The sequence below is a fragment of the Microcystis wesenbergii NRERC-220 genome (assembly GCF_032027425.1).
In the GTDB taxonomy this organism is placed as follows: Bacteria; Cyanobacteriota; Cyanobacteriia; order Cyanobacteriales; family Microcystaceae; genus Microcystis; species Microcystis wesenbergii_A.
Genome location: NZ_JAVSJA010000001.1, coordinates 4167400 through 4225070, shown reverse-complemented (window position 1 = coordinate 4225070; position 57671 = coordinate 4167400). Strand labels below are relative to the sequence as shown.

Here is a 57671-nt window from a genome sequence, read left to right as displayed (position 1 = left end):
GGGGGGGTTGGGGGGGCCACACCCTGCCCCCACGAAAACCTTTTCAGCAAACCCTAAGTTAAATAAGCGATAGTTACCCCCGAACCGCCCTCATTTTGGGGTGCTAATTGAAAGCGTTTTATCTGGGGATGACGGGATAAAAAATCGTGAACACCTTGACGCAATTTCCCCGTACCTTTACCGTGAATAATCCATAATATACCCGATGGGGTAGCCCTGACGATCGCCTGTTCGATATCCGTTTCTGACTCTGCCACCCTGGAACCGCGAATATCGACGGTATTATTAGCAGTACGAATTAAAGGAGTCTCCTGGGGTTTTGCGGGAGTTTGGGGCAAATTTTTGGCAGGTTTTGGCACAGTTTCCACTTTTTGACCATCCAAAGACTCAATCTGATCTAAGGGTAGGGTCATCTTCATCATACCGAAACGCAGGGAAATCTCCTCTGATTCTGGTGAAATTGCTAAAACTTCGGCAGTTTGTCCCAAATTGGGCAAGCGTACCCTTTCCCCCACTTGCGGACGATAATTAACCTTAGTTTTTTCCGTTTTTGGTAATAACCTTTCTGCGATCGCAGTTAACTCCTCTGTGGCTTTTTGAGCATCTCTACCGGTTTTTGTTCCCGCTTGCAATCGGCGAATAACGTCATTAATCTCTGCTTTTGCCGATAATAAAGCCTTTTGTATCTCCTGCTCTTGATAACGCTTTAATTCTCGCTCTCTCTCCTGTAGAGAATTAGCCCGCGTGGACACCTCTGTATAAAATTTCTCCGTTTGTTGGAGTAATTGACTAGCCTCCTTAGCTTTTGACTCCTGTTCCCGTCTTTGCGCTTCCAAACCAGCAATTACTTGATTTATCTCCTCCGATAACCCCCCCAGATGATTTCTCGCTTCGGCCACAATTTCGGGACTTAATCCCAAACGCTGGGCAATAGTTAAAGCATTAGAACGGCCCGGAATGCCCCATAATAGTCGATAAGTGGGGGAAAGAGTGCGATCATCAAACTCTACCGAGGCATTTTCAAAGCGAGAATCTCGATACTTTAACGCTTTTAATTCCCCGTAGTGGGTGGTAGCCACCGTCAGTAAACTATGATCGGCGAGGTATTGTAAAATAGCGATCGCTAAAGGACTTCCCTCGGCCGGATCCGTACCGGCTCCCACCTCATCGAGTAAAACCAAGGAACGAGAATTTAAAGCCGCTAAAATGCGGACAATCCGGCGAATGTGACCCGAAAAAGTCGATAAACTCTGTTGCAAAGACTGTTCATCGCCAATATCGGCTAAAACCTGATCGAACCAGGGTATCTCTACTGGTTCCCGCGCTGGAATAAACAGGCCCGCTTTCGCCATTACAGCCGCTAATCCGAGGGTTTTTAAAGTAACGGTTTTTCCGCCGGTATTTGGTCCGGTGATGGCAACAACGCGAATTTCTGGGCTAATCTGCACATTTATCGGTACGACCTCCCCCCCCTGTTCGTGGTGTTTTTGCCACCAGAGCAAAGGATGACGCAAATTCCTTAAAGTTATCGTTTCCGAACCATCGATAAAGTGGGGGGGATTACCCTCTAACCATAAACTGTAACGGGCCCTAGCGGTGGCCAGATCGAGCCTAGTAGCGATCGCTAGTAAATATTCTAAGTCCTCAAAGGCTTCGGCGATCAGATTACTTAACTGCCGCAGGATTTTTTCTTCTTCGATTTGTTCCTGACGACGATATTGCCGCAGTTGATTGCCTTGGTCAACGATAGAGTGAGGTTCAATGTAAAAAGTCGCCCCTGTGCTGGAAGTATCGTGAATTATGCCCGGTATTTGCTCTTTTTGCGCTGCTTTGACGGGAATCACCCAGCGGTCGCTTCTTTGGGTAATGACCGCTTCTTGGATAGCACCGCCCTGTTTTTGCATGATATCCTGCAATTTTCGGTAAATACGCTCTCTAATCACCTTCATTTGTCCCCGAATTTCGCGTAATTGGGGACTAGCGCGATCAGATATCCGGCCATCTTCATCGATACAACGGTGTATTTCCTGTTCTATCTCTGGATAGGTGCGAATTTCCGCTACTAACTCTTTTAAAACCGGTATATCTTCCTGTTCGTCAATTAAACGCCGTAAACGTCGCACTCCCGCTAAAGTCGTGGCAATATTTAAAAGTTCCTGTCCCGATAATAAACCCCCCAGATGCGCCCTTTCTAGGGCATCACCGATGTCGGTAATCCCATCAAAGGAAAGACGACTATCTAATTTTTGTTCTAAACTATAAACTTCTTTGGTTTGGCAGAGTAGGTTTAAACTTTCCTCTTTGCTTTCTGGTAACGGCAATTGACGAATTGCGATCGCACCGAGTTTAGTCGCTGCAAAAGTAGCTAGGTGTTGACATAGCCGCGGCCATTCCAATAATTCTAGGGTTTCGTCTTGAATCAATTTTGTAGTTTTTTATAATACGCTTTGTATTTCTAGTCTAACTGGATTTGGCCTGATTTTGCAGGAGTCATTTCAGTCAACAGTCATCAGTAATCAGGGAAAAGACAGCACTGTTACTCGCACCTAATACCTGTCACTTAACAATCCCGCTAGACATCTCCAAAAATTATAACCCAATCACAGTTTGCTTTACTGAAATGTGTATCTATCCTTGCTAATTCAATTTAACTGAAAAAATATGGGGCAATTAAAATCATTTCTACTTGGGTAAGTTTCTGTCCTACAAAGACTTCTAGTCTAGATATAATATTAGGTCGAGTTCTACTGATAACTGATCACTGATAACTGATCACTGATAACTGATCACTGTATCTAAATTCCTTTCTGGAGAGAGAATTGTACTTGTTTAAATTCTTGTTTTAAACGTTGTTTGAGTTTGTCGGGGATGGGACGGGAACCGTAGGCGGTATAATAACCTGCTACAGAGTTTAAGGCCGTTTGCATAGTAGTGAAAGAACGCAAACCCCCGGATTTTTTATCTTTTCGGTAGAGGGAGATGTAATCGTTGATTTGTTCCTTTGCTTGCGACTCAACTGCCGCTTTATTCGGGTCATCTTTGACTAAATCAAGGGCTGTGGTTAAAGTTTCAATCACCGTCAGGGTATCTTTTCCATAATTACCCGTTAACCCCGAACTACTAGAACAACCCATCAATCCGATGACCAGGACGAGAACCAAAGCTAATAAGCGAGAAATGTAAGGTTTTAGAGACATATTTTCAACACCATAAGTTAATCCCAAGTCACCTTATCCTATCAGGAAACCGTGACCAGTTCTTCATGAGAGTCAACCTGCTGCAAAAATCAAAAATCTTTCCTTTTGTCGGGGGTCAACTGGGGGTAAATAGCCAAAATATAGGCTTTTTTGGCGGCAAAAGCACCATTTTTGCCTAAAAGTTGCCATGCCATCAACCCGGAGTGAGTTGATTCTGGACTAATTCGGGCTGCGATAAGGCACTGGTGGCGGTTTCCCGAAGGTAGATAAGCTAAGACGCATTTAAAGCGCTTATTCTTAAGATTAGCCGAATCTCCCCCAATCCCTTTACTGTTGCCTCTTGCAAGAGTGCCTCTTGCCTCGTCTCAACAAGCAATTTAAATGCGCGGGCAGCTTATCCGCCATATCATCATTAGCTATGGCTGTCAATACCTCTTTAGATAGGGTTTGCGGCAAAAAGTTTATTGGTGGGGTTAGGAGTCGGTTGGGGAAGTCCGAATAACAAAATGACCTCGCTCCCCTGGAAAGGGTTACACTGATATTCAGCCAACCCTAAATAAGCCAGAGTGGAGAAAAGGCTGAAACATATACTCGTCGGTGCTTGGGATTTTTGGCAAGCAGCGGCAACCCAGCAGCCTTTTGTCCCATTTCTGAGAGAGAAGTTAATACTTTGTAATAATTATTAGCGGGGCGAGTATTGCTGATCCCGTCTGCTTGGAGAAATTGCGATAAAATTAACGATCATAACGATCAATAAAAAAATTTTATGGTTGTAACTGTTAATAATTCCCTGACAATAAGGGAATTTCTGCAATTACCAGAAACTCAACCCTCTAGGGAATTTATTGATGGTCAAATTATTCCCAAACCCATGCCCCAAGCTAAACATAGCACTATTCAAGGTGATTTGGTTCCAGCTATTAACGCCAGTCTAAAACCCCAACGAATTGCCCGTGCCTATCCTCAATTGCGTTGTACTTTTGGCAGTCGTTCTCTAGTTCCTGATGTTTCAGTTTTTCTCTGGGAAAATATTCCTCGCGATGCCGAGGGAAAAGTATTAAATACTTTTGCGATCGCTCCTGACTGGTTGATTGAAATTCTCTCTCCTGACCAAAATCAGACTAAAGTTGTTAAAAATATCCTTTATTGTCTAGATCACGGCACTCAAATGGGTTGGTTAATCGATCCTGAAGAAGAAATTATCTTTGTTTATTTTAGTGATCGAACTATCGCTATTTTTGAATCAGAAAATGCTCTTTTACCCGTCCCTGCTTTTGCGATCAGTTTTCAAATCACCCTCGGTCAATTATTTGACTGGTTAAGAGGTTAACGGATTATCAGTTATCAGTAAACAGTGATCAGTGATCAGTGACAAATTCCCCAACCTCGCCACTTCCCCACTCGATCGAGTACAATAAAGTGTTCAGCAAAAGCGATCGGCTATTAGCTTTGATTAGTCCTTCGGTAAGAGTTATAAACCAGAGAAAAGAGCCATTAAGAGCGGCAATTAGCTGAAAAAGCTCAAAAACTGAATTTTAGGCTGAAGGCTGACCGTAGCTTGCTGAAAGCTGAATCCCGTTGATAATTTTTTTACTTGAATCGCCGTGGTTATCCAAATCGACTCAACTCAAAACTACGAAACCAAAACCCAAGAGATCGCTAGACAACTTTTAGCCGAAACTCGGGAAAAAAAAGGTCTTTGGTCTGCTTTACAGGATCAAATGCGTTGGGATGATAAATTACTCGATTGGGCAATGTCTAACCCCAATTTACGAGTACAATTATTCCGTTTTATTGACTGTTTACCCGCTTTACGCAGTAATGCCGAGATCGCTAATCATCTCCAACAATACCTCGGTGATGCCTCCGTAGAACTGCCCAGTGCGCTGAAAAGTATCCTCAACTTTAGTGATCCTAACTCCCTACCCGCTCAAACGGCCGCCAGTCTGATCAGTAAATCCGTAGAAACCTTAGCTCGTAAGTATATCGCTGGGGAAGACCTAGAGCAAATTACTCGCACTGTCACCCGTCTGCGGAAGGAAAAAATGGCTTTTACCATAGATCTCCTCGGTGAAGCGGTAATTACTGAAGCGGAAACCCAAGTTTATCTACAAAGTTATCTCGATTTAATGACCCATTTGGCTCAAGAAGCGAGCAAATGGAATAAAGTTAGCCAAATTGATGAAGCGGACGGCGACTTATTACCACAAGTGCAGGTTTCTGTCAAGCTAACTGCCTTTTATTCTCAGTTTGATCCCATGGATCCGATTGGTAGTAAGGAGAAAGTTTGCGATCGCATTCGCCTACTGTTGCGACGCGCTCAGGAGTTAGGGGTGGCAGTCCATTTTGATATGGAACAGTACGTTTATAAAAACCTCACCCTGGCTATCCTGAAAGAATTACTCCTAGAAGAAGAATTTCGCAGTCGTACCGATATTGGCATCACCCTACAGGCATATTTAAGAGATTCTGCCCAAGATTTACAAGATTTAATTAATTGGGCCAAAAAGCGCGGTTATCCCCTTACTGTCCGGCTAGTCAAAGGCGCTTACTGGGATCAGGAAACGATTAAATCTCGGCAAAATCACTGGCCACAGCCGGTATATAACGAAAAATCGGCCACAGATGCCAATTATGAACGGATGACGCGGTTATTATTGGAAAATCATCAATATTTATACGCCGCTATCGGTAGTCATAACGTGCGATCGCAAGCCCTAGCCTGTGCGATCGCAGAAAGTTTAGAAATTCCCCGTCGTCGCTTTGAAATGCAGGTATTGTACGGCATGGGCGACCAATTAGCGAAAGCGTTAGTGAAGCGGGGTCATCGGGTGCGGGTTTATTCCCCCTACGGACAACTCTTACCCGGTATGGCCTACCTAATCCGTCGTTTATTGGAAAATACCGCTAATAGTTCCTTCCTCCGGCAAAATTTGGAGGATCGTCCCGTGGAAGATTTAATCGCAGCCCCCCGGGTTTTAGGCAAGGATAACCCGATTATCCCCGGTTTTCCTAATGCCCCCGATACGGATTATGCCAACGAGCAATTACGAAATAAAGCGAGTCAAGCCCTTACTTTTGTCAAAAATTCCCTCGGTAAGACCTATTTACCCCTAATTAACGGCGAATACGTCGCCACCAATGTTCAAATTAATTCCGTTAATCCCTGTAACCCGCAGGAAATAGTGGGGAAAGTGGGCTTAATTGAGGTGGAACAGGCAGAAAAAGCGATCATAGCGGCGAAACAGGCTTTTCCCGCTTGGAGACGCACTCCAGTGGCTAAAAGAGCCGAAATACTGCGAAAAGCGGCGGATTTGATGGAAGCGCGACGACACGAGTTATCGGCCTGGATTTGTTTGGAAGTGGGCAAAGTTATCCAACAGGCGGATCCGGAAGTGTCAGAAGCGATCGATTTTTGCCGTTATTACGCCTCCGAGATGGAAAGACTGGATTTAGGGCATAATTTCGACGTAGCAGGTGAGAATAATCGTTATTCCTACCAACCCCGGGGTATTGCTTTAGTGATTTCTCCCTGGAATTTCCCCCTAGCCATTGCGGTGGGGATGACAGTAGCGGCTTTAGTAGCAGGTAACTGTACGCTATTGAAACCTGCCGAGACTTCCTCGGTGATTACGGCGAAATTTGCCGAGATTCTCCTAGAAGCGGGTATTCCTGCCGGAGTCTTCCAATATATCCCGGGTAAAGGTTCCCAGGTGGGGGCGCATCTAGTCAGCCATCCCGATGTTCACCTAATCGCCTTCACCGGTTCACGAGAAGTGGGCTGTCGCATCTATACAGATGCCTCGATCGTGCAAAAGGGTCAAAAACACCTAAAACGAGTTATCGCCGAAATGGGCGGCAAAAATGCCCTAATTGTCGATGAGAGTGCCGATTTAGATCAGGCCGTTGTCGGTGCGGTTAAGTCCGCTTTTGGCTACACCGGCCAGAAATGTTCGGCCTGTTCGCGAATAATCGTTCTGGAAAGCGTCTATGATAGCTTTGTTGATCGCTTTGTCGAGGCTACCGGGTCCCTCAATATCGGGCCGACGGATTTACCGAGTACGGAAGTAGGACCGGTTATCGACGAGAAAGCTCAAGCAAGAATTCGGGAATATATCGAAACTGGTAAAAAAGAGGCAGAATTGGCCCTAGAGATGCCAATTCCAGAAGTGGGTTACTTCGTCAGTCCCACCGTCTTTAAGAATGTTCCCCCCGATGCGGTAATAGCGATGGAGGAAATTTTCGGTCCGGTGGTGGCGATTATCAAAGTGAGTAATTTCGAGGAAGCTTTAGCCGTAGCTAACGGAACCGACTATGCTTTAACCGGTGGCTTATATTCTCGCACTCCTGCCCATATTAACCGAGCTATGCAGGAATTTGAAGTGGGAAACCTCTATATTAACCGGGGAATCACCGGCGCGATTGTCTCCCGTCAACCCTTCGGGGGTTTCAAGATGTCGGGGGTAGGTTCCAAAGCAGGGGGTCCGGATTATCTGCTGCAATTCCTCGAACCTCGTCACATCAGCGAGAATATTCAACGTCAGGGATTTGCACCGATTGAAGGGGCCGATTAAGCGATTTATAGCTAGGGTTTGCGGCAAAAAGTTTGTTGGTGGGGTTAGGAGTCAGTATTCTCCGAGTCAGGAGTCAGGAGTCATAATAAATCCAGTTATTAAAAACTGATTATTTATTCTCCGTTTTGCCTTCTGCATGAGTAGAAAACGGGTTTCTCCGAGAAACCCGTTTTCTGTGCGTTACTCAGGAATCAGGAGTCGGTCGTCAGGCTTCGGCCGTGAGCTCAGCCGAACGGAGAATATTTCTATTTGTTTTCTCTTCCCCCCACTTCCCTATCTCCCCACTCCCCCATCTCCCCATCTCCCCCCCCGCAACGCGCACGAAGTGGTCTCCCCACTCTCCTAGACTTTTTAAACAGGATTTACTATGACAGGGGACTCCCCGGCCGTTGTCTTTCCCACCCGATTTCTTGGCTGTCAACCTACTGCTATATACTTAAGTTGAGAATTGCGTCGGCCTATCAAGAAAAGACTATGACGATTGAAACCGTTGCCACAAAACCCTTTAGTGACCAGAAACCCGGAACTTCCGGACTGCGAAAATCCGTTCCCGTTTTTCAACAACCCCATTATCTGGAAAATTTTATTCAAGCTATCTTCAATACTTTAGACGGTATCGAGGGTCAAACCCTAGTCGTCGGTGGAGATGGTCGTTATTATAACCGTCAAGCTATTCAAACTATCCTGAAAATCGCCGCCGCTAACGGTATCGGCAGAATTCTCGTGGGAACCGATGGTATTGTCTCCACTCCCGCTATTTCTGGGTTAATTCGTGAAAATAACGCTTTTGGCGGTATTGTTCTCTCCGCTAGTCATAACCCCGGCGGTCCAGAGGGGGATTTTGGCATTAAGTACAATATTACTAACGGCGGACCGGCACCGGAAAATATCACCGATGCAATTTATGCCGAGACTAAGGTGATTAGCAGTTATAAAATCCTCTCAGGGGCCGATATTAATCTTGATCGCCCCAGTTCCTTTAAACTGGGAACTATGGATGTGGAAGTGATCGATGCGGTTACTCCCTACGTCAAAATGATGGAAAAGATTTTTGATTTTGATCGCATTCAGGCCCTACTCACTTCTGGTAAGTTTAAAATGTGCATGGATTCTCTCCATGCGGTGACAGGTCCCTACGCTTATGCCATCTTTGAACAGCGTTTAGGCGCGCCCAAGGGTACAGTATTAAATGGTATTCCCCTAGAGGATTTTGGTGGGGGTCATCCCGATCCTAACCTAGTCTATGCCCATGATCTGGTAGAAATTCTCTTTGGTCAAGATGCACCCGATTTTGGGGCTGCTTCCGATGGAGATGGTGATCGCAATATGATCCTCGGTCAGAATTTTTTTGTTACCCCTAGTGATAGTTTAGCTGTACTAACTGCCAACGCTCATCTAGTACCGGGGTATCAAAATGGTATCACGGGAGTGGCGCGATCGATGCCCACCAGTGCGGCGGCCGATCGAGTAGCGGCTAAACTGGGAATTGACTGTTATGAAACTCCCACCGGTTGGAAATTCTTCGGTAATTTGTTAGATGCGGGGAAAGCAACCCTTTGCGGTGAGGAAAGTTTCGGCACGGGTTCCAATCATATTCGCGAAAAAGATGGTTTATGGGCGGTTCTTTTCTGGTTAAATATTTTGGCAGTTAAAGGGGAATCTGTAGAGGAAATTGTTCGCAGTCATTGGCAAGAATTCGGTCGTAATTTCTATTCTCGTCATGATTATGAAGAAGTCGCCTTAGAACCGGCTAAAGAGATGATGGCACGTCTCCAGAAGCTGGTTTTAGACCTTAAGGGTCAACAATTTGGTAACTATGAAGTGGAATATGCCGATGATTTTAGCTATACGGATCCTGTGGATGGTAGTGTGAGTAAAAATCAAGGCATTCGCATTGGTTTTACCGATGGTTCTCGGATTATTTACCGTCTATCGGGTACGGGAACTAAAGGAGCAACTCTTCGGGTTTATCTAGAAAGTTATGAACCGGACGCAAGCAAACACGATATCGACACCCAAAAGGCCCTACAGCCGTTAATTGATTTAGCCGAAGAAATCGGTCAAATTCGTCAATCTACCGGACGGGAACAACCCACGGTTATTACCTAGGGTTGGCTGAAAAAGTTTTTCGTGGGGGCAGGGTTCCCCCCGATCCCTCCAATGGCTGGCACTTTTTGAGGTCAAAAAAGCCTAAACTAGATTTATTCAGCCAGCCCTATCTATTGCCCATGGCTTGTCCGGCGAGATAACCAGTGGTCCAAGCGCATTGAAAATTAAATCCCCCCGTGACTCCATCGATATCTAGTACCTCCCCGGCAAAATATAACCCCGGACAGATTTTACTTTCCATAGTTTTAAAATCCACTTCCTGAAGATTCACTCCTCCAGAGGTGACAAATTCCTCCTTAAACACCCCTTTCCCTTTGATTTGATATTCCCCCTGCTGTAATTCAATCATCAATCGATTGAGAGTATTTTTAGATAATTCTGCCCAGGGAGTTTCCGAGTTAACAGTCAAGTAACTTAATAAACTCTGCCAAAGACGCTTAGGTAACTGCTCAAAGGGACAATAATTAAAAAGTTTTCTTTTGGGATATTCACTTTTAGTTTGTAAGATAATTTCTCGCAATTTTTCAGGAGGATAATCCCCCAACCAATTAATGATTAAAGGCATTCGGTAATGATGCTCGTGAAGTAACCGCGCCCCCCAAGCAGAAAGTTTTAAAATAGCCGGTCCACTGACTCCCCAATGGGTAATTAACAAGGGTCCGATTTGTTCTAATTTACTTCCCCCAAGACGAACTCGCACTTTATCCACAGTAACCCCTAACAAATCTTTCAGACGAGGATCGGCAATTTGAAAGGTAAATAAAGAAGGGACAGGAGAGACTAGAGAATGACCTAAATCTTGAGCGGTGCGATAACCAAAAGGACTACTTCCCGTAGCAATTAAAAGCTTATCTGCCCTAATTTGCTCATCTCTTTTTAATTCAATTAAAAAACTTTCTTCCTGTTTTTTAACCGATTTAACCGGGGAATTTAGCCTTAAATTAACCCCAGCAAAAGTCGCACTTTCCCGCAGACAATTAACAATAGTTTCAGAATTATCGGTGCTGGGAAACATTCGTCCATCCGCTTCTGTTTTGAGTTTTACCCCTCGCAATTCAAACCATTTAATAGTATCTTGGGGTTGAAACCGACTAAAAGCTCCCCGTAGTGCTTTGCCACCGTGAGGATAATAATTAACCAATTGGGAAACATCAAAACAATGATGGGTGACATTACAGCGTCCCCCTCCCGAAATCCGCACTTTCACCAGGGGTTCTTTTGCCGCTTCTAGGATAGTAACGCCAGCTTTTGGGTTAGATTCTGCCGCTTTAATTGCGCCAAAAAATCCCGCTGCCCCGCCACCAATTACGACTATTTGAGTCATATAAGTAAGTGGTTATAATTAAATTGAAGATATATCCCCCCTTAATCCCCCCTTGATAAGGGGGGTGTCTGATAATTTTTAACACCTACCTACTTATCAAGGAAAAAGTTAAGTTTAAACCGCCAAAAATCGCTGAATGACTTCTTGACTTAATTCGCTCGTGAAACCGGAAGCAACAATTCCCCCTTTCTGCATGGCGTAATATCGATCAGCTTGGCGGACAAAATGCAGGTGTTGTTCTACTAATAAAACGGCGATTCCTTTGCTGGCAACAATACGCCGCACCGCCGCTTCAATTTCGAGGATAATTGACGGTTGAATTCCTTCCGTGGGTTCATCTAAAATTAATAATTTTGGTTCCCCCACTAAGGCGCGAGCGATGGCTAATTGCTGTTGTTGTCCACCGCTTAAATCTCCTCCCATCCGCGATAACATGGTTTTTAAAACGGGAAATAAATCAAAGATTTCTTCGGGAATTGTGGCATTTTTTCTCCTTGTGGGTAAAGCTTCCAAACCGAGAATTAAATTCTCTTTTACCGTTAAACGGGGAATAATATCCCTACCCTGCGGCACATAACCCAGTCCTAATCTGGCTCTTTGATCTGAGGTTTTATTAATTAGGTTTTCTTGCTCATAATTAATTACTCCCGCTCGCGGTTTTAAGATACCCATCAAGGTTTTTAATAGGGTAGTTTTACCCACGCCATTACGTCCGATTAAACAGACCATTTCTCCCGCATTAATGTTAAGATCAACATCTCTTAAAATATGACTTTCTCCGTAGTAAACATTGAGATCAGATATGTGTAACATTGTCAACCCTTTTTAACTAATTTTAATCATTTTACTCTTTATTCTTCCGAGGAACCTAGATAAACTTCAATAACTTTCGGATCATTTTGAATTTGCTCCATATTCCCCTCACATAGAACAGTTCCTTGGTGTAAAACCGTGACTTTGCGAGCAATTTGCCGGACAAATTCCATATCGTGTTCGATGACAATAATCGAATGACTTTCCGCTAGATTTAACAACAAATTACCCACGTTTTCCGTTTCCTCATCGGTTAATCCTGCCACGGGTTCATCTACTAGCAGTAAGTCTGGTGACTGGGCCACTAATTGACCAATTTCTAAGCGTTGTTTTTCGCCGTGGGACAGTAAAGAAGCGGGTAAATCAGCTTTAGCAGTTAACCCGATAGTTTCCAATAAACCAATAACTTTTCTGCTATCTTCTAGGGGAGGACGACCGAAAAGAGTTGAGAAAACATTTTTATTGCGATTGCTAACTAAATCGAGATTTTCTCGGACAGTTAGATTTAAATATACCCTAGGAGTTTGAAATTTGCGACCGATACCTAAACGAGCGATCGCAAATTCGGGAATTTTGCGGAGATCTCGACCTTTAAATAATACCCGTCCGATGGTGGGTTGCACTTTCCCCGTAATCACATCTAAAAAAGTGGTTTTTCCCGCACCATTGGGACCGATAATCACCCGCAATTCTCCCGTATCCATACTGAAATTAAGATTATTGAGAGCCTTAAAACCCCCAAAACTAACGGTAAGATTCTCGATTTCTAGGATTTTTCCAGTCATAATTTCTAAGAGGGAATTGGGAAGTATTTTCAGTGAACAGTAAACAGTAATCAGTGAACTGAAAACTCACATCTGATAACTGACTCCTGAATACTAATAGAATAAAATCACTTATGCTCTAATTCTTCTTTTTCCAGTTGCGCTTCTGGATCTTCCTCAATACTAGGATAGGTGATTAAAGTTTTGCGGAAACCAAAATGAGTCAGCAAACGTTTAATCCCACCGAGAATACCATCGGGAAGCACTGTCACCACAATTAGGAATAGGGCCCCTTGGAAAAATACCCAGACTTCCGGAAATTGTTCGCTTAAAAAAGTTTGGGCTAGGCGTACTAATAAAGTACCGATAACTGCCCCCACAAGGGTAGCACGTCCCCCCACAGCCACCCAAATCACCATTTCAATGGAAAAAGCCACATCCATAGAGTTAGGGGTGATAATTCCCGTTTGCACCGTATAAAGAGCGCCGGCAACACCAGCAATCGCCCCAGAAATGGCAAAAACTAACACCTTAAACCAAGTAGGATCATAACCAGAAAAACGAACCCGCACCTCGTCATCGCGAATGGCGACTAACAAGCGCCCAAATCTGCCCGTAGTTAACCAACGACAGAGGAGATAAATAGCCAGTAAACAGACAATTGTGAGTAAATAAAAGGCCACTTGAACGGCATCGGAACCCACCAGTAACCCGAAAATTGTTTGGGTATCGGTTTTTAAGCCATTAGTGCCGTTAATTAACTTTTGTTGGCCGTTAAAAAAGTTAAAAAATACCAGTAAAGCCGCTTGGGTTAAAATCGAGAAATAAACCCCTTTAATGCGATTGCGGAAGATTAAATAACCTAATAATGCCGCCATGATCGCTGGTACGATAATTAGGGCTAGAATTGTCAAAGGTAGGGAATAAAAAGGTTGCCAAACAAAAGGTAATTCTGTCACCCCGTAGAGAGTAAAAAATTCGGGCAGTTGTCCCGGTGGTAACTGAAGATTTAGGTACATGGCCAAAGCGTAACCACCGAGGGCAAAAAAGATGCCATGACCAAGACTTAATAAACCCGTATAACCCCAGATTAAATCTATCCCCAAAGCGACAATAGCCAGGGAAAGAAATCGCCCCAATAAACGCAAACGGAAAGCCGACAAAGCTAAGGGCAGTAACACCGCAAAGATGACCACCAATCCAACAATAACAGCGATTTCCGTGATTAACTTTTTCTTTTCCCGTTGTCGGGATTCGTTTCTAGTGATGGTTTCGGTAATCATAATCTATAACTCGGCAGTACGTCCTTTAGGAGGAAAAATTCCCGCAGGTTTGAATTGCAAGAAAGCAATAATTAAAGCAAAAATCATCACTTTTGCCATGCTAGTGGTGGAGAAAAAGGTGAAGAAATCCGTTAGGGGTTTTAGTGCTTCTACGGAACCAAAAATCAGGGCAAAAGTTCCCGAACCAATTAAATAATTAGCCACACCGATGGCCATAGCTGCGATAATAGTTCCCAGGAGATTACCCACTCCCCCCACCACCACTACCATGAAGGTATCAACGATATAATTTTGTCCCACGTTTGGACCGACGGAACCCAAAAAACTAATCGCACAACCGGCAACTCCAGCTAATCCCGAACCGAGGGCAAAAGTCAAAGCATCCACTTGATTTGTCGGAATGCCTAAACAGGCACTCATCTGGCGATTTTGGGTGACGGCACGAATGCGTAAACCCCAAGAAGATTTATTTAAAAACCAATAAGTCCCTAACAAACAAATGGCAGTCAAAATAATAATAAATAGACGGGTGTAGGGCATTTGAAAACCGGGTAAAGGTAAACCTCCCCGTAACCAAGCAGGAGCCGTGACATCGACGTTTCTGGCACTAAACCAGGGTCTAGCGAGAACGGGATTAAAAGATAAAAGATAGCCTAATAATCCAGCGATAGCTAGGGATAAAGGCAGGGTGACACCGATAGCTAAATTGCGAATTCTCTCCCAATCTAAGCGACGACTTAACACCGTCATCGCCCCAAAAAATAACAGACATAAAACTATTAAACTAATTACTAATAACCCGTTGACACTTCTGACAAATTGCTGCAGAATTAAGCTGACTCCCCAAGTGGCCAGCAGCGTTTCTAGGGGTCTGCCGTAGAGGAACCTAATCACCCCCCTTTCTAATAATAATCCCGCCAATCCCGACACTAAAAAAGCGATCGGTAGGGCGAATAAAACATAAGTATCAAAGAGGGGAGAACCGAAACCTTTAAAGACATTCTGCACCACAAAAGTACTGTAGGCCCCTAACATCATTAACTCACCGTGAGCGAGATTAATCACCCCCATCAGTCCGAAAACAATCGCTAGTCCTAAAGCGGCCAGCAATAGCACAGAACCGATACTAATACCATTAAATAATCCTTCCAATAATGCTGACACTTTTCTTTATTCCTGTGCATTTTTAAGCTTTAAAAAGTGGGGTGAACAGTAATGCCCACCTCACTCTCGTTACTGTCTGGAAAAATTCCTAAAACTAGGATTTTTCCATTTTGAATTTACCGCCCTTGGCCGGATCCGTCCAGTCACAGGCAAAGCCCTTAGTTTCGGGGACAAATTGGTTCCAAGGTTGCGGATCCACCACTCCCGGAGTTGACCAAACGATGTCAAATAGACCATCATCTCTCACCTGACCAATGCGGACGGTTTTGGAGATATGATGATTAGGGAACATTTGCACCGGTCCTTCGGGAGCATCGAATTTTTGTCCCACGGCGGCGGCGCGAACTTTGTCAAGATCATCGGCGGTTCCCGCTTGTTCCACCGCTTGCTTCCAGAGATAGACCATGATGTAGGCCGCCTCCATCGGGTCGTTAGTGACGCGCTCCTGACCGAATTTAGCTCGAAAAGCCTCAACAAATTTCTTGTTAGCGGGGGTATCTACGGTTTGGAAATAGTTCCAACAAGCGTATTGACCGAGGAGATATTCCTTACCGATCTGTTTAACTTCTTCCTCGGCAACACTCACCGACATGACCGGATATTTATCGGGAGTTAAACCGGCCGCTTGCAGTTGTTTAAAGAAAGCCACATTACTGTCACCGTTGAGGGTGTTGAAAATAACGCCGCCATCGGGTAAAGCTTGCTTAATTTTGGTGATAATCGGGGTAACTTCCGTGTTACCTAGGGGTAGGTAGTCTTCGCCCACGGTTTCGCCACCTTTCGCCTTTAACTGCTCTTTAATAATCGTGTTGGCAGTGCGGGGAAAAACGTAGTCGGAACCGACGAGGAAGAATTTTTTCCCTTTATTTTCCAGCAACCAAGTCACTGCCGGCTCGATCTGTTGGTTGGGGGCGGCCCCAGTGTAGAAGATATTTCTAGAACACTCTTGACCCTCGTACTGGACAGGATACCAGAGCATATGGTTTTTGGCTTCAAACACGGGTAAAACCGCCTTACGACTGGCGGAAGTCCAACAACCGAAGACAGTCGCAACTTTGTCCTGATCGATCAGTTTGGTGGCTTTTTCGGCAAAAGTTGGCCAATCGGAAGCGCCATCTTCCACCACTGCCTCGATCTGTTTACCAAGAACACCACCGGCGGCATTGATTTCCTCGATCGCCAGTTTTTCCGCATCAACTACGCTGGTTTCACTGATGGCCATGGTGCCACTGAGGGAGTGCAGAATACCCACCTTAATTGTCTCTCCAGAAGCCGGGGCGGGACTAGCAGCCGGGCTAGGACTAGCCGTGGGGGTTTGGCTTTGATTGCCACCGCAAGCTTTTAACAGAATACTGGTTCCCAGAGCGGCAGAACCGTACAGGAGAAATTTACGTCGTCCTAAATTTGACATGATGATCTTGAACTAACCTCGCTGACAATATTAGCTACTTCACACGGACGTTTTTGCTGAGGAGATTTTCGGGAATCTTTCTACAAATATCTGTGTGATATTACGGCTAGGTTAGCAGATTTTTTGTGATTTTCGCTACTTTTTAGATGTTTTTTGTAACTTTTACTACTTTTTCAGGAAAAATTAATGATTTTTCTGGAATTTGCCTCAGTTTTTTAGCTATCAGGAGTCGGTCGCCGGTCGGGGAAGTCATAATAACACAATAGCCTCGCGTGCCTGGAAAAAGTGCCAAAACCGTTTTCTAGTAAGGCTTCCAGTAATATTCAGCCCAACCCAATGATCAATCCGAATCTGGCCAAAGCAGCCGGACAGCAAGCAGAGCAAAACCGATGGCCGCTATCGCTTTTAAGATCTTAGCGGGGAATAATTGCGCCATACTGCCCCCCGCAAGGACTCCTAAGAAACTGGTGCAGATTAAGGCGGTAATTGAGCCAAAAAAGACAGCTTTAGGTGATTTGGAACTGCCACCGAGAGCGATCGCTACTAATTGACTTTTATCGCCGATTTCTGCCAAAAAAACCGTGATAAATGTCAGTCCGAATAATTGCCAATTCATACATTAGACCTCTTGTAAAAATCAAAAATTGTCGTGGTTGGTTAGGAGTCAGTAGCCAGTAGTCAGTAGTCAGGAGAATTAGGAATGAAAAATAATCAATTAAATGGTCTATTTAGAGATTTTATGCAACTTAATCCTTATTTTTGAGGTTTTTGGACTACCAAAACTTAATTATGCAAGACATTTATTTTAGAGAGTGGGGAGATGGGGAGGTGGGGAGTGGGAAGCTTTTTTCAGTGAACAGTAAACAGTGAACTGATAACTGATCACTGATAACTGATCACTGATTGCTTAGAGAATATCGCTGATGAGTAAACCGGTGATCAAAAGGAGAAGGATAGCGACACCGATATCTAAAGTTTTCGGGGAAAGACGACGCGCAATCCAATAACCGATCAGGACACCGAGGAGACTGGTAGCGATTAAAGCGGTGGCTGCCCCGGCAAAAACCACCCAGGGGGATTGGGATTCAGCGCTGATCAGAAGGGTGGCTAATTGGGTTTTATCGCCGATTTCAGCAAAAAATATCGTCAGGAATGTGGAACTAAACACCGTCCAAAAACTCCAAGAAGGTGGCTGATCTGGCTTTTTCTCGGTTGAGGCGATCAATTTGCTATCACTCATCGGCTAATTTAACAATATCGGGTTAAGAAATAATTTTCATACTTTTTTCATTTTAGCCCGACCGGTTTTCTGGCGATAGTTTCTGCTGTTGGGGGCGCTGTCTCCTCCCCCCAATAGTTAAAAAACCCTAGTCGATCGAGGTAGAGTTTCCATCCTAGAGTTTAATAATTATTAGACTAGGACGAGCGCAAATTGCTTGGAGGTATAGCCCCTATGGCCAGTGAAAGTGTTGTACAGGACAGAGATTATACTCTGATTATTGACAAAAGTGGCAGTATGTCCACTGCTGATAAACCCAGCGAGAAAACCCGTTGGCAAATTGCCCAAGAATCCACCCTCGCCTTGGCTAGAAAGTGCGAGGAAGTCGATCCGGACGGCATCACCATCTATCTTTTCTCTGGACGTTTCCGACGCTATGATAATGTTACTTCCGATAAGGTGACACAAATTTATCAAGAAAATGAACCCATGGGGAGGACAGACCTAGCAGCTGTGCTGCAAGATGCCCTTGATAATTATTTTCAGCGCAAAACTGCCGGCAAAACTAAACCCAACGGAGAAACTATTCTGGTGATTACCGACGGAGAACCAGATGATCGCAAAGCGGTGATGCGTCAAATTATCGAAGCTTCTCGAAAACTCGATAGCGATCAAGAATTAGCCATTTCTCTGATTCAAGTAGGCCATGATCGACAAGCGACCGAATTTCTTAAAGCTTTAGACGATCAACTAGAATCGGCAGGGGCTAAATTTGATATCGTTGACACAATTACTATCGATGACATGGAAGATATGACCCTAGCGGAAGTTCTTCTCAACGCCATTACCGATTAATTGCTGCTTAAGTAGGGGTGATATCTCTTCACCCCTACTTAAGCAGGATTTAACTGCTAGTCAGGGCGACAAATTTATCTTTTTCCTCATCGGATAATTGCTCCGATTGTCCGGTGATTTGTTTGTAGATTTTGAGATATTCCAAAGCGGATTTATACCAACTAAAATCTTGAGTCATTGCCCGTTGCTGTAGTTTTTGCCAATCCTGTTTATAACGGAAACTTTCCCAAGTCCGGATCATACAGGTAAACAGGTCTAAAGGTTCATAGCGATCGAAACTAAATCCTGTTCCTTTTTCCTGAATTGGGTCGTGGAAAGATACCGTATCGACTAAACCACCGGTGCGGCGTACCATGGGGATGCAACCGTAACGCATGGCCATTAATTGGGAAATGCCACAGGGTTCAAAACGGGAAGGCATTAACAAAGCATCGGCCCCCCCATAGATGCGACGGGAAAGGGCATCACTGTAGAGAAGATGCAGGGACATTCGCCCCCGGAAACGGGAAGTCATCTCCCACAGTTGGGTTTCATAATAGCGATCGCCTGTACCCAAAATAATCAATTGAGCATCAGTATAGGTGAGAAAGCGATCTAAAATTTGCATCACTAGATCAATGCCTTTTTGTTCTACCAAACGCGTCACCATCCCCATGACAAAGGCATTTTTACTGACCTGTAGCCCCACTTCTTCTTGCAGGGCAATTTTATTGGCCAGACGTTTTTCGATGGTTTCTGGGGTAAAATTCTGCTTAAGATAAACATCTTTAGCCGGGTTATACACCTCCGTATCGATGCCGTTGACAATCCCCACCAGATTGCCGGAAATATAGGACAATAATCCCTCTAAATTTTCGCCATAAATGGGGGTCTGTATTTGACGGGCATAGGTAGGAGAAACGGTAGTGACGCGATTAGCAAATTGAACCGCCGCGGCCATGGTATTATCGCCCTGCATATACCAAGGACACCAAGTCATTTTTTCTAACGCCTCCCGCCAAGGCCCCTGGTAGGCGAGATTATGGATAGTAAAAACGGTGCTAATATCGGGGTCTTGGTGCATCCAGACGGGAATCATGCCCGTATGCCAATCATGACAGTGAATAACTTGCGGTTTCCAGTAATTCCATGCGAATTCCGCTGCACCATTGGCAAATAGGGTAAATCGCCAGGCCTCATCTTCGCCTCCGTAGATATTGCGTCCAGAAAAAGCTAGATGACCAAAGAGGTAGAGAGGAATATCCGTATCGGGTAAAACCGTCTCATAGACCAAAAAATCCTGAAACATGGCGAATCCTGACCAAATGGGTTCGGAAGGGATATCCATTTTTTCCGCGAGAAAACCGTAGTAGGGCAGGAAAATCCGCACGTCATGACCTAGCTGACGCAAGACTTTCGGTAATGCCCCAATTACGTCCCCCATTCCCCCAACTTTGGCAATTGGGGCGGCCTCGGCACCCACAAATAGAATTCGCATACTGTTCCCGCTTCTGTGAAGATCGATATGGGCAATGTTAGTGATTATAGGGGACTTATTCACCCAATCGATCAAATATCTTGATTATTTTCTGGGCTGTTGGCGATTTGTCAGTTATCGGCAAACAGTAAACAGTATGATAACTGATAACCGATAATTGCCTTTTTCTAGGATTGAGAATCAGAATCCACCTCGGTCTTCACTTCGGGGATAATATCGGGTCTTTGGGCATCTTCCCAACCGACTGGGCGTTTAGAATTATACCAAGCGATCGAACCAATGCTGACAGCAGCGAGAAAACCGACCACATAAACTGCCACAAAATAAACGGGGAATTTGCCACTGGCCACTTCTAGGAGTAGATACATAATTTTTTCACGATTAAGCTTTTAATTTGTATATCTTAACAGAATCGGCCCGCTCATCCCTATTCTCGATCGCTACCGGTCCACCAACCGGAAGGCAGCCAAATACCGCCATGAAAAGCTATTTTTGCCGGTGTCATCATATATCCCCAAGCTTCGCCGATCAATTCTCGCTCTAGATTATAAATAGGAATTCTGCGACGCTGATACTCGTTTTCTTCTGGAGATCTGCCGGGTTGATAATCTTCCAAACCATCCAAAAGCCCTATATCATAATCTGCGTTAAAAGTCAATAAAATTCCCTTGACCCAGCCATCCCCCTCGGTCAGTCCGGGATAACCGAGGGCGGTAAGATGGTATAAATGCCCCTTTGTGTAGGCGGTTTTAGAGTTGAGCACTTTTCCCGCACAGTAGGCAGAATAGTTACTCTCCTTCGGTTTCAGGGTTCCATAAACAAAGACTTCCATCATCGGTCCAATTGTGCCGCTACTCCTCCTAATAGGATATCGCGAACAAATTGACTGGCTAAAAGTTCGTGGGGAAAACCAAGAGAAATGGCACTGATATTATCGAGTCGTTGCCGATGTTCCCCGGTGAGGTTAAAGTCCAGACAGGCGAGATTATCCTGCAATTGGGACAATCTTCGAGCGCCAATGATAGGAATTACGGAGTTAGGGCGATTTCTGAGCCAATTTAATGCCACTTGTGCCGGTGATTTCCCGATTTCTCTGGCAATCTCCAGGACAGTCTCGGCAATTTTCAGATCGCGATCGAGAATTTGAAAAGGTTGGTCGGTCATGCTTAAACGACCATCGACGGGGTTGGGTTGATTATATTTTCCCGTTAAAACTCCTCCTCCCAGGGGACTCCAAGCTGTCACCCCGATGTTTAATGCTTTGGCCATAGGCAATAATTCCCGTTCGGGGGTGCGTTCCTTGAGAGAATATTCTATTTGTAGTCCGATAAAGGGTGTCCATCCCCGCAGGGTGGCCAGGGTGTTCGCTTGGGAGACAATCCAAGCAGGACTGTCAGAAATGCCGATATAAAGGACCTTTCCCATCCTGACTAAATCATCGAAAGCGCGCATCACTTCTTCGATAGGAGTGAGAGAGTCCCAAAGATGAAGCCAGAGTAAATCGATGTAATCAGTACCTAAACGCTTTAAACTAGCTTCTACCGCTTGAAAGAGGTTTTTTCGATGATTTCCGCAGGCATTGACATCGCCGGGGCGCGTGTTGAGAGAATATTTGGTGGCGATTACCCATTTTTCTCGATCGCCCTTGACAAATTCCCCCACTAATGTTTCACTGGTTCCGTTAGTGTAGAGATTAGCAGTATCGAGAAAATTGCCGCCCGCTTCCGCAAAAGCCCGAAAAACCGCCCGACTTTCTTCTTTATCCGACCCCCAACCCCAATCTTCCCCGAATGTCATCGTTCCTAGACATAGTTCGGAAACTCGCAGACCACTATTACCTAAAAGTTTGTAACGCATATTTCCAGTAGGGTTTCTTAGCCTAGTCTAACGGCAAAAATCTTCACTGTAGGTAAATTGTCTGAAATATTGGCTCTTTCCATGCCTATTTCGGCAATAATTCCTCCCATTTAGCTATCTATTTTTTTAGAGTAAGCTAAGACGCATTTTAACCGCCTATCCTTAGATTAGCTGAATATTCCCCCCCTTGCCCTAGGGCTGATTCATTCTCCGAATCTAATTCTTTTTTTTGCTACCCTTAATCGCTTATGAGGTAGGCTAGGGAGCAGGGAAGTACAGGTTTTTGCTCTCATAGTAGGTTGATTCATGAATCAACTCATAGTAGGTTGATTCATGAATCAACCTACAAAGCGCGACGTTTTGAAAAATTTTCAGATATGTATTTCCGAGAAATCGACTAAAAACGTTGCCATATAAGGATTTGAGAGAATGACATTTCAGAGAATGAAACGAACCTACCCGACTGACTATAACCACGCCCTTCGCCTCAATGCTAAATCCAGTAAAACTTACAGTAACCGAGGGGCTGTTTATAATGACTTAAAAGAATACTTAAAGGCGATCAACGACTGTAACAAAGCTATTAACCTCGATCCTAAATTGTCCGGAGCTTACTTTCATCGAGGGTTGGCTTATGCCAAATTAGGAAACCCTCAAAAAGCACTCGCCGACTATAACAAAGCTATTAACCTCAATCCTTATGATGCTGACGCTTACCTTCAGCGAGGCTGAGAGGGGGACAAGCGAGCTAGAAGGTAGATAGGGCAAGCGATATCGCTCTTTGTCCTTTGATGTAATCCTTCAACCGATAGCGGCTAATTTGCATTAGCTCTTCTATATTTTTTGGGAACATTTGATGTAGCTGGAGCCAATGATAGAGATGTTGACCCACATAAAAACTGCTGTGTCTGCGTTGACCTTTATATCTTTTTTCAGGTCTTGTGACATATTTTTGGATTCCCATATCCTTAATTTTTTTACCTTGCAGTGTGGCACTTGTATAGGCGATAGCTATAACAATTATCAGCTTTGATAGGTATTTCGGTGCTAATTGAGAACCTTCTAAGCTATAGCCTCCCGACTTAAAATCTCGGAACATCTCCTCAATATCAAATCTTTTTTGATAGGCCATTATTGCCGTCTCTAAATCTCCAAAGTTAGTCAGAATATACCAAGGCTCTTTTGTTGGAAAACCCCGATAGGTTTTTTTCCACTTACCCGCTAAGTTAAACTCGCCAAATCCCTTCTCTTTTGTAAGATTAACATCATTTAAAAATAGTTGAGTTCCTGGACTTAAACCTAAGGCTCTCATTTCTTGATAAATTCCTTCTTTTGTCTTGACATTTGTACTTTTTTTTTGTCTTAAGCAAAAGTATAAACTCTGCTTCTGAAGCCACTTTCCAAGACTGACCGAGCAAAATTCTCTATCTCCTAACACCACGATTTTATGACCTGATAGCACGGTCAATGTTTTTTCTAATACTCGCTGCTGTTCTTCGAGATTACTACTTCCTTTTTTATCTAATATCTCCCCATAGATTGGGATGGCTCTCTTGTCATAAATTAGACTCACCATCAAGATATTTATTGCTCCCCAACTTGTCCGGTCTATAGCAATATACGCTAATCCTTTTGTTGTGAATCTCTGCTGCTGTTTTAACATCTCTTTTAGGCAGAGAAACCAGATTTTTTCAATATTCAGAATTTCCAGCTTTAAAAATCTTTTTAGTTTTTTTCTCCGACTCTCAAACAGGATTGGTATTGGTAAGGCTTCAGCTAATATCTCTAACTTAGCTTGCTTTAGTATTTGCCAGGTTCCAACTATCATTAACAACAGTAGATATCTGGCTCGTCCCAGTTCATTTTCTAACACTTTCTGGTATAGTTCACTTATCATTTTCGTTATTTAGGTCATATATGGTAAATATGACTGATCTTTTTTGGGAGTCTGTGTCTGTATTTTATGCTACATAAGCTTTTCAGCTTGTCCCCCTGTCAGGTCTATGCTCACTTCTTCAATTGGCTCTAACACCTCTTTTCCCCAGCCTGTAAGGGTTTTCCTCAACTCCTCTTGTGTTCGCTTCTCTAGAATAGCTATTAGTTTTCCCGTATCTAAATTTACTAAAACCGCACAGTAATTTTTTTGTCCTTTGACTAGAGCGATTTCATCAATTCCTAGTCTTTTTAATTCCGATAGGTCTGGCTCGGTAATTTCTTCAGCAATGTCCTCTAGCCTTCTTTGAATCTCTTCTTCCGTTACGTCATTTCTTCGACTAACATTTAAAATATCTCCTGATTTTAATTGTTCGAGTATATTTTCGGCTAGTCTTTTCGTATAGGTTCGTTTACTGGCGACAAAATCTAACTCTTCGCTCAAGGGTTTTCGACAATTATCGCACTTAAATTGACGACGATTAACTTGTAGGTACACTGGTTGTCCTGAGATTGGTAAATCTTTGACTAAATATCGATGATTTTGGTGTAGTTTATCGCTCTCTAACCCACAACGAGGACAGGACGTTCGGCGAGATCAGTCGAGCCGTTGCTTTTTTCTTTTTCGATTCGACTGGTCAAACTATACCGACATTTTCTAGGTGTCGATAGCCTTGAATAGAGGTTCCTTCTAGGTTCAAAAATTTGTCAAGTATCATAAGTAAAATACTCTGGTTTTTGGCTATTATATCAAATCTTAACTCGATTGTCTATCTTTTGGTATTAACCTGTTTGTGTCTAAAATCTCTCCCTGTATAAATTTCAGCTATTTTTGAGCGTAGGCACTATCATCGAATTTTATTTTAAGTTAATTATTTGCATAACAATTACCGAAGAGCCAAAGCTTGTTACTTTTGCACTGTTATCCTATCGAAAGATTTTTGGTTAACGGGAAACCTTATTTTAGAGGGAATCACGATAAGCTGTTGACTATCTAAATTACTCGTTAAGATTGCAGGGGAGTACTGGAGCTGCGGAGCAGGGAGAAGCCGTTTGAGCATTTGTACTAAAATTTTCCCTACGCAGTTTAAATTCAGTACAGCTTATTAGTTTAAGAAAGTTTCAGGCTTATCTAGGATTAGGATATTCTTATCAGGTTTCTGGTGATACTTCTGCCAAACAGGACAAGGTTAAAAAGTCTTGGAAAGGTTCCGACTTGGTACGTTCTCACTTGTCTGCTCACGCACTGGTGACTATTTGCCACCATAAACCCGCTAAAACCGAGATTATTGGCAAGCTTAAGAATGCTTGGCAAAATTCGAGAAGTCATACCTATTACAAAAGAGACGACAAAACCGCGCAAAAAATCGAGATTAATCACGATTTGCCAAGCTTAAAGGCTTTAGGTAAAGACGGACTGTGCCGTTTGCTGTTTTACGAGACTCGTCTCCTCTATCAACTTTTAACGGCTAATTTGGTAAAGTGATGCGCGCAACAAAATCGCTGAAAACTTGACGAATTTCCCGACCATTGCGATCGCAATAGGCCACCTCAATCCACTGATGACGGGGGACAAAACCGCGCCAATTGGGGACACTGACACAACCTTCCCAACCCTTGACCATTTCCTCGCTCACCTGCAAAATGCGCGGATTAATCCTGGCAGTGGCAGGCATGATCGGAGCGTCGGGATAACGAGGATTGGGGTGAGAAGCAACGATAAACAGACGCAGAGACCAAGCAACTTGGGGCGCGGCGATTCCCACCCCGTGGGCAGCTTGTACGGTGGTAATCAGGGAATCGCTCAAATTTTGACAGTCAGAATCGAGAAGATTATCGATCTCCGGTGCTTTTTGCTCTAAAATTGGATTTCCTAATTGGGTGATTGTTAAAACTTGCGTCATCTGTCTAAAGATTAATTGTTTCCCTCTGAAAATTATTTTATCGTCAACGGCAAAATCTCGCTAAACTGATAAGGTTTCCCCGCAGCAGCACTAGAGCAACTTTGTTAATCAAAATTAATTGTGGATAGCAGCGCCCAACAACTTTGGCATAATCTCCTAGAGCGTCTAAAATTACTATTAACCCGTCCCGCTTTTGAGACTTGGTTTCAAACGGCGACGGTTAAAGAATGGCAAAACGATCGCTTAGTAATTCAGGCTGCCAATCCTTTTATTCTTAACCATCTTCAGAAAAATTATCTGTCAACAATTGCCGAAGTAGTCGAGGATATCGTCGGTTATCCCGTCGAGATTCAACTAACGGCAGAACAGGGCGATTCGATCGCTATTTTCCAGCCTAACAGTAGCTTAGAATCAGAATTACCCCCCAGTAATCAACTTAACCCTAAATATAATTTTTCCCGTTTTGTTGTCGGCCCAACTAATCGCATGGCCCACGCGGCCGCTTTAGCGGTGGCGGAATTACCCGGACGCGAATTTAACCCGCTTTTTCTCTGTGGTGGGGTGGGGTTAGGTAAAACTCATTTAATGCAGGCCATCGGTCATTATCGTCTGGAATTATATCCCCAATCCAAGGTTTTTTATGTATCGACGGAACAATTTACGAATGATTTAATCACCGCTATCCGTCAAGATAGTATGGAAAGTTTTCGTAATCATTATCGCCATGCCGATATATTATTAGTGGATGATCTGCAATTTATTGAAGGAAAAGAATACACTCAAGAAGAATTTTTTCATACTTTTAATACCCTGCACGAAGCGGGAAAACAGGTGGTTTTAGCCTCCGATCGCCTGCCCAAACAGATGCCCAGTTTACAGGATCGTTTAATTTCTCGCTTTTCTATGGGATTAGTCGCCGATATCCAAGCACCGGATATCGAAACTCGTATGGCAATTTTACAAAAAAAGGCCGAGTACGAAAATCTGCGTCTCCCAAGAGAAGTTATCGAATATATTGCCGTTAATTATACTTCTAATATTCGCGAATTAGAGGGAGCATTAATCCGGGCTACTACTTATATTTCTATCTCCGGATTGCCGATGACGGTAGAAAATATCGCGCCGGTTTTAAATCCACCAATGGCCAAAATTGCCACTTCTCCTGAGATTATTATGGCGGTAGTAGCGGAAAAATTTCAACTCTCGATCGCTGATCTAAAGGGAAATTCCCGGCGACGAGAAATTAGTTTTGCTCGACAGATTGGGATGTATTTAATGCGTCAACACACGGATTTAAGTTTACCGCGCATTGGCGAAGAATTTGGCGGCAAAGATCACACCACCGTTATTTATAGCTGTGATAAAATCAATCTTTCTCAGCATCAAGACCGACAATTACAAGACATCTTAGCCCAACTAATCGAGCGAATTAACTCCCTCAGTCGCAATCAGTAGTCGGGAATTGGGGAGATAGGGTTTTTCAGTTATCAGTTCACTGATAACTGTTTACTGATAACTGATAACTGATTCAAAACTGAGATTAACTACAGGAGAATAAACTGCCAATTGTAGCGAGGAGACGAGAGGTCATGGGTAAACTATCGATCACCATAGCTGTACATAATAACATCATGTAAAGAATGGAATATTTAAACAGCGATCGAGCCATGTCCCGATCAAAAGGATTCTGTTTTAATCGCCAAGCTTTTTTCAGGAAAACAAACCCTAAAATTAAAGCCGCTACACCATAAACCACACCACAGGCAGCCAAGGGATAAATCAGGAGGAAAGTGAAAGGAACGACGATTAAAGTATAGAGCCAAATCTGCTTGCTAGTAGCTTCTTCCCCTTTAACTACGGGCATCATCGGGATATCTACTTCTGCATAATCATCCTTGATCATTAAAGCTAAAGCCCAAAAATGGGGAGGAGTCCAGAGGAAAATAATGGCGAATAAAATCCAAGGAATCCAACCGAGATCGCCCGTTACTGCCGCCCAACCGACGAGGGGAGGAATCGAGCCGGCCGCGCCACCGATAACAATATTTTGGACACTATGACGCTTGAGCAGATGGGTATAAATCAGCATATAAAATGCGATGCCGGTCATTGCTAAAAATCCGCTCAAAGTATTGACAAAAAAGACAAAAATTGCTAGGGAAAGGGAGGCTAAAACGAGGGCAAAAATGAGGGCGTGGAGGGGTTGCACGCGACCGGAGGGGATCGGACGGGCGCGGGTGCGAAGCATGGTGTGATCGATGTCGCGATCATAGATGCAGTTTAAGGTTTGAGCGGCGGCGGCGGCGAGAGTGCCACCGAGGAGGGTAAGAAAGAGTAAGAGGGGGGAAACCTGACCTTTGGAGGCGATTTCCATAGAAGCGGCCGTAGTAATCAGCAGTAGAGGAATAATTCGCGGTTTGGTGAGTTGATAATAACTTTTAGCGACTTGTAAAAAATTATCGTGGTGGCGAAGGGCTTGAGTTCCAGTCATCGTGATTAAATCCTTAGAGATGGCTTATAAGTAATGGGACAAAATTAACTTCTTGGTTAGGATGGGCAATAGGCAAGAGGCAAAAGGCAAGAGGTGGTTAGATATGTGCAATTAATTGTGTCTAGTTACTTAGGAGCGAAAGAACGATCGCGAAAGGCGAAAGTGGTAAAAGCGACGAGGGTTGCCACCAATAGCGCACCGATGCTGTGGTGGGTAATGGTTAAGGGTTCCACCTGTAGATGCAGTTTCAGGGTGGCAACGCCCAAAAACACCTGTAGGGCGACTAATCCCCCGGCGCTAAAAGCTAGTTTTTTGAGGAGAGGATGGATAGCGGCAGTTCGCCAAGCGAAGAAAACTAGGGTTAACACCGAGATAGTGGCGGGAAAAACCCCGATAATGTGACTATTCATCACCGTGCAGAGTTGGGAAACCGTTAAACACTGATGGGCTGCCCAACGGGAACCGACGAGACCGCCGAGGAGACATTGCAGATAAACTAGACCGGTGGCGACCATTCCCATCCCGGTTAGTTTTCCGACCGTACCTGTGCCACGGTAGGGAGTCAGACCGATAGCAATGACGATTAGGGTGGCAAAAAAGAGCAAAGCTGTGGCTAAATGAGCGGTTACGATGTCAAATCGCAGTAATTGGGTGACGGTTAATCCTCCCAGGACTCCTTGCAGGAGAATTAAGGCCAAAGCTGCGATCGCAGATGGCAACAGCCAAGGGGGAAGATGGCGACGATACCACCAAGACAGACCGACGAGAGCGAGCGTACTAAACCCGATCAAAGAGGCATCGAGACGATGAAACCACTCCAGAAATACCTGTAGATTCATCTGCTGACTGGGAATCCATTGACCGTAACACAGGGGCCAATCGGGACAAGCTAAACCGGCGTTCATAACTCTGGTGGCAGCGCCCACCACCATGAGGGCGAAAGTAGCGATCGCAATTTTCCAGACTAAGCGGCGCATCCACACCTGAATATTGCCGGTTTCTCTTAGGGGTGTCGGGTTAAAAACAGATTCGGTCATCGGTTTGCCTGTTCTCAAGGAGTCTGTCATCAAAGATCATGGCTTTGTTTGCCAGTTAGTTATCACTGTGAATGAGTTTTTTTACGACTGGTAAAACCTTTTAGATATTCTTTAGATTTCTGGCCATTTCCGTTACATTTGTTTACATAAACTCAGAATAAGATATAAAAATTAGTTATTTAAAATACTTTCCCTGAAAACGATCCCAAAGAAAAGATAAAATTCTCAGAAGATGCTGGTTAAATTTCCCATCTATAGGGGAATCATGTTTTAGCCTTGAATAAGTAGCCACTATTGAAAATATTGAAAAGACCGTGAAAATTCCCAGCAGTATCCTGACGCTCGTACTCGGGATCGCCTTGACCTTAATTAGTCTCTGGTATGGCCAAAATCATGGCTTAATGCCCGTGGCCGCTTCCGAAGATGCCCAGGAGATAGATAATATCTTTAATCTGATGATGACCATCGCCACGGGGCTATTTTTAATAGTTGAAGGCGTGATTATCTATATAGTGATTCGCTTTCGCCGCCAACCGGGGGATCAAACCGACGGGCCGGCAGTGGAGGGCAATGTCCCCCTAGAAATCTTCTGGACAGCCATCCCGACGGTAATCGTTTTTATCCTTGCCGTCTATAGCTTCGAGATTTATAACAATATCGGCGGTCTCGATCCCTTGATTTCCAAGGGTGGCAAAGGAGAAATCGCCCACCACGGTCATCACCACGGCACGATGATGGCCCTGGCTGGCGATCGCAGAGTAGCCCTAGGTATCGGCAATTCCTACGATGGTGAAGGAGTTCCCCCCCTAGTGGTCAATGTTAAAGGTATTCAATACGCTTGGATCTTCACCTATCCCGAAACCGGCATTGTTTCCGGGGAACTGCACGCTCCCGTCAATCGCCCCGTGCAACTGAATATGGAAGCGGGAGATGTGATCCATGCTTTCTGGGTTCCCCAATTGCGTCTAAAACAGGACGTTATCCCCGGACAGGAAACGGTGTTATCGTTCACATCCAACCAAATTGGTCAATATCCGATCATTTGTGCGGAACTTTGCGGGGCCTATCACGGCGGCATGAAATCTAGCTTTGTAGTTCACTCCCAAGGGGATTACGACCAATGGGTGCAGGATAACACGATCGCCGAAGTTGACAGCGATCGAACTGTAGCCATGACCACTAAAGATCGCTCTGATAGTCAATATTTGACCCCCTACACCGAAGAAATGGGCATCAACGCTGAAATCCTCGCCCAAGTTCCCCATCAGCACCAAATGTAATTTTTCTTGTCATCTAAAATCTTGGCATTATGACAGCATCAACGGAAATAACCACCCCAGCAACCGTTCCCGAGGTGATCCATCACCGCAAGTGGACCGATTACTTTACTTTCTGCACCGATCATAAAGTCATCGGTATTCAATATCTGGTGACTGCCTTTCTTTTCTTCTTTATTGGCGGTGCTTTCGCGGAAGTGCTGCGGACAGAATTAGCCACTCCCGACCCCGATTTCGTCTCCCCAGAACTATATAACCAATTCATGACCATGCACGGAACGATCATGATCTTTCTTTGGATCGTTCCGGTTGGGGCGGGTTTTGCCAATTATCTCATTCCCCTGATGATTGGGGCGGAAGATATGGCTTTTCCTCGTCTTAACGCTGTGGCTTTCTGGCTTAATCCCCCCGGCGGGCTGCTATTATTATCCAGTTTCTTTGTCGGCGCACCCCAGTCCGGTTGGACTTCCTACCCACCTTTAAGCTTAATTAGCGGCAAATGGGGCGAAGAATTGTGGATTTTGAGCCTTTTATTGATCGGGACTTCCTCGATTTTAGGCTCGATTAATTTCATCACCACGATCCTGAAAATGCGGATTCCTGAGATGGATTTGTACAGTATGCCGCTATTTTGTTGGGCAATGCTGGCCACCTCGACTCTGGTACTGCTTTCCACCCCTGTTCTCGCTTCTGCTCTCGTTCTCTTATCCTTTGATTTAATCGCTGGCACGAGCTTTTTTAATCCCGCCGGGGGCGGCGATCCGGTGGTTTATCAGCATATGTTCTGGTTTTACTCCCATCCTGCCGTTTATATCATGATTTTGCCCTTTTTCGGCACGATATCGGAGATATTACCGGTTCATGCGCGTAAACCGATTTTTGGTTATCGAGCGATCGCCTATTCCAGTCTCACCATCTGTTTCTTGGGTTTAATTGTTTGGGCCCACCATATGTTCACCAGCGGCACCCCCGGCTGGTTACGGATGTTTTTCATGGCGGCAACCATGTTAATCGCCGTTCCCACGGGCATTAAAATCTTTAGTTGGTGTGCCACCCTTTGGGGGGGTAAACTTAGTCTCAATACGTCTTTGTTATTTGGGATTGGTTTCCTGTCTTCCTTCCTCATCGGTGGTTTGACCGGGATTATGTTGGCTTCTGTTCCCTTCGATATCCACGTCCACGATACCTATTTTGTCGTCGGTCACTTCCACTATGTACTATTTGGTGGTACGGCAATGGCCCTGTTTGCTGCCGTTTACCATTGGTTCCCGAAAATGACCGGACGGATGTATAACGAAACTCTCGGTCGTATCCACTTTGTTCTCACTTTTATCGGTTTGAATTTAACTTTCATGCCGATGCACGAATTGGGATTATTGGGTATGAACCGTCGTATTGCCCTGTATGATGTGCAGTTTCAGGGTTTAAATGTTCTTAGTACCGCAGGGGCTTATATTCTCGGTATATCGAGTATTCCCTTCGCTATTAATATGGTCTGGAGCGCCTTTAAAGGTCAACCCGCCGGTCGTAATCCTTGGCGCGCTTTAACCCTAGAATGGCAAACCTCCTCTCCCCCAATTATCGAGAATTTCGAGGAAATGCCGATTCTTTGGTCCGGCCCCTACGATTACGGTATTGATATGGAAGAATCAGAAGCAGCGGAATCAGTACAAGATCTGCTCGCTGAAGTAGGTGCGGAATCGCAATAATCAGTTATCAGTTATCAGTTATCAGTTATCAGTTATCAGTTATCAGTTATCAGTTATCAGATGTGAGCTTTCAGTTCACTGATTACTGTTTACTGTTTACTGATCACTGAGAAAAAGCTCCCCGTCTCCCGTGTAAACTAAGGACATTCAATCATGCAAGGTTCAACGCTCGAAGATTCTCAACTCTCTGTCAATTATCATCAGGAAACGGTGGAACACGGGCATCATGGCCACCCAGATCATCGCTTATTCGGTGTGGTTTTGTTTCTAGTGGCGGAAAGTTCCATCTTTTTAGGCTTATTTGCCGCTTTCTTGTTCTACCGTACCATGTTACCCGTTTGGCCCCCCGCCGGCACGCCAGAACTAGAATTAACCCTACCGACAATTAACACGATTATTCTGGTGTCCAGTAGTTTTGTTATGCACATAGGACAAAAGGCGATTAAACAAAACAATAATGCCGGTTTACAATTGTGGTTCGGCATTACTGCCCTGATGGGAATTATCTTCCTTTGTGGTCAAGGATACGAATATTATCACGCTGAATTCGGTCTGACAACTAATGTTTTCACCAGCGCTTTTTATGCCTTAACTGGATTCCACGGTCTCCACGTTACTTTTGGTTTAGTGCTGATTCTATCTGTCCTCTGGCGTTCTCGTCAAAAAGACCACTATTCTAGTCAATCTCACTTTGGTGTCGAAGCGGCAGAATTATACTGGCATTTCGTCGATGTGGTCTGGATTATCCTGTTTTTACTGGTGTATATCTTACGCTAATTTTTGTTATTTACTAGGAGAAAAGGGCGATCAAGCGATCGCCCTTTTTTGTATATTTCAATTTACAGCAGTTATCCTATAGGTTATACTTCATCTTTAAGAGAAATGCTTTAACTGATAACCGATAACCGATAATTAACGACGACCGAATAAACTCCAACCTTTGCCACCACTAACGGCCGGTTCAGCTTTTTCAGCGACGGGAGCAACTTCTGCGGGGGTTTCCTCACCGGAAAGATTAGAAAGATCGTAGTTTTCTACTAGGAAAAGAGACGCTTTTTCGATAGTAGAATGATCCCAGAAAAGGGTAGAAGGTAACTCTTGACCGACCCAATCTTCTAGATCACCCACCATCGTTACCGCATCGATCGAATCTAAACCATAACGGGTTAAAGGTTCAGTCACATTAATCGTTTTTGCATCCAAAGATAACTGATCGGCTAACTGTTTAACTAACCAATTTTGTACGAGATTATTAAGATTGGAGTTGGAGTTCATGGGTTTTTTCCTCGGTAGTTTGTGAATGGGCTAATTGAAAAGGTGCGATCGAAAAATGTTGATTTTCTCGATATAATTTCAGCAATTCTTGGGCAACATTTTCTACATACACCTCAGATAGAGTGTAAGGCAGCGGCCGGAGAGTTCGCAGTAATCGGTGTAAACTCAACACCAACCATTCCCCCCGGGCAAAAAATTCACCCAAGATGGAACGATTATAAAGCCAAGTGTGTAAACAAGCAGAAGCGGCGTGTAAAGTACAGTATTTCTTGGCAATCTCGAACAATTCGGGTGATTGGTCGTGACCATACTCGAATTTCGATTGACTAATCTGTTCATCGTGAGCATTTAGTTCCTCTAAAACTAAATTACCCAACATCAACAGATTTTCTAATATCTCTGCGTCCACCTCCTGAGAATCTTTCAATCCCTCTAGCATATCAAGGGCAATCTCTAAACCCTGTAGGGAATCATCCATTCCCCGGCCAAATAATTCTAAATTATTGGGTTCAAAGGGAGGAACCGACTTTTCTAGGCTAAAAATCGCCTCTAAACGGGTTTTTAACGCCGACATGGTGCGCGAGTTGCGTTTAGCCCGATATTTAGTTAAAGGACGCAATTGTAGGATTAAAGCATGGAGATTGACGATCGAACTGCCGTCAAACATACTGATAATCGAATTATCCCGCAGTAGCTTCTGGAAGATGCCGAATTCGTGTTCTTCTCGCATATAAAAACGCGATCCCAAGACCACATAAACACTATTAACCATCTCCTCCAGACGGACGGTGACAAAATATTTTACCACCGAAGCCCAGACGCTAAACTGTTCGGGGATAATATGAAAACCTCTCGCGGCCGGAATCGTCTCGCAATCGCAAATAAGGATGTCAAGGAAAGCATCCACGAGAGTGCGCCGGGGTTGGGGCAAATCCATCACAGTTTTCTGATAAATTACCCGATTAACGGCAAAACTGAGGGTAGTTCTCAAAGCGGTATCGGCTGCCCCGTGGGAAAAAGCAGCGCACAACATTCGGGTAATCTGGAAACCTTTCAGGGCTAATTCTAAACCGTCTCCCTCCTCCCGTAAACGCATGGAATCGGGGACGAAACAATCTTTAAAACCAATGCCACTCATATCCGAGGCGCGCACGCCATGGGTGTATATTTTCGGCAAATTATAGTATTTTTCGGGGTCTAATTGCCGTTTATCGACCATAAATAGGGTTAAACACTTTGGCCCGCCGTTAGCATCGGTTTTCGCCAAAATAAAGGAAACTCCAGAGATAGTCGCCCGGTTAATCGGCCATTTCTCACCATTGAGAATATAACCTCCTTCCACCTTCGTCGCAGTCAGATCACCATTGATCAGATCGCTGCCGTGTTCCTTTTCCGAGTAACCCAGACACATCGCCCCATAGTCATCCATGATAAAACGGGCGAGCTTCTGTTTCTGTTCTGGGGTTCCCGCCATCCAGTTTAAAAACGACCAGAATAGGGTAGTAAAAGCGATGCCGATAGTTTGATCCCGTCGAGACAGTACCCGCACAAAAGCGACAAATTCCTCAAAAGAGGTGAATTCACCGCCGCAATCCGTGGGAATGTAGTAGTGTTGGAGTTTCCAGTCGTATAACCAGCGAATTTCCTCGTGGGGAAATTCTTCGCTCTCGTCAATTTCGATCACCCGCTTGTAGGATAGAGGGTTATCGGGATTGAGAGGATCGCCTAAGTCTTTTTCCAGTGCTTCAGCAGTCCAGTATTGCTTAAGCTTTTTCATAGTGCCTCTAGGACAGATACAATGTGCTTTTCGTCAATGCCTTCGGTTAGAAGACCCGACCATGCACAAAAATTAATGACCATTCTAGACGTTTGGCTGTACGATAGCAACAATTACCTGTGCCGATTTCTGAAAGCCTTGGAAATCAAGACTAAAAATACAGTTGCACAGGGTGTAAATTATGTAATTGTTAAGGAGGGTTAAATTTATGGCCATAATTACAGGAACTAATGCCAACGACATACTGTTTGGTACCTCTGGCGACGACACCCTCGATGGTCTCTTGGGTGCCGACACTATGGATGGTGGTGATGGCAACGACACCTACTTCGTGGACAATGTGGGCGATATCGTCAAGGAATTCTACGACGATGCCCTGGGTGGGACGGCTGATACGGTATTTGCCTCAGTCACTTATTCTCTAGCACCGGGGACATTTTATAACCAAGGATATGGGATTGAGAACTTGACCCTGACGGGGTTTGGCAATATCAACGCTACTGGCAATGGTAAAAACAACATCCTCAAGGGCAACAGCGGCAGCAATGTCCTCAATGGTGGTGTGGGTGCCGACACTATGGATGGTGGTGATGGCAACGACACCTACTTCGTGGACAATGTGGGCGATATCGTCAAGGAGGTCTTCGATGATTCCCTGGGTGGGACAGCTGATACGGTATCTGCCTCAGTCACTTATTCTCTAGCACCGGGGACACCGGGTAACCAAGGATATGGGATTGAGAACTTGACCCTGACGGGGAGTAGCAATATCAACGCTACTGGCAATAGCAAAAACAACATCCTCACGGGCAACAGCGGCAGCAATGTCCTCAATGGTGGTGTGGGTGCCGACACTATGGATGGTGGTGATGGCAACGACACCTACTTCGTGGACAATGTGGGCGATATCGTCAAGGAGGTCTTCGATGATTCCCTGGGTGGGACAGCTGATACGGTATCTGCCTCAGTCACTTATTCTCTAGCACCGGGGACACCTGGGAACCAAGGATATGGGATTGAGAACTTGACCCTGACGGGGAGTGGCAATATCAACGCTACTGGCAATAGCAAAAACAACGTCCTCAAGGGCAACACTGGCAGCAATGTCCTCAATGGTGGTGTGGGTGCCGACACTATGGATGGTGGTGATGGCAACGACACCTACTTCGTGGACAATGTGGGCGATATCGTCAAGGAGGTCTTCGATGATTCCCTGGGTGGGACAGCTGATACGGTATCTGCCTCAGTCACTTATTCTCTAGCACCGGGGACACCGGGTAACCAAGGATATGGGATTGAGAACTTGACCCTGACGGGGAGTAGCAATATCAACGCTACTGGCAATAGCAAAAACAACATCCTCACGGGCAACAGCGGCAGCAATGTCCTCAATGGTGGTGTGGGTGCCGACACTATGGATGGTGGTGATGGCAACGACACCTACTTCGTGGACAATGTGGGCGATATCGTCAAGGAGGTCTTCGATGATTCCCTGGGTGGGACAGCTGATACGGTATCTGCCTCAGTCACTTATTCTCTAGCACCGGGGACACCGGGTAACCAAGGATATGGGATTGAGAACTTGACCCTGACGGGGAGTAGCAATATCAACGCTACTGGCAATAGCAAAAACAACATCCTCACGGGCAACGCCTCGGCCAACACGTTCTTCGGCACCGCTGGCAACGACACGATTAATGGTGGTGCTGGCGTCGATACGGCCAACTACAGCGCTCTGAGCAATGTCGTCACTTTGGGTGCCTTCGGGGTGTTGAACAAGGGAGCGCTGGGTACCGACACCTTGATTGCCGTGGAATCGATTGTGGGCAGCAGCCTGCTGGGCGACACGGTGGATCACAGCGGTGCCAGCGTGGCTCCCGCCACGGGAACGGTTACCAACCTCACCACCGGCGTGGTGAAGGTGAACGGCACGGCCGCGCCGCTGCCCTTGACCTTCACGGTGAGCCAGTTTGAAAACGTCATCGGCAGCGGCTTTGCCGACACGATCACGGGCAACAGCACCAACAATTCCCTCAATGGCGGAGCGGGGAATGACACCCTCGATGGCGGTGCTGGCAATGATACCCTGATTGGCGGCGCTGGCAATGACATCCTGATTGGTGGTGCTGGCAATGACACCCTGACTGGTGGTGCTGGTGCCGATAAGTTCCGCTTCAATTTCCTCTCCGAGAAAGTTGATACTATCCAAGACTTTTTATGGCCAGAAGGAGACAAAATTGAAGTTAGCAAATCGGGTTTTGGAGCCACTTCTCTGAGTCAGATCAGTTACAACGCAGGGACTGGATCACTTTCATTTTTAGGGACCGAGTTTGCCAAGATAGCAAACCTTCCAGCTGGTTTTGCGGTTTCTCTTGACGTAGTTCTTATTTAGTGAACCTAGAAACGCTATATATCAAAATTGAGTCATGGATGGAGCCGAAACTTCCTCGCATGACTCAATTTCTTTTTCAACCAGATTTTGGAATACCAGCTATTAGTTGTTAAGCAACTGAAGTAAGGTTGGCAATGCCCACCTTATTGTTGTATGGATGTAAGTTGGACCGCAAGCTCCACTTTTTAACTAGGGAACCAATCTTCATCAAGAATTTTCTCAATTGTCCACGGACAGTCAACTGGTAAAGTTAATCCACTTTTGCGGCTCGCTTTTCCCAGAGCTTTTTGATAACAATAACCAAACCGTTCTAAGGCATGATTGTAGATTACCTTAGAGCGAAACAGCAAGCTCAATTCCAATCTGAAATTATCTATCTCGTCTGTCCAGTGGGGTAGGTAGTAAGGATGCTTCCAGTAGGCGTAAAGTAGCAGGTGACTGAGGAGTTGAATAAGAAAGCTTTCTGCTTTGTATTTGCGTTCATCAACCATTTCCTCTAATTCCTCGGCTAAAGTTTGCCAATCTAAAGTATTGCGTTCAGGCGATCGCAGTTTTTCTGCCTGGTCTTGCAGCCAAGCTACATAGTCTTTTTCATATAGGGTTTCAGCCATTAATTTTACCTCTATACTAATCTTGTTTATTATATCAAAATATACATATCATTGTATAGCTCAGGCACCAAGAAAATGCTGGTTATTGAAATATTACATCCCATCATTCAGTCAATAGACCTCTGGTAAAAATCAAAAATTGTTGTTAGGGTTAGTGCGATGCCGAAGGCACTGCGTAGCAGTACGCCATCGCTGTAGGGTGCGTTCCCTAATGTGGCTCCTAGCTGCTGCACCGATAGTGATTAGACCGCACAGTGCGGTATTGGGTTTTATTGAGGGGGTGTTGGACCGATGGGGGTGGGATAGTAGGATAGAGGAGGTTGATCGACCGCAGGGAAGGGTATAGTTAATGGTCAGACACCCCCATAGCTATCGCTCTTTCGGGACTCTGGGAAAGTCCTGATTACCTCTAAACCCTAGCTTTCTTTCTGGGCAAGCTTTCCGGCGGACAATAACTAATAGAAACTAAATTTCCGAGTTGTTGTTAGAAACCAAGTGAGCACTCGCCGATGAAATAAGAGTTTCAGCACTTATGAGTTGACAGGGATTTTCCGAGAGTGGCAGCAGAGCTTTATGGAAAGCTCTCAATTGGGCGAAAGTTCAAGGATACGTTTTTAAGCTCCAAAAGAGGATATTCCAAGAGGCTAAGACAAGCTGTATCCCTAAAAATGGAACAGTCAAACTAGGAGCCGTGGGAGGTGAAAGTCTCAGGCACGGTTCTGAATGGGAGGGGAGGTCGGCAACGACCTTCTCGACCCCTAATAACTGAAAACTCACCACCGATCACTGATCACTGATCACTGAAGTTACCGGCTCGGAACCAGATTAATCCGGCCTTCGTCCATTTCATCCATGAGTAACTCTAGGGCCTCATAATCCACATCAGAAACGTAGCCAAGACGACCGAGTAGTTCATTAATTCCGTTTTCGATTTCTGGCGTGATTTGACGATAATATAGGGCTTTTTCCACTAATTGGCGGATAGTCGGCTGGGTATCCACAATTTTCTTACTCTAGTTCAATAAATCTAATTTCCGTATCCTGCTTTACTTTTTTCAGCAAAAATACCTATAAAATGCTAAGTTATCATCAGTCATTCTGGATTAGAGCTTAAACCTAACTACTTTACCTGGATGTTTACCCTAGTGTGTCTTGATCACTGTTTCTCCTTATTGCCTATACTAAAGGCTAACCTAAAAGTGGTTCCTTCCTACAGGGGAAAGATTAAAAAAAGATTAATCTTTTCAGGAGAGAGAAAATTGATCAAGACCAAGGTTGCAAAATCAGAAAGTTAGGACATAATAGCGGTATCTGATTTCCAGTTAAAAGGTTCATTTATGAATTTCAAAGCCCAGCCATGAAAAGTCCTGTAAAAGTCGCAGAAATTGCTCTATTTGAGCCAAACGGCTATATTACCGCCGCTAACGTCCTAGAATTTCAAGAGCAGCTCGCCAATCTGGTTAACCGGAGCAGCTCTATCACTTTTCTCGTGGATATGAGCAGGGTGGAATTCCTCGACAGTGCCGGATTAATGGCTTTAGTTGCCGCCTTTCGTCTGGCTCAAAGTCAAGAAAAATCCTTCAATATTTGTTCTATTCCACCTTCAGTCAAGATTATCTTTGAATTAACCCAACTCGATCGGGTTCTCTCGATTTTCCCTAGCCGTGCTGACTTTGATGCTGTTATCACTCTCGCCCAAGCGGCGTAAGCCGACAAAATAGCGTTTCTCGCCGTAATTTCTCGGCTACAATCTCAATTCTACCCGTAAATCACCTCTTGACCGGGCAGATTCCCATTTGTACAACCGACTCCTCAGGACAACAATTTTTCTCAAGGAGAGCCACTATACTATTGAGATGGCTCTCCTCCTTTTTGGATATTATTTCTAGGGACAAACTACTGTACACTTGTTCGGAGCAGATCACAAAAGACTGTCTGTTAAGAAATTCCATGACTTTAGTGATGATAGGGGGGAAGGGCGGCAAGATGGTAGATAGGCAATGAGTAGTAATTTCCTAGAATCCATGACAGTCAAAAATCTCCAGTATGCTTATTTTCCCGGTTGTGTCGCCCAAGGTGCCTGTCGGGAACTATATTTATCCACGGCAGCCCTGACGGAAGCTTTGGGGATTAATTTAGTCGAACTCAAAAAAGCTGCCTGTTGTGGTTCGGGAACTTATAAGGAAGATTCGCAGCTGTTGGAAGATGCCGTCAATGCGCGCAATATTGCCCTAGCGGAAGCCCTCAATTTACCCCTGTTGACTCACTGTAGCACCTGTCAAGGGGTGATCGGTCATGTGGATGAGCGCTTGAAGGAAGCAAAGCATAATAATCCCAATTATGTTGAGGAAGTTAATAATTATTTACAGAAAGAACATTGTTCCCCCTATCAAGGTACGACGACGGTTAAGCACCTACTCTGGGCAATTGTCGGCGATTATGGCTTAGATAATTTGGCGGACAAGGTGGTTCGTCCCTTATCAGGCTTAAATTGTGCCGGTTTTTATGGTTGTTATCTCTTGCGGGTCCAGGATACTCTCCCCTACGATAATCCTTTTCAGCCGGAATCTCTAGAAAATGTCTTTCGGGTGGTGGGGGCGAATCCGATTTATTATCAAGGACGCACTCAATGCTGTGGTTGGCCCCTGTCCAGTTATGCCACCACCCAATCGTTCCAAATGGCAGGAAAACACATTTTAGAGGCGATGGCAGCGGGGGCCGATTGTTTAGTCACCCCTTGTCCTTTATGCCATCTTAATCTTGATTCCCGACAACCGGAAGTGGCAAAAGTGATCGGTCGAAGTTTAGGTTTACCCGTGTTACATTTTTCCCAATTAGTCGCCTTAGCGCTGGGAGTCAGTCCCGATCGTTTAGGATTAGATCGACACATCGTTTCGACCAAATCTCTGTTAAAGAAATTGGGTTTTTAGGGTTAAATTGGACTTAATCGGCAGTTATAGAGTTAAAAAGCTAGAATTTGCCGTTTTTAGCCCTGATATTCTCAATTTAGTTATTCTTTTTCTGTTAGACTGGCAGGGATCGCTGTTAAAAAGTCAGTAAAAATGTCTATCTGAATCAGAGGAGATGTCAGGGCTAATTAATCAAAAAAAAGCTCAATAATTAGGGTTTAGTTAAGAATATCGGCAGTTAAAAGAAAATATTCAAACTTCAACCAAGATAGTAGTTAAAACTAAAATAGTTGTTAAGAAAATAGTCAAACTATCTAGTTATAGTACAATTTTTAAGGACTCAATCAGGAGTGTTAGCAATGGATTGGTTAAAAAGAATTTTTGGCTTAGATAAACCGGCCGATGCCGCTAGTGCGATCGCAGGGGAAGCCGCTGCTTCGGGTATTCCCCCCGAAAGAGTCGGATTAGATGGAAAATACGACGAAAGCGGCCTAGCTAAACGAGTAGTTTTAGCTTTTGACGAGACACCGGATTTAGCCGATGAGGACAAATTGTGGGTCGCTCAAACTGGTAGTAAAGTTGTACTAAAAGGCGGGGTTTCCAATCAGGCGACTTTAAATAAAATGGTGGCCATTGCCAGTAAAGTCCATGGGGCAACCAGTGTCGATACCAGTCAAGTAACTATTGGGTGAAGTCGAACGGCTATATTCCCCGTGCAAATTAACCACTAAAACCCTATGGGTGAGTAAAACCCAGAGGGTTTTTGCTAGGGTAGATAACCCCAAGACTGGCAATCGCCCCCAGCCGGCTGCGGTAAAATGGGAGAGATAGATACAACTCAGGAGAAAAGACCCCAGTGCCGTACAACCCCGCAGAAATCGAACAGAAATGGCAGAAGATTTGGCAGCAAATGGGATTGGACAAAACCCCAGAAAACGCCGATAAACCGAAATTTTACGCCCTCTCCATGTTCCCCTATCCATCGGGCAACCTGCACATGGGTCACGTTCGCAACTATACTATCACCGATGTGATTGCCCGTCTGAAAAGAATGCAGGGTTATCGCGTGCTGCATCCCATGGGGTGGGATGCTTTCGGATTACCCGCAGAAAATGCCGCTATTGAAAGGGGAGTTCCTCCGGCAAAATGGACTGATCAAAATATTGCCCAGATGAAACGGCAATTACAACAGTTAGGATTATCTATCGATTGGGAAAGAGAAGTTGCCACCTGTTCCCCGGAATATTATCGTTGGACCCAATGGCTATTTTTACAGTTTTTTGCATCGGGATTAGCCTACCAAAAAGAAGCGGCAGTCAATTGGGATCCTATCGATCAAACTGTCTTGGCCAATGAACAGGTAGATAGTGAAGGAAAATCTTGGCGATCGGGTGCTAAAGTAGAAAGAAAATTACTCCGGCAATGGTTCCTAAAAATCACCGATTATGCCGAACAATTACTCACTGATTTAGATAAACTTACCGGTTGGCCAGAACGGGTTAAAACCATGCAGGCCAACTGGATTGGTAAATCAGTAGGTGCTTATTTAGAATTTCCTCTTGTTAACTCCACAGAAAAAATTGCCGTTTTTACCACTCGTCCCGATACGGTTTATGGAGTGACTTATGTGGTACTTGCTCCCGAACATCCCTTAACTTTACAAGTTACCACTCCCGAACAAAAATCGGCCGTAGAAACTTTTATTCAAGAGATAGCCAGCGAAAGCGAATTAGAAAGAACTGCCGAAGATAAACCCAAACGCGGTATTAAAACCGGAGGACTGGCAATTAATCCTTTTACTGGTGAAGAAATTCCGATTTTAATTGCTGATTATGTCCTCTACGAATACGGGACGGGGGCAGTGATGGGAGTCCCGGCTCACGACAGTCGCGATTTTAAATTTGCTCGGGAAAATAACCTGCCAATTAAGATAGTTATTACTCCAGAAAGTGGCGAAATCGAGTTAAAAGATGCCTATACAGAAGCGGGAATTATGATTAATTCCGCTCAATTTAATGGGCTGCATTCTACAGCAGGAAAAACCGCTATTATTGATTATGCCACTGCCCAAGGTTACGGCAAAGCTAGAATACAATATCGCCTCCGGGATTGGTTAATTTCCCGTCAAAGATATTGGGGTTGTCCGATTCCTGTTATCCACTGTCCTAACTGTGGAACCGTGCCAGTACCTATCGATAATTTACCCGTTACTTTACCGGAAAATGTCGAATTTAGCGGTCGAGGTGCTTCTCCTTTAGCCAAATTAGAAGACTGGGTAAATGTGGATTGTCCTCGCTGTGGCACTCCCGCAAAACGGGAAACCGACACTATGGATACTTTCATCGATTCTAGTTGGTATTTCCTCCGTTATACCGATGCTAAAAATGAAGATATACCCTTTCAATTCGAGAAGGTTAATGATTGGATGCCCGTGGATCAATACGTCGGAGGAATCGAACACGCTATCCTACATTTACTCTATTCTCGTTTCTTTACCAAAGTTTTAAGAGACCGAGGTTTAGTTAATGTTGATGAACCTTTTAACCGTCTGTTAACCCAGGGAATGGTACAGGGATTAACCTACAAAAATCCCGAAACTGGCAAATATGTCCCCGCAGAAAATGTTATCTATAAAGAGGATAAATATTGCGATAAAGACACGGGAGAAGTTCTATCTTTCTTCTTTGAAAAAATGTCTAAGTCGAAATATAACGGCGTTGATCCTCTGAAAGTTCTCGAAAAATATGGGGCTGATACTGCCCGAATGTTTATACTTTTTACCGCACCCCCAGAAAAAGATTTACAGTGGGAAGATGCGGGGGTAGAAGGACAATTTCGCTTTCTTAATCGGGTGTGGCGTTTAGTCAGCGAATATATTGAAAATAAACCCAAGCAAGTCAAAAAAATAGAGACTTTCTCGAAAACTGACAAAGATTTAAGACGGGCAATTCACACCGCTATTAAAGAAATCTCCGAGGATTTAGAAGGGGATTATCAATTTAATACCGCCATTTCCGAATTGATGAAACTCAGTAACGCTTTAGGGGATAATAAGTGTTTTGCATCCCCCATTTATCGGGAAGGAATTGAAACCCTATTAATCTTACTTTCCCTTTTTGCCCCCCATCTTAGCGAAGAATTATGGCAAGCTTTAGGCCATAGCCAATCAATTCACCTGCAACCCTGGCCAAAAGTTGATCCCACTGCCCTGATTGTGGACGAGATTACCCTTGTCATCCAAATTTTGGGAAAAACCAGAGGCACGATACAAGTTCCCGCTAGTGCCGATAAAAGCACCCTAGAAACCCTCGCCCTGGAATCAGAAATCGCCCAACGTTATTTAGAGGGTAAGGAAATCAAAAAAGTGATTGTTGTCCCTGGCAAATTAGTTAATTTTGTCGTGGTTTAAATGACAGCAATTATCACAATGGTAGGGAATTAAGAACCTTTTCAGTTATCAGTGACCAGTCAGATTAACACTTTCTATCAAAAACTATCAATAGAGGGCAAAATAGAAACTATACAATTAGCATTGTCTGTAAATAAGAACAACCTATGGATATTGAATCAACTAAAGTTACTCCTGAAGAAATTGCCCAGTTTCGCGCTGAATTGGTAGAGGATTCTAAAGCACTTGCGGATATTGACGTGATTGAAAGATGTGAAGGGGATCTAGAACAAGCTGCTCGTATCTTAGCGCGTCGAGCCGACATTGAAGATGTGAGAGCAGGAATCACTTGGGAATCTGCGTTAAAGCAAGCGCGTCAGGTGGTTTGTGATGAAAAATTTAAGGAAGGTTTAGCGCCTGATTTAATTGGGGGTATAATTGGTGCATTGATGCATTGGAGAGCATCTCACTTGTACAATGAGTATTAATGTTTATAGCCGTCAAAAACTAGAAAATCTTCAACTTGATCACAAAGAGAAATGAGATTATAATAGTTATGACTTACGATTCAGAATATATCTCGATATTGAAGGTTTAATATGAAAGAATTAAAATCTTTAAATAACAACAGATTAAGCTGGTTTGAATCAGGTAAATCAATAGAATATATTACCAAATACTTAGAAGAAGCTAATCAAAAAATTCGCATTGCCACAGGCTTTTTTACGATTAAAGGTTGGAATTTAGTTCGGGGTTATACTACAGGAAAACAAACCTATATTTTGGTAGGTTTAGATGATCCAGGAGAGCAAAGGGCAAGGATGGCATTAATTCAAGAAATAATGAGAGATGTGCGTATAGGATTAGACAGAGATAGAAGAAAATCAGTTCTTGATATTATAGAAAAAATACAATCAAATCAGTTTGGAATTGTAGATGCCAGAGCCAAAGATCATCATAATAAACTTTACATCTGTGATGAAAAAGCGGCAATTCAAACTTCGTCAAATTTAACTGGTAAAGGATTAAGAGAACAAGTTGAAGGTGGTAATATTATCACTGATAAAACAGAGGTTCTTGCATTAGTTAAAGAATTTGATGATTATTTTGCTGAGGCTAAAGATTTAACTCAAGAACTATTAGAAATTTTACTAAAATGGTTACAGTTTGCTGCACCTTGGGACATTTATCTCAAAACTATGTTGGTTTTAGAAAATATCCAGCCTCCCAAAACTAGATATTCTAAAAAGCCACTTTCCTACCAAATTGACATGATTGCCCAAACTTTACGACAGATCAAAAACTTTGATGGCTCAATGCTGGTTGCTTCAACTGGACTAGGCAAAACTGTTGTAGCGGTTCATGTAGCTCTTCATTTACGAGATGAAGATTTAATTGATAATATCATGGTTATTGGACCTAAAGCCGTCCGCAGCAATTGGCAAAAAGAAATGCGAGAAGCGGGATTACCCTGTGATTATTTTGTGCGGCAAACTTTTGATAGAAAAGATGCTAAACAAGATCATGCCTTGGAATTATTTGAAGATATTTTAGAAGATATTAAAAATCAGCGTTGGTTATTAATTATTGATGAAAGTCAAGAATTTAGAAATCGATTTAAACAAGATTTATTTAATATGACTAAAAAACCAAAAGAAAGATTAGCTTTTATCAAACTTAGAGAATTAGTAAAAAAGGGTAATCTTAAAGTTTTACTTTTAACTGGTTCACCTTATGCTAAAGATATTGAAAATATCAATAATCAACTTTATCTACTTCCTCACACTTGCGAAAGTAAACCTCAAGAATTTGACTTTTTCTTGGAAAAGTGTCCAGAACAGGATCATTTATTTACAGAAGAAAAAAAAGATATTAATGCTTGGTGTATCAACGATATAGATGAATTTATTAATCTTTCTGTAGCTAGTCAATTAACAACTCCTCACGTTGCTAAATATTATGGTCAAAAGGAAGGATTAGAAACCTATATTAATTTTGGTGAAGAAAGACGTTATGTGCCAAATATAATTCTTCATAGCATTAATTTTTCTCTTATTCTTCAAGATGAATTGACTGAAGCAATAGTCAAAGGTTACTTTAACCTTAAATCTAAAAATATCATGTTTAAAGATTTATTTAATCGTTCAGTTAAAATTGCATGGGCAAGTTCGCCCCTCTCACTTCAAGGAGTTTTAGAAAGTATTGCTGATACTCCAGGTGGGGAGAATAGCTATCAGTTTGAGAAACTTGAATTTATGTTTTCTCGTGAAGATAGAGAAAAATTTTTAAGACCTATTATTGCTGAACTGAAACGAATCAATCAGAACCTTAATCAGAACCTTGATCTAAAAGTTAAAATTTTGTCTGCCCTTATCAAAGAGCAGGTATTAGAAAAACAGCAAAAGGTAATTATTTTTTGTGAAAGAAGGGCTACAGTTGCTTATCTTTCTCGGTACTTTATAAGTAATTTTCCCTCTTTAAAAATTGCATATACTATCGAGCAAAGCGAAGATGAAAAAAAATATGAGATGAAGGATAGTAGAGAGATTGAACAGTTAATTAAACAATTTGCTCCTCATTCCAATAAAACAACCGAGAAATTTGCCGAAAATTATGATATTTTTATTTCGACTGATGCCCATGGTGTTGGTGTCAATATGCAAGATGCTTCAGTAGTTATTAATTATGATATTGATTGGACTCCGATCGCACCAGTTCAAAGAGCGGGAAGAATTTTACGTTTCTGGCATTTACCTCGCATCGTTCACATTTATACTTTTGTGCCAACACTAAGCGCAAAGAATAGTAACACTGCACTAAATTATGATTTAGTGGAAATTCAAAAACGATGGAAAAATTTAATGTCTCGTCATCAAGAATCAAAAAAAGTAATTGATTTACCTGTTTTAACTATTGCGGAAACTCAAGAAATTAATATTTCTGAAATGGCATCTCAAGTGACGATTGAATCTGGGGAAATCAATCTTAATGCTTTAGCAGATTTAGACATTTCTCCTTATTATCAACATACAGCAAAACTTCAACTTAATCGTGATTATGCAGAAACCTTATCTGATGATTTAATTAGTGCTAAAATATATTCAGAAAAACATCCCTTACTTTATCTATTAGTTTTACATAAGCAAAATTATCACGGCATTTTTTATAATCCTATTACTAAACAATTAGCTGAACCTGATATTGTTAAAATTTTAGATAAAATTGCCTGTGAAGAAAGTACGCCAGCCGCTAATGTTGACCATGATTTTATTGAAAATTTAAGTGATATTTGCCTTCAAGATTGGTGTCAAAAAAATAAAGTTTTAGCCGATGATGTTGAGCGAATTTGTGCATTATATTTAAAGCCTGAAAATGAAGATGATGATCTAAAATTACTTTTAAATTCAATTAATACTTAATAAGAATAAAATGCTCATCCCCGACTACATCGACAATAAAACCCAAAACCCAAAACCCAATTTGTCGATTTTGAATGAAAGGGAGCATCTCACTTGTGCAATGAGTATTAATGGTTATAGCTGTCAAAAACTAGAAAATCTTCAACTTGATCACAAAGAGAAATGAGATTATAATAGTTATGACTTACTCTCGATGGGAGGAACAATCCAATGTGATCAGAAAATGAAAAAAGAATTCAAGAGTTATCCCGATAGTTGGGAGCGTGTCTCTAGGAGCAATCCCAAATCAAGAAATTTAATAACTTGGGAGAAATAGAGGAGACGGTCAGAGATTTAATGATTCAGTATGTTAACCCAAAAATCGGTATTTTTTGATAAAAACAAGTACAGAAGAAACCGCTGGTCGGACGAGAAAAGTGAAAAGTATTTTAGGTGAATTACCAATTACAGAAAAACAAGCGAAGAAGTTAGAAGTAAAGGTGCATTGGACTAGGCGACTAGGCATGATTTAATTCAACTTCTACATAATAAGATTCGATCCCTTGATTTAATTCCGCAGCAACTTCTAAATAAGACTCAATTGCATCTTGAATATTATTGAGTGCTTCTTCTTTAGTTGTCCCTTGAGAAGCACAACCGGGTAAACTAGGACACCAAACGGCATATCCCTCTTCTGTTTGTTTGAGATTGACTTGATATTGCATATTTTTAAGATCATCCCGTCCTTAATAAAAATTTGGGCAAAACTATTATTATTATAACATCACCTAAGCATTGCGCTACCGCTACCATTGCCTATCTGGTGGGTAGATTATCAGAATCAGATCACAGAGATGAGAGCCAAAAACAATCATAGTTAATCAAATAATCAAAAAAATCATAATTTAGACAGGATTGGATTATTAACTTATAACCGCTCAAACTCATCAACACTTAACCCTGCTTGCCTTAAAATACTGGTAATCGTCCCAATTGTTACCTCTTTATATTTAGGAACAATCGCTGTGCGTTTTCCTTCAGAGGTATCCTTAGCAAACTTAACATGACTTCCCTTTTGACTCACCACTTCAAACCCTGCCGTCTCTAATTTCCGTTTAATTTCACGATAAGATAAAGGCTTAAGCGGCATTAATTTCTACCTCTATTTTTTGCAATTGAGGAATCACTGTTGCACAAGGCGGTTCAAAGTGTAATTCCAAGGCTTCTTGAAGATTTATTAACGCCTCAGTTTCCGTTTCTCCTTGACTTGCCACATCAACCTCTAAACATTGAGCCACAAACCAATTACCCTCTTGAAAAATTCTGGCTGTAAATGCCTGTTTCATCTTAATTTTCCCCCTTTAATATTCTATTATTGTCTATCTTGTCTCAAGTGTTTGCCCAACCGAAGCGCCTCATTTTCCCTTGCTGCCTTCCCTCATTGTTGCCCTACCCCTACCATTATCTCAACTAATTTATGAGCCGATAATTCCTGATTAAGCCAATCCTTTCTCAGTCAACCATCGAGGATTATATAAACGAGATTGATAACGGGACCCACCATCACAAAGAACAGTAACGATGGTGTGGCCTGGCCCCATTTGTTTAGCTAAAGCTACCGCAGCACCAACATTAATACCCACAGAACCCCCCATAAATAAACCATCTTTTTGTAATAGTTGATAAACAACTTTAATGGCAGTGGGATCATCAATTTGAATGGCATCATCTATGGGTGCGCCTTCCATATTAGCGGTAATACGACTATTACCAATCCCTTCAGTAATTGAACTACCTTCCAGGGTAATTGTCCCGGTTTTCACATAACTATATAAACCGCTACCCATCGGATCCGCCACCACACAACGCACCTGCGGATTTTGGTCTTTTAAAAACATCGCCACCCCCGCGTATGTTCCCCCGGTTCCCGTGGCAGCCACCCAAGCATCAATTTTACCGTCGGTTTGTTCCCAGATTTCCCGGCCGGTGGTTTCGTAGTGAGCGCGACGATTAGCCAGATTATCGAATTGATTAGCCCAGATAGCATTTTCCATCTCACTGGCCAATCTCCCCGATAATTTAACGTAATTATTGGCATCTCGGTAGGGAACGGCGGGAACAGTACGCACTTGGGCACCCAATGTTCTCAATAGGTCGATTTTCTCTTGGGATTGGGTATCGGGAATGATAATCAGGCATTTATAACCTTTAGCATTGCAGATATGGGCCAAACCGATGCCAGTATTGCCGGCGGTTCCTTCGACAACGGTTCCCCCCGGTTGGAGAGTACCGGCTTTTTCCGCTTCTTGGATAATATATAAAGCGGCGCGATCCTTGACCGAACCACCGGGGTTAAGAAATTCGGCCTTACCGAGAATCTCGCAGCCGGTTTCCTCGCTAAAACTATTGAGACGAATTAGGGGAGTATTACCCACCGCATCGACGAAACCATTTTTAATATCCATAATCTGTTATTTTTCGTGCTGTTCGTAGGCTGAGACGATTTTTTGTACTAAGGGATGACGCACCACATCGGCCCGCGATAGGTAGCAAAAAGCGATCCCTTCTACTGATTTTAGGATTTTTTGAGCGGCAATTAACCCCGATTCCTGTTGTTGCGGTAAATCGGTTTGGGTGACATCTCCAGTTACTACCATGCGCGAACCGAATCCCAAGCGAGTTAAGACCATTTTTAACTGTGCTGGGGTGGTATTTTGGGCCTCATCAACGATAACAAAAGCATTAGCTAGGGTTCGTCCCCGCATATAAGCTAAGGGAGCGATTTCGATTTTACCCCGTTCCATCAGGTCGGGAATTTTGGCCGCTTCGATAAATTCGTATAAAGCATCGTAAAGGGGACGCAAAAAAGGATCGACTTTTTGCTGTAAATCCCCCGGGAGAAAGCCTAATTTTTCCCCCGCTTCCACAGCCGGACGGGTGAGGATAATCCGTTCTACTTTATCTTCTAATAGAGCTTGTACGGCTAAAACGGCGGCTAAAAAGGTTTTCCCCGTGCCAGCAGGTCCAATACAAAAGGTGATATCGTGACTTTGAATCGCTTGGATATATTGACGCTGACGGAAGGTTTTTGCCCGAATTAGCTCCCCGCGACGGGTACGAGCGAGAATATCCTGCTGTAGTTCTTTATACTCGCTAGAACGCCCCGTATCGAGGGCATGGATAGCGGTCATAATATCGGCTTCGGCGATTAACTTGGCCTCTTGCCATAAAATACTTAAGGAGCGCACAATCGCTGTGGCACGCTCCACGGGGGTTGGTTGCCCCGCAATCCGCAATTCCATGCCTCTGAGGACTAAATTCGCCCCAGTTTGCCTGGCTATCAATTTGAGGTTAGCTTCTTGATGACCCGCTAAAGCGATCGCACTTTCTGAACTGGGGAATTGAATCGTTTGCCAAGTTTCCGTCATGCTTGGGGCTAAATTATCCTTTGGCTGTTTCTACCACTTTAGCAAAAGCGACGGGATCGAGGACAGCTAATTGGGCCAACATTTTCCGATTCAGGAGGATATTAGCTTTCTTTAATTGTCCGGTTAGTTGGCTGTAACTGATGCCCTGTTGACGAGCAGCCGCGTTAATGCGGGTAATCCAAAGACGACGAAAATCGCGTTTACGTTTGCGACGGTCTCTATAGGCATTCCGCAAGGCCTTCATTACCTGTTGGTTAGCGGTACGGAATAAGCGCGAGTGGGAACCGCGAAAACCTTTGGCTAATTTGAGAACTTTTTTGCGTCGCTTGCGGGCGACATTCCCCCGTTTTACTCTAGACATGATAATCCTTTAGACGATTTTTCTGGAAAATTTACAAATAGGGCAACATTAAGCGCACTTCCTTCTCGTCGCGCTCGTGTACCAGGGTAATCTGGGACAAACGACGGCGCTTGCGTTCGGCACTCTTATGATCGAGTAGATGATTTTTGAAGGCTTTGCGACGTTTGATTTTTTTGCCGCTTCCCGTGGCCTCAAATCGTTTGGCCGCCGCCTTTCGCGTTTTTAGCTTGGGCATAAACTCCCTTTTATTAAATCGACACAATCACTAATACTATCACAAATAGAGGACTTTGGGCAAGAAGTGGACCCAAGATTCCTGCTCTTATCCCGACTTTGGCCAGGTCTGTGCTTGGGAATTAAATCAATCGGGAATTTTTCCCCTTCCTCTCGATCGAATCGCTAAGATCTAGATAAAGTCTCGCGTTAACACGCATCTGGAGAAGTTATGGCTAAAACCCTACTAGAACAATTACGGGAATTTACAGTGGTTGTTGCCGATACCGGCGATATCCAAGCGATCGAAGCTTTTACCCCCCAAGATACCACCACTAACCCCTCCCTGATTACGGCCGCGGCCCAAATGCCCCAATATCAGCCGATTGTCGATCAAACCCTGCAAGCGGCCAGAAAAGAATTGGGAAAGCAGGCCACCCCGGAAGATGTGGCCAAATTAGCTTTCGATCGCCTGGCCATCGGTTTTGGTCTACAAATCCTGCAAATCGTCCCCGGCCGCGTCTCGACCGAAGTAGATGCTCGTCTTTCCTACGATACCCAAGCTACCATCGACAAGGCCCGTTATCTCATTTCCCAGTATGAACAAGCGGGTATCTCTAGAGAGCGGGTATCTCTAGAGAAAGAGTCTTAATTAAAATTGCCTCGACTTGGGAAGGGATTAAAGCCGCAGAAGTCCTCGAAAAAGAGGGAATTCACTGTAATTTAACCCTATTATTCGGTTTTCATCAGGCGATCGCCTGTGCGGAGGCGGGAGTAACCTTAATTTCTCCCTTTGTCGGTCGCATTCTCGATTGGTATAAAAAAGAAACTGGTAAAGACTACGTTGGCGCTGAAGATCCTGGAGTCCAATCCGTTACCCAGATATATAACTACTATAAAAAGTTTGGTTATAAAACCGAAGTTATGGGGGCAAGTTTCCGCAATATCGGTGAAATTTGCGAGTTAGCCGGTTGTGATCTTTTAACCATTTCCCCGAAACTTCTCGAACAATTGCAAGGGACAGAAGCCGATTTACCCCGTAAGCTCGATCCAGACCAGGCCGCAACCCTTGATATTGTCAAAATTGACCTGGATCAAGCGACTTTTGAGAAAATGCACGCCGAAGATGCCATGGCTTCCGAAAAATTAACGGAAGGTATTCAAGGTTTTACCAAAGCTTTAGAATTATTAGAACAATTGCTGATTCAACGTTTAACCCAGTTGGAAGGTCAGTCAACCCTAGAACACGCCGCCGAAGATATTTTCCGAGTCTATGACCATGATGGCGATGGTTTCATCACCCGGGAAGAATGGGCGGGAACCGATGCGGTATTCGATGCGATCGATATTAACCATGATGGGAAAATTTCTCCCGATGAGATCGCTGTCGGTTTGGGTGCGGCTTTTCGTTTAGTGGAAGCTTAGAATTAGTCGTGAGTTGAACTAACCGGCATCAGTCCCCACCCGCACTCACCCACCAGTGGGGAAAGTGCAGGGAGTGGGGAGCTTTTTGTGGTGAACAGTAAACATTAACCAGTAATCAGTAATCAGTAATCAGTGAACAGAAAGCTCTGAACTTGCCACTCAATACTATTCACTGAAAACTAAAATCTGATCACTGGTAACTGATCACTGATCACTGATTAAGCTGTCTCTTGGGCAGCGGCTAATTCTGCCAGTTTTCCCTGTTGATCCTTGGCGATACAGGATTGGATCACCTCTTCGATGGCGCCGTCTAAAATGCGATCGAGGGAAAAATTCTGATTTAAGCGATGATCGGTGAGACGATTATCCTTATAGTTATAGGTGCGAATTTTTTCCGAACGGGAACCGGTTCCCACCTGAGAGCGCCGCATGGAACTAACCGCTTCCTGTTGTTCCTGTAACTTCATATCGTACAGTTTCGCCCGGAGAATCTGCATAGCTCGTTCCCGGTTTTGCAATTGCGAGCGCTCTTCGGTGCAGAAAACCCGGATTCCCGTGGGTTTATGGATTAAATCGACCGCAGTTTCCACTTTATTGACATTTTGACCGCCTGCCCCCCCAGATCTAGCCGTGGTTAACTCAATATCCTTGGGATCGATATGCACTTCCACATCGTCCACTTCCGGCATAATCGCCACGGTAGCGGTGGAAGTGTGGACGCGACCACTCGCTTCCGTCAGAGGAACCCGCTGCACCCGGTGGACTCCCGCCTCAAATTTCAGCTTACTATAGACGTTATCGCCTTTAATCTCTAAAATTGCCTCTTTAAATCCTCCCATATCCGCCGGAGATTCACTCAAAAGGCTAACTTTCCAGTTTTGAGTTTCGGCATATTTTGAGTACAAGCGAACTAAATCCCCCGCCCAAATACTGGCCTCATCACCCCCGGTTCCAGCGCGAATTTCTAGCATGATATTCTTTTCATCGAGGGGATCCCGGGGCAGCAGCAGAATGGTTAATTGGTCTTCCAAAGAGGCGATTTTTGCCTCTAATTCTGCCACTTCTAGGGCTGCCATTTCGCGTAATTCGGGATCGCTGGCGGATTCTTTGAAGATTTGTTTCGCACCGATTAAATCCTCTTGACTTTTTTGCCAAATTTCGTAGGTGTTGACCGTTTCCTCTAGGGAAGCGCGGGATTTGGCCAGACGATGCAATTCACCCGGATTACTGGTGACATCGGGATCCGCTAGACGACGGGTTAATTCTTTGTAGGTCTGTTCTACAGATTGCAGTTTGTCTAGTAAATAACTTTCAGCCATAATCGATAATAAATAGGGTTAAACGGGGTTAATTTGAAGATAACCCGCAAATTCACTGGATTAGAAGCGTCTAACAGATAATAGAGACGCAATCCTTTTAATTGTCTTAATTTTCTTGGTTTGGGGTTCTTCGAGCCTGGAAAAATCCCGCCCAACTGCTGAGAGTCAGTCAGTTTTGCTAATACTTAGAAATATTTTTGGGCCAGCAAGCGGCAAGGGAAGACATTTTTTTTCTTAACCAGATTATTCCTATATCTGAAGCTATCATTTTTTGGCTGGTTTGAGCAAGTCATGTTAAATCCTGTTTAAAAGCAGGAAGTGGGGAGATGGGGAGATGGGGAGATGGGGAGCTTTTTTGCTGTGATCGGTAAACGGTAAAGAGTAATCAGCGAACTGAAAACTCAACTCTGATAACTGATAACTGATAACTGATAACTGATCACTGAATACTAAACCTGTCGGAAAGGGGTACAAAAAATGCTAGGATTGCCACAGCACAGAGAAAAGTGAAAGAAAGGAATATAGCTTTACATGGAAGAGTTTGACAAGTCAATATCCTTTGATGGCAGGGATATTCGACTAAAAATAGGGCTTTTAGCCCCCCAAGCTGGCGGTAGTGTTCTGATCCAATCGGGAGAAACGGCGGTTTTAGTGACAGCAACCACAGCCAAAGCCAGAGAAGGAGTAGATTTCCTGCCCTTAACCGTTGATTACGAAGAAAGATTATACGCCGCCGGGCGCATCCCGGGAGGATTTTTGCGTCGTGAAGGTCGTCCCCCGGAAAAAGCAATTCTGACCGGTCGTTTGATTGATCGCCCCCTGCGGCCCCTATTTCCCAGTTGGATGCGGGATGATATTCAGGTGGTCGCTACAACCCTCTCAATGGATGAGGAAGTCCCCCCGGATGTTTTGGCCGTTACGGGGGCCTCCGTGGCGGTTCTGTTGGCGGGGATTCCCTTCCAAGGACCGATGGCAGCGGTGCGCGTCGGTTTATTGGGAGATGAATTTATCATCAATCCCACCTACAAGGAAATCCATAACGGAGAATTGGATCTAGTGGTGGCCGGTAGTCCCGAAGGGGTGGTGATGATCGAAGCGGGAGCCAATCAGTTACCGGAACGGGATATTATTGAGGCGATCGATTTTGGTTATGAAGCGGTCCGCGACCTGATCACCGCTCAACGGGAATTAATCGATCAGTTGGGTATTGCCCTCGTGACGCGGGAAGCGCCGGCAGTAAACGAAACCGTGCAGAATTTTCTGCGAGAACAAGCTAAAGAGGAAATTAAACAGATTCTCTGTCAGTTTACCCTCAGCAAAACCGAACGGGATGAGAAATTAGAGGCGATCGAAAATCGGCTCAAGGAAACTATAACCGCTCTCCCCGATGAAGATCCCTTAAAAGCTCCAACCCTGGAAGAACCGAAGTTAATCGGTAATCTCTTTAAGGATCTGACCAAAAAACTGATGCGCGCCCAAATTATCGAGGATGGGGTGCGGGTTGATGGTCGCAAACTGGACGAAGTACGCCCGATTTCTTGCCGGGTGGGAGTTTTACCCCGTCGGGTTCACGGTAGCGGTTTGTTTAATCGCGGTTTAACCCAAGTGCTTTCGATCGCCACCCTTGGCACCCCCGGTGATGCTCAGGATTTAGGGGACGATCTCCATCCCGAAGATGAAAAACGCTATCTTCATCACTACAATTTCCCACCCTTTTCCGTCGGTGAAACCCGTCCCATGCGTTCTCCCGGCCGTCGAGAAATTGGTCACGGTGCTTTAGCGGAAAGGGCGATCGTACCTGTCCTCCCCCCACAGGAGGAATTTCCCTATGTGCTGCGGGTGGTGTCGGAAGTCCTCTCTTCTAATGGTTCCACCTCCATGGGTTCCGTGTGTGGTTCTACCCTGGCGCTGATGGATGCCGGTGTTCCCCTGAAAAAACCCGTTAGCGGTGCGGCCATGGGTTTAATTAAAGAAGGGGAAGAAGTGCGGATTTTGACCGATATTCAGGGTATTGAGGATTTTCTGGGAGATATGGACTTTAAGGTGGCTGGCACTGATTCCGGCATCACCGCTCTCCAGATGGATATGAAAATCCCCGGTTTAAGCATGGAAGTGGTGGCCAAGGCGATCGAACAAGCTTTACCGGCCCGCAAACATATCCTCGAGAAGATGTTAGCGACCCTAGAAAAACCCCGCACGGAATTATCTCCCCACGCACCCCGGTTATTGACGATCAAGATCGATCCGGATCTGATCGGGTTAGTCATCGGGCCAGGTGGTAAGACGGTTAAAGGGATTACTGAACAGACCGGCACGAAAATCGATATCGATGACGATGGTACTGTCACCATTTCCTCTACCGATGGGGAACAGGCCGAAAAAGCTAAACGACTGATCTACAATATGACCCGCAAACTCAATGAGGGTGAGGTTTATCTCGGTCGCGTGACTCGCATTATCCAAATCGGTGCTTTTGTGGAAGTTTTGCCAGGGAAAGAGGGAATGATCCATATTTCCCAATTGGCCGAGGGACGCGTCGGTAAGGTGGAGGATGAAGTGGCCGTGGGGGATGAGGTGTTAGTTAAGGTACGGGAGATCGATAGTAAAGGTCGTCTCAATCTTACCCGTCTCGGTATTCATCCCGATGAGGCGGCCGCTGCCCGTAAAGCTGCTACTGTAGTCTAGGTAAATTTTTTGTTCATGGTTAACCCTCGATCGCTCGATCGAGGGTTTTTGTTTGATACCTGAAATCGCCTAAGTAGGGTTTGCTGAATAAAT

At 44.1% G+C, this 57671-nt stretch carries 47 protein-coding genes and 4 pseudogenes; 20 read left to right on the top strand and 31 right to left on the bottom strand.

Annotation, left to right across the window (positions count from 1 at the left end):
• Positions 1 to 53: 53 nt before the first annotated feature.
• Positions 54 to 2423: an endonuclease MutS2 gene (locus tag RAM70_RS20375; protein ID WP_312675374.1), complete on the bottom strand. Its 2370-nt coding sequence runs from the start codon at positions 2421 to 2423 to the stop codon at positions 54 to 56.
• 372 nt (positions 2424 to 2795) lie between these two features.
• On the bottom strand, positions 2796 to 3197 hold the full coding sequence (gene psb27, locus RAM70_RS20370; protein ID WP_045358747.1) for a photosystem II protein Psb27: 402 nt from the start codon (positions 3195 to 3197) through the stop codon (positions 2796 to 2798).
• Between the two features lie 766 nt (positions 3198 to 3963).
• Here psb27 and RAM70_RS20365 point away from each other — a divergent pair.
• From RAM70_RS20365 to RAM70_RS20355, 3 genes are all read left to right on the top strand, one after another.
• On the top strand, positions 3964 to 4527 hold the full coding sequence (locus RAM70_RS20365) for a Uma2 family endonuclease (protein WP_190381213.1): 564 nt from the start codon (positions 3964 to 3966) through the stop codon (positions 4525 to 4527).
• A 274-nt stretch (positions 4528 to 4801) separates the two neighbouring features.
• Complete coding sequence (gene pruA, locus RAM70_RS20360) at positions 4802 to 7771, top strand: L-glutamate gamma-semialdehyde dehydrogenase (RefSeq protein ID WP_312675371.1); 2970 nt, start codon at positions 4802 to 4804, stop codon at positions 7769 to 7771.
• A gap of 474 nt (positions 7772 to 8245) precedes the next feature.
• Positions 8246 to 9880 (top strand): alpha-D-glucose phosphate-specific phosphoglucomutase, encoded by a 1635-nt coding sequence (locus RAM70_RS20355; protein WP_045358749.1) that lies wholly within the window; start codon positions 8246 to 8248, stop codon positions 9878 to 9880.
• 106 nt (positions 9881 to 9986) lie between these two features.
• Here the strand turns inward: RAM70_RS20355 and RAM70_RS20350 are convergent, their stop codons facing one another.
• From RAM70_RS20350 to RAM70_RS20315, 8 genes are all read right to left on the bottom strand, one after another.
• A complete protein-coding gene (locus RAM70_RS20350) occupies positions 9987 to 11204 on the bottom strand; it encodes a BaiN/RdsA family NAD(P)/FAD-dependent oxidoreductase (RefSeq protein WP_288000093.1) in 1218 nt (405 codons plus the stop codon).
• A 114-nt stretch (positions 11205 to 11318) separates the two neighbouring features.
• On the bottom strand, positions 11319 to 12017 hold the full coding sequence (urtE, locus tag RAM70_RS20345; protein WP_069474433.1) for an urea ABC transporter ATP-binding subunit UrtE: 699 nt from the start codon (positions 12015 to 12017) through the stop codon (positions 11319 to 11321).
• 38 nt (positions 12018 to 12055) lie between these two features.
• Positions 12056 to 12802 (bottom strand): urea ABC transporter ATP-binding protein UrtD, encoded by a 747-nt coding sequence (urtD, locus tag RAM70_RS20340; RefSeq protein WP_002777291.1) that lies wholly within the window; start codon positions 12800 to 12802, stop codon positions 12056 to 12058.
• 107 nt (positions 12803 to 12909) lie between these two features.
• The gene (gene urtC / locus RAM70_RS20335) at positions 12910 to 14064 is read right to left on the bottom strand and encodes an urea ABC transporter permease subunit UrtC (RefSeq protein ID WP_045358752.1); all 1155 of its coding nucleotides are present in this window, start codon (positions 14062 to 14064) and stop codon (positions 12910 to 12912) included.
• 3 nt (positions 14065 to 14067) lie between these two features.
• The gene (locus RAM70_RS20330; RefSeq protein WP_288000098.1) at positions 14068 to 15228 is read right to left on the bottom strand and encodes an ABC transporter permease subunit; all 1161 of its coding nucleotides are present in this window, start codon (positions 15226 to 15228) and stop codon (positions 14068 to 14070) included.
• Between the two features lie 94 nt (positions 15229 to 15322).
• Complete coding sequence (gene urtA / locus RAM70_RS20325) at positions 15323 to 16639, bottom strand: urea ABC transporter substrate-binding protein (RefSeq protein WP_312675362.1); 1317 nt, start codon at positions 16637 to 16639, stop codon at positions 15323 to 15325.
• Positions 16640 to 16979: 340 nt separating this feature from the next.
• A complete protein-coding gene (locus RAM70_RS20320; RefSeq protein WP_002732425.1) occupies positions 16980 to 17255 on the bottom strand; it encodes a TMEM165/GDT1 family protein in 276 nt (91 codons plus the stop codon).
• A 291-nt stretch (positions 17256 to 17546) separates the two neighbouring features.
• Positions 17547 to 17879, bottom strand: a complete 333-nt coding sequence (locus RAM70_RS20315) for a TMEM165/GDT1 family protein (RefSeq protein ID WP_045358755.1) — start codon at positions 17877 to 17879, stop codon at positions 17547 to 17549.
• Positions 17880 to 18092: 213 nt separating this feature from the next.
• Between RAM70_RS20315 and RAM70_RS20310 the strand changes: the two genes are divergently transcribed.
• Complete coding sequence (locus RAM70_RS20310) at positions 18093 to 18713, top strand: vWA domain-containing protein (protein WP_045358756.1); 621 nt, start codon at positions 18093 to 18095, stop codon at positions 18711 to 18713.
• A gap of 49 nt (positions 18714 to 18762) precedes the next feature.
• Here the strand turns inward: RAM70_RS20310 and glgA are convergent, their stop codons facing one another.
• From glgA to RAM70_RS20290, 4 genes are all read right to left on the bottom strand, one after another.
• Complete coding sequence (gene glgA / locus RAM70_RS20305; RefSeq protein WP_045358757.1) at positions 18763 to 20190, bottom strand: glycogen synthase GlgA; 1428 nt, start codon at positions 20188 to 20190, stop codon at positions 18763 to 18765.
• Positions 20191 to 20357: 167 nt separating this feature from the next.
• Entirely contained in the window at positions 20358 to 20558 is a 201-nt protein-coding gene (gene psb35, locus RAM70_RS20300) for a photosystem II assembly protein Psb35 (protein ID WP_045358758.1), read from the bottom strand.
• Between the two features lie 59 nt (positions 20559 to 20617).
• Positions 20618 to 21025: a gamma-glutamylcyclotransferase family protein gene (locus RAM70_RS20295; protein WP_080754264.1), complete on the bottom strand. Its 408-nt coding sequence runs from the start codon at positions 21023 to 21025 to the stop codon at positions 20618 to 20620.
• The gene (locus tag RAM70_RS20290) at positions 21022 to 22047 is read right to left on the bottom strand and encodes an aldo/keto reductase (RefSeq protein ID WP_312675356.1); all 1026 of its coding nucleotides are present in this window, start codon (positions 22045 to 22047) and stop codon (positions 21022 to 21024) included. The genes RAM70_RS20295 and RAM70_RS20290 overlap by 4 nt, the downstream gene beginning before the upstream one ends.
• 444 nt (positions 22048 to 22491) lie before the next feature.
• On the opposite strand from RAM70_RS20290, the gene RAM70_RS20285 reads away from it, so the two are divergent.
• Entirely contained in the window at positions 22492 to 22779 is a 288-nt protein-coding gene (locus tag RAM70_RS20285; protein WP_052426699.1) for a tetratricopeptide repeat protein, read from the top strand.
• Between the two features lie 16 nt (positions 22780 to 22795).
• On the opposite strand, the gene RAM70_RS20280 is transcribed toward RAM70_RS20285, so the two are convergent.
• Both RAM70_RS20280 and RAM70_RS20275 read right to left on the bottom strand, forming a co-directional pair.
• Complete coding sequence (locus tag RAM70_RS20280) at positions 22796 to 23920, bottom strand: IS4 family transposase (protein ID WP_238567755.1); 1125 nt, start codon at positions 23918 to 23920, stop codon at positions 22796 to 22798.
• 123 nt (positions 23921 to 24043) lie between these two features.
• Positions 24044 to 24698: pseudogene (locus tag RAM70_RS20275) on the bottom strand (transposase family protein); the annotation flags it as partial.
• A gap of 530 nt (positions 24699 to 25228) precedes the next feature.
• Here RAM70_RS20275 and RAM70_RS20270 point away from each other — a divergent pair.
• On the top strand, positions 25229 to 25465 hold the full coding sequence (locus RAM70_RS20270) for a hypothetical protein (RefSeq protein ID WP_312675351.1): 237 nt from the start codon (positions 25229 to 25231) through the stop codon (positions 25463 to 25465).
• Here RAM70_RS20270 and RAM70_RS20265 read toward each other — a convergent pair.
• A pseudogene (locus RAM70_RS20265) lies at positions 25464 to 25883 on the bottom strand (peptide deformylase); the annotation flags it as partial. The gene RAM70_RS20270 and the pseudogene RAM70_RS20265 sit on opposite strands and share 2 nt — an antisense overlap.
• 120 nt (positions 25884 to 26003) lie before the next feature.
• Here RAM70_RS20265 and dnaA point away from each other — a divergent pair.
• The gene (gene dnaA, locus RAM70_RS20260) at positions 26004 to 27338 is read left to right on the top strand and encodes a chromosomal replication initiator protein DnaA (RefSeq protein ID WP_312675349.1); all 1335 of its coding nucleotides are present in this window, start codon (positions 26004 to 26006) and stop codon (positions 27336 to 27338) included.
• Between the two features lie 85 nt (positions 27339 to 27423).
• Here dnaA and RAM70_RS20255 read toward each other — a convergent pair whose 3' ends face one another.
• Both RAM70_RS20255 and RAM70_RS20250 read right to left on the bottom strand, forming a co-directional pair.
• Complete coding sequence (locus tag RAM70_RS20255) at positions 27424 to 28374, bottom strand: heme o synthase (protein ID WP_312675347.1); 951 nt, start codon at positions 28372 to 28374, stop codon at positions 27424 to 27426.
• Between the two features lie 125 nt (positions 28375 to 28499).
• Positions 28500 to 29411, bottom strand: coding sequence for a COX15/CtaA family protein (locus tag RAM70_RS20250; RefSeq protein WP_080754266.1), 912 nt, complete (start codon positions 29409 to 29411; stop codon positions 28500 to 28502).
• Between the two features lie 314 nt (positions 29412 to 29725).
• Here RAM70_RS20250 and RAM70_RS20245 point away from each other — a divergent pair, with 314 nt between their 5' ends.
• From RAM70_RS20245 to RAM70_RS20235, 3 genes are all read left to right on the top strand, one after another.
• A complete protein-coding gene (locus RAM70_RS20245; RefSeq protein ID WP_312675345.1) occupies positions 29726 to 30691 on the top strand; it encodes a cytochrome c oxidase subunit II in 966 nt (321 codons plus the stop codon).
• Positions 30692 to 30720: 29 nt separating this feature from the next.
• Positions 30721 to 32397: a cytochrome c oxidase subunit I gene (gene ctaD, locus RAM70_RS20240; RefSeq protein WP_045358766.1), complete on the top strand. Its 1677-nt coding sequence runs from the start codon at positions 30721 to 30723 to the stop codon at positions 32395 to 32397.
• A gap of 153 nt (positions 32398 to 32550) precedes the next feature.
• Complete coding sequence (locus tag RAM70_RS20235; protein WP_002738397.1) at positions 32551 to 33174, top strand: cytochrome c oxidase subunit 3; 624 nt, start codon at positions 32551 to 32553, stop codon at positions 33172 to 33174.
• 135 nt (positions 33175 to 33309) lie between these two features.
• Here the strand turns inward: RAM70_RS20235 and RAM70_RS20230 are convergent, their stop codons facing one another.
• A complete protein-coding gene (locus RAM70_RS20230; RefSeq protein ID WP_004163872.1) occupies positions 33310 to 33672 on the bottom strand; it encodes an acyl carrier protein in 363 nt (120 codons plus the stop codon).
• Positions 33650 to 35449, bottom strand: a complete 1800-nt coding sequence (locus RAM70_RS20225) for an acyl-CoA dehydrogenase family protein (protein ID WP_312675338.1) — start codon at positions 35447 to 35449, stop codon at positions 33650 to 33652. The genes RAM70_RS20230 and RAM70_RS20225 overlap by 23 nt, the downstream gene beginning before the upstream one ends.
• A gap of 208 nt (positions 35450 to 35657) precedes the next feature.
• On the opposite strand from RAM70_RS20225, the gene RAM70_RS20220 reads away from it, so the two are divergent.
• The gene (locus RAM70_RS20220; protein WP_312675336.1) at positions 35658 to 37841 is read left to right on the top strand and encodes a beta strand repeat-containing protein; all 2184 of its coding nucleotides are present in this window, start codon (positions 35658 to 35660) and stop codon (positions 37839 to 37841) included.
• Positions 37842 to 38026: 185 nt separating this feature from the next.
• Here RAM70_RS20220 and RAM70_RS20215 read toward each other — a convergent pair whose 3' ends face one another.
• Both RAM70_RS20215 and RAM70_RS20210 read right to left on the bottom strand, forming a co-directional pair.
• Positions 38027 to 38452 (bottom strand): DUF29 domain-containing protein, encoded by a 426-nt coding sequence (locus tag RAM70_RS20215; RefSeq protein ID WP_045358769.1) that lies wholly within the window; start codon positions 38450 to 38452, stop codon positions 38027 to 38029.
• A gap of 806 nt (positions 38453 to 39258) precedes the next feature.
• Positions 39259 to 39453, bottom strand: coding sequence for a hypothetical protein (locus RAM70_RS20210; RefSeq protein ID WP_312675334.1), 195 nt, complete (start codon positions 39451 to 39453; stop codon positions 39259 to 39261).
• 356 nt (positions 39454 to 39809) lie between these two features.
• Between RAM70_RS20210 and RAM70_RS20205 the strand changes: the two genes are divergently transcribed.
• The 7 genes and pseudogenes from RAM70_RS20205 to RAM70_RS20175 all read left to right on the top strand — a co-directional run.
• Positions 39810 to 40160 carry an STAS domain-containing protein gene (locus RAM70_RS20205; RefSeq protein ID WP_045358771.1) on the top strand — a complete coding sequence of 117 codons (351 nt, stop codon included), beginning with the start codon at positions 39810 to 39812 and terminating at the stop codon, positions 40158 to 40160.
• A 292-nt stretch (positions 40161 to 40452) separates the two neighbouring features.
• Positions 40453 to 41382 (top strand): CoB--CoM heterodisulfide reductase iron-sulfur subunit B family protein, encoded by a 930-nt coding sequence (locus tag RAM70_RS20200; protein WP_045358772.1) that lies wholly within the window; start codon positions 40453 to 40455, stop codon positions 41380 to 41382.
• Between the two features lie 338 nt (positions 41383 to 41720).
• Positions 41721 to 42053, top strand: a complete 333-nt coding sequence (locus RAM70_RS20195; protein ID WP_045358773.1) for a phospholipid-binding protein — start codon at positions 41721 to 41723, stop codon at positions 42051 to 42053.
• A gap of 164 nt (positions 42054 to 42217) precedes the next feature.
• Positions 42218 to 44770: a leucine--tRNA ligase gene (gene leuS / locus RAM70_RS20190; protein WP_312675330.1), complete on the top strand. Its 2553-nt coding sequence runs from the start codon at positions 42218 to 42220 to the stop codon at positions 44768 to 44770.
• Positions 44771 to 44916: 146 nt separating this feature from the next.
• Positions 44917 to 45237, top strand: a complete 321-nt coding sequence (locus RAM70_RS20185; RefSeq protein ID WP_312675328.1) for a hypothetical protein — start codon at positions 44917 to 44919, stop codon at positions 45235 to 45237.
• A 111-nt stretch (positions 45238 to 45348) separates the two neighbouring features.
• The gene (locus tag RAM70_RS20180) at positions 45349 to 48168 is read left to right on the top strand and encodes a helicase-related protein (protein ID WP_312675326.1); all 2820 of its coding nucleotides are present in this window, start codon (positions 45349 to 45351) and stop codon (positions 48166 to 48168) included.
• A gap of 255 nt (positions 48169 to 48423) precedes the next feature.
• Positions 48424 to 48647: pseudogene (locus RAM70_RS20175) on the top strand (ISKra4 family transposase); the annotation flags it as partial.
• Between the two features lie 18 nt (positions 48648 to 48665).
• Here the strand turns inward: RAM70_RS20175 and RAM70_RS20170 are convergent.
• From RAM70_RS20170 to rpmI, 7 genes are all read right to left on the bottom strand, one after another.
• Complete coding sequence (locus tag RAM70_RS20170; RefSeq protein ID WP_312675324.1) at positions 48666 to 48872, bottom strand: type II toxin-antitoxin system HicB family antitoxin; 207 nt, start codon at positions 48870 to 48872, stop codon at positions 48666 to 48668.
• Positions 48873 to 49075: 203 nt separating this feature from the next.
• Positions 49076 to 49297 (bottom strand): type II toxin-antitoxin system HicA family toxin, encoded by a 222-nt coding sequence (locus RAM70_RS20165; RefSeq protein WP_312675322.1) that lies wholly within the window; start codon positions 49295 to 49297, stop codon positions 49076 to 49078.
• Entirely contained in the window at positions 49287 to 49493 is a 207-nt protein-coding gene (locus RAM70_RS20160) for a type II toxin-antitoxin system HicB family antitoxin (RefSeq protein ID WP_149986322.1), read from the bottom strand. The genes RAM70_RS20165 and RAM70_RS20160 overlap by 11 nt, the downstream gene beginning before the upstream one ends.
• Positions 49494 to 49643: 150 nt before the next feature.
• Complete coding sequence (locus RAM70_RS20155) at positions 49644 to 50612, bottom strand: cysteine synthase A (protein WP_312675318.1); 969 nt, start codon at positions 50610 to 50612, stop codon at positions 49644 to 49646.
• A 6-nt stretch (positions 50613 to 50618) separates the two neighbouring features.
• Positions 50619 to 51575: a PhoH family protein gene (locus tag RAM70_RS20150; RefSeq protein WP_002772048.1), complete on the bottom strand. Its 957-nt coding sequence runs from the start codon at positions 51573 to 51575 to the stop codon at positions 50619 to 50621.
• Positions 51576 to 51588: 13 nt separating this feature from the next.
• Positions 51589 to 51936 carry a 50S ribosomal protein L20 gene (gene rplT, locus RAM70_RS20145; RefSeq protein WP_002739593.1) on the bottom strand — a complete coding sequence of 116 codons (348 nt, stop codon included), beginning with the start codon at positions 51934 to 51936 and terminating at the stop codon, positions 51589 to 51591.
• A 31-nt stretch (positions 51937 to 51967) separates the two neighbouring features.
• Positions 51968 to 52171: a 50S ribosomal protein L35 gene (rpmI, locus tag RAM70_RS20140; RefSeq protein WP_002781071.1), complete on the bottom strand. Its 204-nt coding sequence runs from the start codon at positions 52169 to 52171 to the stop codon at positions 51968 to 51970.
• Positions 52172 to 52381: 210 nt separating this feature from the next.
• Between rpmI and RAM70_RS20135 the strand changes: the two are divergent.
• Positions 52382 to 53574, top strand: a pseudogene (locus RAM70_RS20135) (transaldolase).
• Between the two features lie 218 nt (positions 53575 to 53792).
• On the opposite strand, the gene prfA reads toward RAM70_RS20135, so the two are convergent.
• Positions 53793 to 54893, bottom strand: coding sequence for a peptide chain release factor 1 (gene prfA / locus RAM70_RS20130; protein WP_045358779.1), 1101 nt, complete (start codon positions 54891 to 54893; stop codon positions 53793 to 53795).
• Between the two features lie 531 nt (positions 54894 to 55424).
• Here prfA and RAM70_RS20125 point away from each other — a divergent pair.
• Positions 55425 to 57578 (top strand): polyribonucleotide nucleotidyltransferase, encoded by a 2154-nt coding sequence (locus RAM70_RS20125; protein WP_312675313.1) that lies wholly within the window; start codon positions 55425 to 55427, stop codon positions 57576 to 57578.
• Positions 57579 to 57671 lie beyond the last annotated feature (93 nt).

Bases quoted from the DNA above. Each gene is read 5' to 3' on its own strand.
- psb27 (WP_045358747.1), bottom strand. From the start codon at position 3,197: ATGTCTCTAAAACCTTACATTTCTCGCTTATTAGCTTTGGTTCTCGTC.
- RAM70_RS20365 (WP_190381213.1), top strand. From the start codon at position 3,964: ATGGTTGTAACTGTTAATAATTCCCTGACAATAAGGGAATTTCTGCAA.
- RAM70_RS20355 (WP_045358749.1), top strand. From the start codon at position 8,246: ATGACGATTGAAACCGTTGCCACAAAACCCTTTAGTGACCAGAAACCC.
- RAM70_RS20350 (WP_288000093.1), bottom strand. From the start codon at position 11,204: ATGACTCAAATAGTCGTAATTGGTGGCGGGGCAGCGGGATTTTTTGGC.
- urtE (WP_069474433.1), bottom strand. From the start codon at position 12,017: ATGTTACACATATCTGATCTCAATGTTTACTACGGAGAAAGTCATATT.
- urtD (WP_002777291.1), bottom strand. From the start codon at position 12,802: ATGACTGGAAAAATCCTAGAAATCGAGAATCTTACCGTTAGTTTTGGG.
- urtC (WP_045358752.1), bottom strand. From the start codon at position 14,064: ATGATTACCGAAACCATCACTAGAAACGAATCCCGACAACGGGAAAAG.
- urtA (WP_312675362.1), bottom strand. From the start codon at position 16,639: ATGTCAAATTTAGGACGACGTAAATTTCTCCTGTACGGTTCTGCCGCT.
- RAM70_RS20320 (WP_002732425.1), bottom strand. From the start codon at position 17,255: ATGAATTGGCAATTATTCGGACTGACATTTATCACGGTTTTTTTGGCA.
- RAM70_RS20315 (WP_045358755.1), bottom strand. From the start codon at position 17,879: ATGAGTGATAGCAAATTGATCGCCTCAACCGAGAAAAAGCCAGATCAG.
- RAM70_RS20310 (WP_045358756.1), top strand. From the start codon at position 18,093: ATGGCCAGTGAAAGTGTTGTACAGGACAGAGATTATACTCTGATTATT.
- glgA (WP_045358757.1), bottom strand. From the start codon at position 20,190: ATGCGAATTCTATTTGTGGGTGCCGAGGCCGCCCCAATTGCCAAAGTT.
- psb35 (WP_045358758.1), bottom strand. From the start codon at position 20,558: ATGTATCTACTCCTAGAAGTGGCCAGTGGCAAATTCCCCGTTTATTTT.
- RAM70_RS20295 (WP_080754264.1), bottom strand. From the start codon at position 21,025: ATGATGGAAGTCTTTGTTTATGGAACCCTGAAACCGAAGGAGAGTAAC.
- RAM70_RS20290 (WP_312675356.1), bottom strand. From the start codon at position 22,047: ATGCGTTACAAACTTTTAGGTAATAGTGGTCTGCGAGTTTCCGAACTA.
- RAM70_RS20285 (WP_052426699.1), top strand. From the start codon at position 22,492: ATGAAACGAACCTACCCGACTGACTATAACCACGCCCTTCGCCTCAAT.
- RAM70_RS20255 (WP_312675347.1), bottom strand. From the start codon at position 28,374: ATGACTGGAACTCAAGCCCTTCGCCACCACGATAATTTTTTACAAGTC.
- RAM70_RS20250 (WP_080754266.1), bottom strand. From the start codon at position 29,411: ATGACCGAATCTGTTTTTAACCCGACACCCCTAAGAGAAACCGGCAAT.
- ctaD (WP_045358766.1), top strand. From the start codon at position 30,721: ATGACAGCATCAACGGAAATAACCACCCCAGCAACCGTTCCCGAGGTG.
- RAM70_RS20235 (WP_002738397.1), top strand. From the start codon at position 32,551: ATGCAAGGTTCAACGCTCGAAGATTCTCAACTCTCTGTCAATTATCAT.
- RAM70_RS20230 (WP_004163872.1), bottom strand. From the start codon at position 33,672: ATGAACTCCAACTCCAATCTTAATAATCTCGTACAAAATTGGTTAGTT.
- RAM70_RS20225 (WP_312675338.1), bottom strand. From the start codon at position 35,449: ATGAAAAAGCTTAAGCAATACTGGACTGCTGAAGCACTGGAAAAAGAC.
- RAM70_RS20220 (WP_312675336.1), top strand. From the start codon at position 35,658: ATGGCCATAATTACAGGAACTAATGCCAACGACATACTGTTTGGTACC.
- RAM70_RS20215 (WP_045358769.1), bottom strand. From the start codon at position 38,452: ATGGCTGAAACCCTATATGAAAAAGACTATGTAGCTTGGCTGCAAGAC.
- RAM70_RS20205 (WP_045358771.1), top strand. From the start codon at position 39,810: ATGAAAAGTCCTGTAAAAGTCGCAGAAATTGCTCTATTTGAGCCAAAC.
- RAM70_RS20200 (WP_045358772.1), top strand. From the start codon at position 40,453: ATGAGTAGTAATTTCCTAGAATCCATGACAGTCAAAAATCTCCAGTAT.
- RAM70_RS20195 (WP_045358773.1), top strand. From the start codon at position 41,721: ATGGATTGGTTAAAAAGAATTTTTGGCTTAGATAAACCGGCCGATGCC.
- RAM70_RS20185 (WP_312675328.1), top strand. From the start codon at position 44,917: ATGGATATTGAATCAACTAAAGTTACTCCTGAAGAAATTGCCCAGTTT.
- RAM70_RS20180 (WP_312675326.1), top strand. From the start codon at position 45,349: ATGAAAGAATTAAAATCTTTAAATAACAACAGATTAAGCTGGTTTGAA.
- RAM70_RS20170 (WP_312675324.1), bottom strand. From the start codon at position 48,872: ATGCAATATCAAGTCAATCTCAAACAAACAGAAGAGGGATATGCCGTT.
- RAM70_RS20165 (WP_312675322.1), bottom strand. From the start codon at position 49,297: ATGCCGCTTAAGCCTTTATCTTATCGTGAAATTAAACGGAAATTAGAG.
- RAM70_RS20160 (WP_149986322.1), bottom strand. From the start codon at position 49,493: ATGAAACAGGCATTTACAGCCAGAATTTTTCAAGAGGGTAATTGGTTT.
- RAM70_RS20155 (WP_312675318.1), bottom strand. From the start codon at position 50,612: ATGGATATTAAAAATGGTTTCGTCGATGCGGTGGGTAATACTCCCCTA.
- RAM70_RS20150 (WP_002772048.1), bottom strand. From the start codon at position 51,575: ATGACGGAAACTTGGCAAACGATTCAATTCCCCAGTTCAGAAAGTGCG.
- rplT (WP_002739593.1), bottom strand. From the start codon at position 51,936: ATGTCTAGAGTAAAACGGGGGAATGTCGCCCGCAAGCGACGCAAAAAA.
- rpmI (WP_002781071.1), bottom strand. From the start codon at position 52,171: ATGCCCAAGCTAAAAACGCGAAAGGCGGCGGCCAAACGATTTGAGGCC.
- prfA (WP_045358779.1), bottom strand. From the start codon at position 54,893: ATGGCTGAAAGTTATTTACTAGACAAACTGCAATCTGTAGAACAGACC.
- RAM70_RS20125 (WP_312675313.1), top strand. From the start codon at position 55,425: ATGGAAGAGTTTGACAAGTCAATATCCTTTGATGGCAGGGATATTCGA.